General features: G+C 39.5%; 40 protein-coding genes and 2 pseudogenes (1 of these 42 running past the window's edge). 19 read left to right on the plus strand and 23 right to left on the minus strand.

The genetic code is table 11. The features are described 5' to 3' along the window. The 3 genes and pseudogenes from F908_RS12600 to F908_RS12610 all read right to left on the minus strand — a co-directional run. Positions 1 to 22 (minus strand): annotated as a pseudogene (locus tag F908_RS12600) (tetratricopeptide repeat protein) (its annotated part extends 581 nt beyond the left edge of the window); the annotation flags it as partial. A 14-nt stretch (positions 23 to 36) separates the two neighbouring features. Further along, entirely contained in the window at positions 37 to 1,623 is a 1,587-nt protein-coding gene (locus tag F908_RS12605; protein ID WP_005162513.1) for a CAP domain-containing protein, read from the minus strand. Between the two features lie 29 nt (positions 1,624 to 1,652). Continuing rightward, entirely contained in the window at positions 1,653 to 2,261 is a 609-nt protein-coding gene (locus F908_RS12610; protein ID WP_005162516.1) for a sortase family protein, read from the minus strand. Positions 2,262 to 3,100: 839 nt separating this feature from the next. On the opposite strand from F908_RS12610, the gene F908_RS12615 reads away from it, so the two are divergent. From F908_RS12615 to F908_RS12625, 3 genes are all read left to right on the plus strand, one after another. After that, positions 3,101 to 3,454, plus strand: a complete 354-nt coding sequence (locus F908_RS12615; protein WP_005162519.1) for an antitoxin Xre/MbcA/ParS toxin-binding domain-containing protein — start codon at positions 3,101 to 3,103, stop codon at positions 3,452 to 3,454. 482 nt (positions 3,455 to 3,936) lie between these two features. Beyond that, a complete protein-coding gene (locus F908_RS12620) occupies positions 3,937 to 4,284 on the plus strand; it encodes a hypothetical protein (RefSeq protein WP_005162522.1) in 348 nt (115 codons plus the stop codon). Then, a complete protein-coding gene (locus F908_RS12625) occupies positions 4,268 to 5,122 on the plus strand; it encodes a hypothetical protein (protein ID WP_005162525.1) in 855 nt (284 codons plus the stop codon). The genes F908_RS12620 and F908_RS12625 overlap by 17 nt, the downstream gene beginning before the upstream one ends. Positions 5,123 to 5,272: 150 nt before the next feature. Here F908_RS12625 and F908_RS12630 read toward each other — a convergent pair whose 3' ends face one another. After that, positions 5,273 to 6,220 carry a MobA/MobL family protein gene (locus tag F908_RS12630; protein ID WP_005162528.1) on the minus strand — a complete coding sequence of 316 codons (948 nt, stop codon included), beginning with the start codon at positions 6,218 to 6,220 and terminating at the stop codon, positions 5,273 to 5,275. A 501-nt stretch (positions 6,221 to 6,721) separates the two neighbouring features. On the opposite strand from F908_RS12630, the gene F908_RS12635 reads away from it, so the two are divergent. Both F908_RS12635 and F908_RS12640 read left to right on the plus strand, forming a co-directional pair. After that, positions 6,722 to 7,417, plus strand: a complete 696-nt coding sequence (locus F908_RS12635) for a hypothetical protein (protein WP_034602779.1) — start codon at positions 6,722 to 6,724, stop codon at positions 7,415 to 7,417. Positions 7,418 to 7,629: 212 nt separating this feature from the next. Then, on the plus strand, positions 7,630 to 7,908 hold the full coding sequence (locus F908_RS12640; RefSeq protein ID WP_005085393.1) for a pyocin activator PrtN family protein: 279 nt from the start codon (positions 7,630 to 7,632) through the stop codon (positions 7,906 to 7,908). Positions 7,909 to 7,926: 18 nt separating this feature from the next. Here the strand turns inward: F908_RS12640 and F908_RS12645 are convergent, their stop codons facing one another. Next, positions 7,927 to 9,087 carry a site-specific integrase gene (locus tag F908_RS12645; RefSeq protein ID WP_005162535.1) on the minus strand — a complete coding sequence of 387 codons (1,161 nt, stop codon included), beginning with the start codon at positions 9,085 to 9,087 and terminating at the stop codon, positions 7,927 to 7,929. 121 nt (positions 9,088 to 9,208) lie between these two features. Here F908_RS12645 and dusA point away from each other — a divergent pair, with 121 nt between their 5' ends. After that, a complete protein-coding gene (gene dusA, locus F908_RS12650) occupies positions 9,209 to 10,228 on the plus strand; it encodes a tRNA dihydrouridine(20/20a) synthase DusA (protein WP_005162538.1) in 1,020 nt (339 codons plus the stop codon). A gap of 9 nt (positions 10,229 to 10,237) precedes the next feature. Here dusA and F908_RS12655 read toward each other — a convergent pair whose 3' ends face one another. Further along, a complete protein-coding gene (locus tag F908_RS12655; protein WP_005162546.1) occupies positions 10,238 to 10,669 on the minus strand; it encodes a GNAT family N-acetyltransferase in 432 nt (143 codons plus the stop codon). A gap of 336 nt (positions 10,670 to 11,005) precedes the next feature. Between F908_RS12655 and F908_RS12660 the strand changes: the two genes are divergently transcribed. Next, positions 11,006 to 11,488 carry a hypothetical protein gene (locus tag F908_RS12660; RefSeq protein ID WP_004658972.1) on the plus strand — a complete coding sequence of 161 codons (483 nt, stop codon included), beginning with the start codon at positions 11,006 to 11,008 and terminating at the stop codon, positions 11,486 to 11,488. 30 nt (positions 11,489 to 11,518) lie between these two features. Here the strand turns inward: F908_RS12660 and F908_RS12665 are convergent, their stop codons facing one another. The 4 genes from F908_RS12665 to F908_RS12680 form a co-directional block, all read right to left on the minus strand. Continuing rightward, positions 11,519 to 12,289 carry a tRNA threonylcarbamoyladenosine dehydratase gene (locus F908_RS12665; RefSeq protein ID WP_005162548.1) on the minus strand — a complete coding sequence of 257 codons (771 nt, stop codon included), beginning with the start codon at positions 12,287 to 12,289 and terminating at the stop codon, positions 11,519 to 11,521. 61 nt (positions 12,290 to 12,350) lie between these two features. After that, positions 12,351 to 13,538, minus strand: coding sequence for an MFS transporter (locus tag F908_RS12670; RefSeq protein ID WP_005162549.1), 1,188 nt, complete (start codon positions 13,536 to 13,538; stop codon positions 12,351 to 12,353). A gap of 110 nt (positions 13,539 to 13,648) precedes the next feature. Continuing rightward, positions 13,649 to 16,405: an aconitate hydratase AcnA gene (gene acnA / locus F908_RS12675; protein ID WP_005162550.1), complete on the minus strand. Its 2,757-nt coding sequence runs from the start codon at positions 16,403 to 16,405 to the stop codon at positions 13,649 to 13,651. Positions 16,406 to 16,532: 127 nt separating this feature from the next. Beyond that, positions 16,533 to 17,348 (minus strand): TatD family hydrolase, encoded by an 816-nt coding sequence (locus F908_RS12680; protein ID WP_005162552.1) that lies wholly within the window; start codon positions 17,346 to 17,348, stop codon positions 16,533 to 16,535. A 134-nt stretch (positions 17,349 to 17,482) separates the two neighbouring features. On the opposite strand from F908_RS12680, the gene F908_RS12685 reads away from it, so the two are divergent. Next, a complete protein-coding gene (locus tag F908_RS12685; RefSeq protein WP_005157712.1) occupies positions 17,483 to 18,184 on the plus strand; it encodes an IS1-like element ISPa14 family transposase in 702 nt (233 codons plus the stop codon). Here F908_RS12685 and F908_RS12690 read toward each other — a convergent pair. The 3 genes from F908_RS12690 to F908_RS12700 all read right to left on the minus strand — a co-directional run bounded on the left by F908_RS12690 (position 18,177) and on the right by F908_RS12700 (position 21,655). Further along, positions 18,177 to 19,058: an RsiV family protein gene (locus F908_RS12690; RefSeq protein WP_005162554.1), complete on the minus strand. Its 882-nt coding sequence runs from the start codon at positions 19,056 to 19,058 to the stop codon at positions 18,177 to 18,179. The two genes, F908_RS12685 and F908_RS12690, sit on opposite strands and share 8 nt — an antisense overlap. 108 nt (positions 19,059 to 19,166) lie before the next feature. Then, positions 19,167 to 19,994 (minus strand): hypothetical protein, encoded by an 828-nt coding sequence (locus F908_RS12695; RefSeq protein WP_005162564.1) that lies wholly within the window; start codon positions 19,992 to 19,994, stop codon positions 19,167 to 19,169. A gap of 68 nt (positions 19,995 to 20,062) precedes the next feature. Next, positions 20,063 to 21,655 (minus strand): peptide chain release factor 3, encoded by a 1,593-nt coding sequence (locus F908_RS12700; RefSeq protein WP_005162566.1) that lies wholly within the window; start codon positions 21,653 to 21,655, stop codon positions 20,063 to 20,065. Positions 21,656 to 21,850: 195 nt separating this feature from the next. Between F908_RS12700 and F908_RS16350 the strand changes: the two are divergent. Both F908_RS16350 and F908_RS12705 read left to right on the plus strand, forming a co-directional pair. Next, positions 21,851 to 22,192 (plus strand): annotated as a pseudogene (locus F908_RS16350) (transposase); the annotation flags it as partial. A gap of 143 nt (positions 22,193 to 22,335) precedes the next feature. Beyond that, complete coding sequence (locus F908_RS12705) at positions 22,336 to 24,675, plus strand: TonB-dependent receptor (RefSeq protein ID WP_005162569.1); 2,340 nt, start codon at positions 22,336 to 22,338, stop codon at positions 24,673 to 24,675. 94 nt (positions 24,676 to 24,769) lie between these two features. Here F908_RS12705 and arsH read toward each other — a convergent pair whose 3' ends face one another. The 5 genes from arsH to arsC are packed head-to-tail and all read right to left on the minus strand — an operon-like array spanning position 24,770 to position 27,790. After that, positions 24,770 to 25,474, minus strand: coding sequence for an arsenical resistance protein ArsH (arsH, locus tag F908_RS12710; RefSeq protein ID WP_005162572.1), 705 nt, complete (start codon positions 25,472 to 25,474; stop codon positions 24,770 to 24,772). 5 nt (positions 25,475 to 25,479) lie between these two features. After that, complete coding sequence (gene arsB / locus F908_RS12715) at positions 25,480 to 26,520, minus strand: ACR3 family arsenite efflux transporter (RefSeq protein WP_005162578.1); 1,041 nt, start codon at positions 26,518 to 26,520, stop codon at positions 25,480 to 25,482. 7 nt (positions 26,521 to 26,527) lie between these two features. Further along, a complete protein-coding gene (locus F908_RS12720; RefSeq protein ID WP_005162582.1) occupies positions 26,528 to 27,001 on the minus strand; it encodes an arsenate reductase ArsC in 474 nt (157 codons plus the stop codon). 6 nt (positions 27,002 to 27,007) lie between these two features. Next, a complete protein-coding gene (locus tag F908_RS12725) occupies positions 27,008 to 27,328 on the minus strand; it encodes a metalloregulator ArsR/SmtB family transcription factor (protein ID WP_005162593.1) in 321 nt (106 codons plus the stop codon). Positions 27,329 to 27,355: 27 nt separating this feature from the next. Continuing rightward, positions 27,356 to 27,790: an arsenate reductase (glutaredoxin) gene (arsC, locus tag F908_RS12730; RefSeq protein ID WP_034602872.1), complete on the minus strand. Its 435-nt coding sequence runs from the start codon at positions 27,788 to 27,790 to the stop codon at positions 27,356 to 27,358. Between the two features lie 261 nt (positions 27,791 to 28,051). On the opposite strand from arsC, the gene F908_RS12735 reads away from it, so the two are divergent. Then, entirely contained in the window at positions 28,052 to 29,200 is a 1,149-nt protein-coding gene (locus F908_RS12735; RefSeq protein ID WP_005162598.1) for an alpha/beta fold hydrolase, read from the plus strand. 109 nt (positions 29,201 to 29,309) lie between these two features. On the opposite strand, the gene F908_RS12740 is transcribed toward F908_RS12735, so the two are convergent. The 4 genes from F908_RS12740 to F908_RS12755 all read right to left on the minus strand — a co-directional run bounded on the left by F908_RS12740 (position 29,310) and on the right by F908_RS12755 (position 35,391). Further along, positions 29,310 to 31,370 carry a putative bifunctional diguanylate cyclase/phosphodiesterase gene (locus F908_RS12740; protein WP_005162599.1) on the minus strand — a complete coding sequence of 687 codons (2,061 nt, stop codon included), beginning with the start codon at positions 31,368 to 31,370 and terminating at the stop codon, positions 29,310 to 29,312. A gap of 684 nt (positions 31,371 to 32,054) precedes the next feature. Next, positions 32,055 to 33,071, minus strand: coding sequence for a ketol-acid reductoisomerase (gene ilvC / locus F908_RS12745; protein WP_005162600.1), 1,017 nt, complete (start codon positions 33,069 to 33,071; stop codon positions 32,055 to 32,057). Between the two features lie 104 nt (positions 33,072 to 33,175). Continuing rightward, the gene (gene ilvN, locus F908_RS12750) at positions 33,176 to 33,667 is read right to left on the minus strand and encodes an acetolactate synthase small subunit (RefSeq protein WP_005162601.1); all 492 of its coding nucleotides are present in this window, start codon (positions 33,665 to 33,667) and stop codon (positions 33,176 to 33,178) included. Then, positions 33,664 to 35,391: an acetolactate synthase 3 large subunit gene (locus F908_RS12755; RefSeq protein ID WP_005162602.1), complete on the minus strand. Its 1,728-nt coding sequence runs from the start codon at positions 35,389 to 35,391 to the stop codon at positions 33,664 to 33,666. Before F908_RS12755 ends, ilvN begins: the two co-directional genes overlap by 4 nt. 508 nt (positions 35,392 to 35,899) lie before the next feature. Here F908_RS12755 and F908_RS12760 point away from each other — a divergent pair. Both F908_RS12760 and leuS read left to right on the plus strand, forming a co-directional pair. Beyond that, positions 35,900 to 36,244: a DUF4124 domain-containing protein gene (locus tag F908_RS12760; RefSeq protein ID WP_005162603.1), complete on the plus strand. Its 345-nt coding sequence runs from the start codon at positions 35,900 to 35,902 to the stop codon at positions 36,242 to 36,244. A gap of 343 nt (positions 36,245 to 36,587) precedes the next feature. Then, a complete protein-coding gene (leuS, locus tag F908_RS12765; RefSeq protein WP_005162604.1) occupies positions 36,588 to 39,212 on the plus strand; it encodes a leucine--tRNA ligase in 2,625 nt (874 codons plus the stop codon). An 86-nt stretch (positions 39,213 to 39,298) separates the two neighbouring features. Here the strand turns inward: leuS and F908_RS12770 are convergent, their stop codons facing one another. After that, a complete protein-coding gene (locus F908_RS12770; protein ID WP_005162607.1) occupies positions 39,299 to 39,799 on the minus strand; it encodes a hypothetical protein in 501 nt (166 codons plus the stop codon). A gap of 221 nt (positions 39,800 to 40,020) precedes the next feature. Here F908_RS12770 and lptE point away from each other — a divergent pair, with 221 nt between their 5' ends. The 6 genes from lptE (at position 40,021) to F908_RS12800 (ending at position 47,238) form a co-directional block, all read left to right on the plus strand. Beyond that, entirely contained in the window at positions 40,021 to 40,530 is a 510-nt protein-coding gene (gene lptE, locus F908_RS12775) for an LPS-assembly lipoprotein LptE (RefSeq protein WP_005162609.1), read from the plus strand. A 9-nt stretch (positions 40,531 to 40,539) separates the two neighbouring features. Continuing rightward, entirely contained in the window at positions 40,540 to 41,535 is a 996-nt protein-coding gene (gene holA / locus F908_RS12780) for a DNA polymerase III subunit delta (protein WP_005162611.1), read from the plus strand. Positions 41,536 to 41,559: 24 nt separating this feature from the next. Continuing rightward, positions 41,560 to 42,390 carry an SIR2 family NAD-dependent protein deacylase gene (locus F908_RS12785; RefSeq protein WP_005162613.1) on the plus strand — a complete coding sequence of 277 codons (831 nt, stop codon included), beginning with the start codon at positions 41,560 to 41,562 and terminating at the stop codon, positions 42,388 to 42,390. Between the two features lie 108 nt (positions 42,391 to 42,498). Further along, the gene (locus F908_RS12790) at positions 42,499 to 43,833 is read left to right on the plus strand and encodes a MacA family efflux pump subunit (RefSeq protein ID WP_034602787.1); all 1,335 of its coding nucleotides are present in this window, start codon (positions 42,499 to 42,501) and stop codon (positions 43,831 to 43,833) included. A 1-nt stretch (position 43,834) separates the two neighbouring features. Further along, the gene (locus tag F908_RS12795; RefSeq protein WP_005162616.1) at positions 43,835 to 45,826 is read left to right on the plus strand and encodes a MacB family efflux pump subunit; all 1,992 of its coding nucleotides are present in this window, start codon (positions 43,835 to 43,837) and stop codon (positions 45,824 to 45,826) included. Between the two features lie 11 nt (positions 45,827 to 45,837). Further along, on the plus strand, positions 45,838 to 47,238 hold the full coding sequence (locus tag F908_RS12800; protein ID WP_005162618.1) for an efflux transporter outer membrane subunit: 1,401 nt from the start codon (positions 45,838 to 45,840) through the stop codon (positions 47,236 to 47,238). Positions 47,239 to 47,490 lie beyond the last annotated feature (252 nt).

Here is a 47,490-nt window from a genome sequence, read left to right on the forward strand (position 1 = left end):
GGTGAAGTATTAATTTTTTCATCTGATTCTTATCCTTTATTTGTTATCGACTTTAAACCAGTAGGAATATTCTTTAGGCTGACCATTCACTAGGACATTGCTGAGTTTGACATCGTAGATCACGTTCAATTTCAAATCGTCAAAGTTAAACTGGATATGGTTGGGGACACCGATATTCTCATAGCGGATATTACTGATCTTCTGTTTAGCGCCACTACTTCGTTCAATGACAACAACAGTAGCTTTGGCGTAGTCAACATTTCGATTGGCAAAGAAATTCTTTTGATCGGTTAAAACTGAAATCGAGAGAATTGACCCCGGCATATAATATTTGGCTGGATAGTTATGATAGGGATAGGCAATCACACCAAGGGGTGCAGTAGTTGCATTATTAAAAGGGTAAACAACTTTAATTGAAGTCCCTACAACGTAAGGGAATCGGGTATCCTTGAATGATGGGGCATTGACTGAACCATACACCGATTTTTGCAAGAAAGGATTGAGCATCCAGAGGCGATGCCCCACATCTCCTGCAAACAGATTTAATTTATCATGCACCATATTGGTAATGCTTTCGGCAGGTGAATAGTCATATTTATTCTGTCTTACCCCCATTTCCAGACTACTGGTTTTTGCACCCACCGCACCAATATCTGAATAGCAGTTGGTGTTCGCTTCAGGGTAATGGGTCAAGATGTTGTTTGCCGCAAGAATCAGTGCGGTCTGCATCATCTCATCTTCACGGGCATAGTCGTATGTAATACTTGGCAACCCATGCAAGGCACGAACCGTGTTGAGCTCATTTAAGAATTCATTTCTAAACTTTGCACTGAGCTTACCCGCATAACAGTTGTTGATATCGGGTGCTTCATTCATGGATGAAGCCTTAAACACATCAAAGCTGATGGTTTTACTCTCTGCTGCCAGTGTTTTGGTATCACCCTCTTGGGTGAGTTTAAGGGTACATGCACCTGCACCAATCCCCTTTAGTTCACCCTGACTATAAGTACAGGTTGCAGTTGAAAGACTGCTAATCGTGACAGGAAGTTTGGTACTAGATTCCGTATCCAGTGAATACACATTATCCGTCAGGATGTATTTGATTTTGAGTGGGGTAATGGTTTGTTTGAGCTTATTGACACACACATTATTTTCTAGATATTGATCGGCAGCACAAGTCACATTGACGGTCATGCTACTATTTAATGCTAAAACTTTTTCTGTCCCTGCCTGTGTCAGTGCCAGACTACACTGACCAACTTTAAGCGCTTTGAGTTCACTGCCACTTACACTACAGATGTTGGGTGTGTTACTGCTAAAAGTTACTGCCAGACTTTGATCTGTGTGAAGCGATAATGGATAGCTTTGACCTTGAACCAGTGTACTCAATGGGAATGACTGGATATTCTGTACTGCCTTATTTTTACATACCCCCTCTTCCAGATATTGGCTTTCAACACAGGTCACGGGCTTAGGGATAGTGTTGCCATTATCTGGATTACCCGTTCCACCGCCATTCGATGAACCAGAATCTCCTCCCGAACCACTGCCTCCACATCCAACCATTGCTGTGCTGATTGCTAACATCAGCACAGATGGCATAAATGATTTTGAAATCATCATGTTTGACTGCCTTAAATTTTTTATTGTTGTTATTGATAATGATCAGCCGATAATAATTGACGGATTTCACTGGCCATTTCTGGACTACGCCATGGAAATAGGACTTTTAGGCTGTAATTCGGTTTGAATGGATCTCGTGTGCCGATATTGACTTGAAACTCTCGTTTCATCGGTGTGCGATGAACTTGTTGATTGACATGCGTTCCCATCATTGGATTGCTGATCACAGTGGTCGTGGTTCTAAAGTTATCTTCGACTAAGTTGTAGTGTCCAACGGAGGTGATGTAATCAAAGGGATATTTCACGAGGCGTTGATCTGGCTGATCAAACAGGATAATGGTTTTATCTTGGCTGTTAATCCAAACACCACGGTTTTGATAATTAAAAGTTTCTCCTTGACGCTTCAGTTGTTCAGTCATCCCGTCAAAGTAGGTATTTCCATATTCATAAAGGTAGTAAAGAATCACAAACCAGAACAGGTCAAAGCCAAAGAAGATGTAACCGAAAGCACCAAAGGAGAAGATTTTGGCAACGATGAGAAAGATCACGATGGGTAAGATCACACATTTTATAAAGAGCTTAGATTTTTGTGGGCGGTGTTCAATGGGTATGATTTTGGGTTTGCTTAATTCAGTCATGTTTGTTTCCCGCATGTTCAATGCAATGCACAATCACCAGCAGATATAAAAAGGTTTATTTTTTATAGGCGTGACTTAGCCATCCACCGTTGGATTGTTCTTGTAAAAATATTGTTTGAATACAGACGAATAATAATAAATTAGCCGTATTGCCCCCGTTGCAAAGCACAACAAGGTTGAACATGGGGTGAAGCACAAATTAGAAAAGATTGGTACAGCATGAGAAGCTCCTTGTGTTAAGAAGTTCTACCAATTACTGCTAAATAATGGTGGCAGAACGAGAGCGGGTTAGCAGACTGGAACACAAGAATCCAGCACGTCCGAAGACGTCCCCCTCCCGTTCCACCGCAGAGGGGCACGAGGGGATAAACACTAAAAGACAAGTCCTTTAATGCTCTTGTGTTGGACGGTCTGCTAAAACCGACTGGCAATGTAGGCCAGCGAGCCCATATTAATTTTATCCAGCGCTTTAGTCAATTTTACAAAGTACTAAAATCTATACAATTAGATTCGCCAAATGTAATCGCATTAAGTCTTTGATTTTTCCCATAAGGTCAAATTCATCCGATCGATCGGCTCATTTTGCTTTGATGGATGAGGCTAAAATGGACTGTTGTTCTCTATTAAAATAAAACAATAAAATAAAGAATTAAATCAGGCTCAGCTCAGCTTTTACATTTGAAGCATTGAGATGAATCAATGCCTAATGAGCTGTTAATGAGAAGATTGAGATTTACTCAGGCTGATTTAAAGCGATCAAACTGAAGTTCCCTCTTCTTCAGTTATATCCTGTAAATGAGATAGAATAATTAATCAGCAAAGCTCAGCGGGCCGATTGAATGAACTCTGTTAGTACAGCAACAGTTTTAGCAGAAGCCGTATTGAAAACTGCGGATTTACTCGGTCTTAGTAATACTCAACTGGCTACTGTGATGAGTCTCGATCTCATGTCGATGAACCAAATCGAATTCTCAGCTGTATTAGAAGCCGCATCCCCACAAGGTGAATATGGATTATTACTGATTCGCCTTTATCAAAGCTTATCTACGTTAACGGGCGGTGATTCTGAATGGATTGATTATTTTATGAATGCATTCAATACCGCAACCGATGGTGTCCCGATTCAGCAAATTCAAACTAGAAAAGGCTTAGAGAAAGTCTTAACAGTTGTTGAAGCCCTGAACAATCGATGATTTATTTAACTCATTCTTTTAGCGAATCACCTTAGATTTGATGATTTCTTATTTTTTACAGAATCATTGAGAGCTAAAAATTAAATATTAGTCTATACAGCCGTCCGCAAGTACTGTTCAAAACAATATTCCCAGCCGTCAGAAATTTAAAATATCTTCAGGTTAATCAATACATTATTTAATGTTAAAATATGTAAAAAGATCCAATTACATCGTTGACAGCTCAAGCGATATCCAGTTAAGCTAATTCTACACAGCAAAATCTGTGTTCAGGCGTGAGAACCTGATACAATCTAGGTGCAAATTAATGTCGCACTAGCGGCTATTTTTTTGTCTACTGTTTTAGCAGTCGTTATGGCAGCTTGCAGGGCAACCGTAAGGTTGGCTGATCCTAGATTCAGTATTCTCACCCCTGTTGAGCTGCCACCATTACCGTGAGAAGTAATGGGGGTAAGTATTAAAACTTATCTAGGACCACTGCTATGAACGCAATTCTTCATGGTGCAAATACGTGCACACCTAAAAAACAAGCTGGTCAACTGATTGTTGAACTTGGCAAATCTATTTCAAATCCTCAGCGTCAGACACTCGCCAATCTTTATATTGCTGTTGATACTGCAAACTCCTTGCTCAAAGAACTTGAACAAGCACATCAAATCATTCGTGAATGTATGCATGAAATGAATGATGAACAAATTCTCAAAGTCGCAAAGCTTAATCAAAATAATAACTTCTCCTCTTTATGGGCATTTCGCACACATCAACGTCACAAGATGATTGAACGTGCACAACGTGTTCTACGTGGGGCGAATCATGTCCAAGACCAATAAGAATAATAACCTCCTGATTTCTGGAGACTATCCTCTGATTGCTTCGCCAACGCTTGCAAAAGCGTTTGGCGTGGCTGCCGCCAATTTTTTACAGAAGCTGCATTACTTTTTAGAAAATAACGAAGGAAAAACCTTTAATGGAAAAAAGTATTGGTTCCATAGTTATGAACAGTGGCAAACCACGCTCGGTGTATATAGCATCTCAACGATTAAAAGAATCGTAGCAAAGTTAAAGCAAGCTGGAATTCTTGTGATTGAAAAATTGGCACAGAATAAATGGCTACAAACCAATTTCTATACGATTAACTATAAGAAACTCAAACAATTCATCAAAGTCGACAGTCAACAAGATCATCAGGCTAAAGTGAAATCACCCATTTCTGCTCCAGTCGCTGCAACAAGATTACAAAAGCCAGCAACAGCACATACTATTCAACCGAGTGCATTAATTAATTCGATTCAACAGGCATTTCAAAATATCAAGGTTAAATCAAATACATTTGCACCAACATTAAAAGTGGCAAAGGAATCCCGTATACGCCCCGACTTTGTCATGCGTGAATCTTATTCAGTTGCAGGATTAAGCCAACCACTCCACACTGCGGCATCCAAGGAAATATTAAAAAATATGGATATGGTCTACCGCTGCTTTTATCAAGCACTGAGGCAACAACGGGTAGATATTGCTTATGATGATCACCGTATTCAACAACTGTTAAAGTATCAGAAGCGAATTCTTCAACACATTGTATATATCAAACAAAATTTTTCAGGACATGAGCGTTATCAATGGCACACGCTTGAACAATTGCAGATGGAAAACTATTTTAAGAAATAGGTCAAATTGCGCTAATACCAATTCAGTTGATCCGTCCATAGAAAGTATATGGACAGATCAACTGATTTAATTAAAGGCTGAAGAAGGAATAATACATTCCATTGAGCTTGCTTGTGAGCCATCATCATCTTTGGTTTATTAATGAGGATATTAGAAGTCAAAATCAAATTTTTTAGATTGATCAAGTTGTGGCTTATTCTGGTTTTCCTGTTCACGTTTTTTCGCCAGCGCTAGCTCATAGTAATTTTTATAAAGTTCATACAGATTATTTTGACGAATTTCCCGAATGTTCTTTCTATATTCTGCTACCTTGTCTTGATCTTCAGGATCAGTGCTATAGAGTAACGACCTCGGAATTTGTGGGACATCTTTTAAATTGGTTCCATGTTTTTTATTATAATCTTCATTAGATAAGCACGATACTGCACTGCTCACTTCGATTTCCATACCATGAATTTCTATAATTTTTGTGGGTGCATATTTTTCTAAAAATTCATTTATTATTTTTTCAGTTTTTGTTCGGTAGTGAAATAATATATTACGACCAAATCCAAGCACATCAGCCGTGATTTTTAATGCACCCCCTTTTTCAGGATTTTTTTGACGATATTGCTTAAAGAACTGCTCTGGGGAACGTTCAATATTATCCAACATACTTTTTTCTGAAAATAATAGATGTAAATGTGGCTGTTCTGACTGTCCATCAAGCGCAGCCACATGATTATGAATTGCGATTGTAGATGGCATTTTATATTGACCACAGAACTCATACATCAGTCTCTCAGATAATTCGATACGTTTATTTCTATCCAGTTCTTTTGGCAAAGCGATTGTAATATGTGATGAGGTTCGTCTAGTCTCACTTGTATATTGATCTGCTGCATACCAAAACTTTTCAGGATTATTTTCAGACCAAATCGGCATATTATAAGATGCACAATATTCAAGCTCTTCAATGTCACTTTTATGCTTTGAAAAATATAAAGTACGCGTAATATAGTGATATGCACTTTTTGAGAGTCGATACTTTGAATCACCATCACTCAATTTTATTTGACTATCACCTTTAACGTTATGACTTAAATGAAAATAATACATTTTTACTTCCGATATTAATTTAATTGGAATATCGGATCCTACAAAATTTTAAAAATTCATGATTCGTTTCGTGAAGAAAAATGAAAAAAAATATTTTTCAATTAAAACGCATGAGCAATACCACTCCCATAGTTTCAATTTATATAATAAAAACAATAATTTAGTTGTGTGTTTTTTATATGTAGAAACAGTAAATCTAAAACATGAGTAACGCATAAATTATATAATAATCAATTGCTTAAAACTAAAAGTGCTGCGCAGCACGAGGAGAAGTGTCTTTTAAAGCGAGCGAAGCGAAATTTAAAAGACACGGAAACGAGATATAAAAAATCTTTTTTGCATTCGCAAAAAAGATTTTTTATCTGCCCCACCATTAACAGCCATAAATTAACAGTTAAAACTAACAGAAGAGTAGTTTTTTTTGAAAAACACAACATATGACGATTTTTTTTAAGACTCTGTGATATACCAACATTTTCTTAAATAAAGATGGTTTTAAAAATGGCTAGAACTAGATTAACAGTAGATGAAATGATTTTAAGTGTTGAAAAGCACTTAAAACAGATAGCAAGACGCACTCATTCAGATGAGTTAATACTACAATTGATTCGATCAAAAACTGCAAATCAATTTACAGAAGAAGACATTAAAAATTTGAGGAATAAATATCATAAAGTTTTAGAATTAAATAGATTAGAAGAAGTAATGGACACTATCTGCTCAATCAAAAAAAGTGATCGCTCTGATATTGAAAAAGACATTGTTGATTTTAGTGGATATGAAGACCCTTTCTCTCAGACTGATGAAAGATTAAAAATAGCCTTAAGGATGCTAAAAAACTACAATCGAAGAGTTCCTGATTTAATAAAACAAAAAGCACATGATGAAATCAAAAATTCATTTCATAGTTCTTATAGACAAGTAAAACAAAAGATAAAAGATCGAAAGCAAGAGAATCATGAGAAATTTTTTCTTGGAAGTGTGCTTATATCATTTTTTAAATCACAAAATATTGAAATGAATTATCTTGAGAATACACTTAAAATGATAGAGCTTTATCAAACTAAAGATTATTTTAGAAAAGAATTGTTTTCAAAGTCCGAAATTGAACAATTTAAATTTTCAGAAGCAGGTAGAAACTTTAACGACAAGAAAAATGTTATTTTATCCGACCCCAAGAATCCCTTTAACAAATAAACAATAAAATTAAAAGATAAGCAGTATACGTTTAGCTCATTTATTTTAAATGAGCTAAGCAGTCGACGTTGTTATTACTAACAACGAACAAAAGATTATTTACTGATACAATAAAAAAATAAGTATTTTTTTTGATTTTTTAAACATATCTCATCTTTTTTTTAATTAATTTGATAAATTCAACTCAGATCTTATTTCATCAGAGCAGATTAATGAATAGTTTAAATTCAGAATTTACTTTATATTCAATGCTAACAATGCGTTATCAAGCACCTGTTGTTCAACTTGAAATCATTTTGAAAGATTATTTTCCTCATATGAATAAGCAAAGTGCGAACAAACGTGCTTCTCGTCAAGATTTGCCCTTCCCAGTTTTTAAATCTGACAACTCTCAAAAATCACCATACCTAGTTGATTTAAAAGAATTTTCAATATATCTCTATAAACAAAGTCAAATTTCCGCTAAGGACTGGAGAAGTTTGCATGAATAATTATCATGCGAGCTTCTTTTATTTTCGACTAGATATTGCAATTTCCGCATTCTGAATTGCTTCTTTAAAGTCCAATCGATCATTTCGACGTCTGATTTGCACATAACGCTCTAGACTTGACCAACTCTCATGTAGCGTATGTTGTTGTAGCTGAGGGATTGTCAAACCATTTTCTGCTAGTCTGGTCGCCCCTTCGTGCCTTAAATCATGAAAACGTAAATCTTGAATTCCTAACATCTTCAATCCTTGTTGCCATCTCGCCGCAAATGATTTGTGATTAAGCGGGATAAGTAAATCTATATCCCCTCCTAATTTTAACATCCGCTCCCGAATATCAGGTTTCATCAACTCATCAATTACATTTTGTGTATTTTCATCAATGACAAAGAATTTATCATTTCCTTTACTGCCATTTGGATTTTTGAGATCTCTTACCAACCACTCTTTATGCTTTTTATCATAATCACTCAGTTTCAACCGTGAAATTTCAGCTTCACGACGACAACTATAAATAGCAAACCATAAAATCAGATGTACAGGAATCGCTGTACGTCTTTGTTTCCATTTCTTGTAAAAATAATTCGTTAATATCTGCAATTCTTCAGATGTGGCTAATCTACTACGCTTTACGGATTTTGTAATAATGCGTGCATCTCGCAGCCCAGCCATTGCCTTATCTAATTCACTAATATCAACTTTTTCACCCCACGTTTGTTCTGCATACTTCAATACAGATTTAATATATTGTAAATCTTGCAATGCTGTACTAGCCTTGATTGGCAAAGCGTCAATTTCCGGAACACCTTTTTTCCTAAGCAACGTATGTGCGCTATAATCTTGTCTTTTTAAATCCTTGAGTTTTATTTTTCCAATCGGCCAGTTACATAAAAATCGTAATCCCATACGTTTAGAACGTCCAAAACTGGCGACCTCATTAAGATATTTTTCCATTGCTTCAGCCAAGGTCAGATTTGATTTGGTCTGGGACTTTTTATTTTGATGTAATAATTCTGGATTTGCTTCCAATTCAACTTCACGTTTTTTTAACCAAGCTTCTGCAAGCGATTTTTTACTAAATGTTCTGGATTCGGTATAATTTACTTCTTCTCGACGTATCTGTAGCAAAGCTCGATAACGAATCTCTCCAGTGGATGTAACACGCTTAGTTATTGTACTCATTTCTATTGCAACCTTGGAAATTGAAACTATTTCATGGTTGCAATATGGTTGCATTGATAGCTAAAAATTGCAACCATATGCTAAAATACGCCACTATATGCACCTTAAGGAATTGACATAAATGACTGAAATTAATAACAATGTAGAAGAAATAAATGATTTCAGAATTAGCGTGGCTCCGATGATGGATTGGACCACAAAAGACTATCGTTTCTTTGCTCGCTTATTTAATCCCAATGTCGTGCTGTATACCGAGATGGTCACTACAGGCGCGATTATTTACGGTGGTGCTAATCGGCATCTCGATTTCAATCAGCAAGAGCATCCGATTGTGCTACAACTCGGCGGCTCAAATCCACAAGAACTTGCTACCTGCACCAAAATGGCCGAAGACTGGGGTTATAACGAAGTTAATCTCAATGTCGGCTGTCCAAGTGATCGCGTGCAAAACAATAAAATTGGGGCTTGCTTAATGGCTGAACCCAATTTAGTTGCAGAATGTATTCATAGTATGCAAAAAGCAGTATCGATTCCTGTAACTGTAAAGCATCGTATCGGGATTGATGACATGCAATCTTACGAAGAAATGCTGCATTTTGTTGATACGGTGGCATCAACAGGCTGCACACATTTTATTGTACATGCACGTATTGCGATCTTGCAGGGCTTATCGCCGAAAGAGAATCGCGAAGTTCCACCATTACGCTATGAAGATGTCTATCGTTTAAAGCAAGAACGCCCACATCTAAAGATTGAGATTAATGGCGGTATCAAGACCTTTGAAGAAACACAACAACATTTACAGCATGTTGATGGCGTCATGATTGGTCGTGAGGCATATCATAATCCGTACTTATTGGCGGAGATGGGTGAACTTTGGAATTTGGAAGCACCTAATCGTTTTGAGATCATGCAGCACATGATGCCTTATATTCATCAACGCGTTGCTGAAGGTGCTCCACTTTCGATTATCACTCGCCATATTCTAGGTTTATTTCAAAATCTACCAGGCGCACGTAAATGGCGCCAAGCCCTCAGTGGTGGAAATGCCAAAACCATTGCTGATATTGAAAATGCAATCATCAATATCCAAACAGCGATGCAACGTACTGAAGATTACGTTCGAGAACATCAAAGTTAATTTGATGTTCTACGCATAACGTTTACACATCGGAATATAGCGTAACCCGCCATTTTCAATCACTGTTGAAGTGACTGTAAATCCGAAATTTTCATAAACGGGCTGCGCATAACAACTAGAATTCACAGTAATTTTTGAATGTTGCTGAGAAAGTTTATCTTCTAAAAACATCCAAAGCTGACGACCTATTCCTTGCTGTTGTGAATTCTGCTTAACAAAGAAATGAATCAAATGAGAAGGTTGTTTATAAGCAATCACACCAATAATGGATAAATCTTTCTCGAAAACAAAATATTCAATGCTTTGCATTTCAAGTAATTTCTTAATCATGTCTTGACTGAATTTTTCTTCACCCTCTGCATTCAATGCAAAATCTTTTATATATGGCTGAATTAATTCTACTATTTGCTTGATATCTGTTGCTTTTGCTGGACGTATCACTTGTTATTCTTTCCATTTTTCATTTTAATAAACAATAGTTTACTATTCTTCAAACCTCAAAGCTTTGTTTCTTTGAATCAGTACTTGCGTATATTTTCTAATCAAAAAAGAAATATAATCTTACAAATCATTTTATTCAAACTAATTAACAACTAAATTCATGATAATAAAAAAGATTCTTTATGTGATTTTTACGCTAAGTTCTTCACAACACCCTCAAAAAGTTACATTATTACATTGCAAATAAGTTTTTTTAAGATTTATCGCTTAATATCTGCGAGCCACGGAATTTGGCGACCGCTTCAAAGTTGTTTTAGGATTGGTTGAGATTGAACTATGATTTATGATGCACCCTCATTAGATTCGATGATGCATGCACAGACTCAAAATGCAGTCATTATGCTCAGAGAAACTCCCGCAGATATTACACCGCCATACGCGTTATCCAAGAATTCGCAGCAAATTAACTTACAAAAGTTTTCAGATAAACTTTCTCGTGTTTCCTCATTTCATAGTTCAGCAAAGTGCGCCAAATCAATTCGCATCGCATTACAAACAGCGGGTGCAAAAATTGCACAACATCCTATAGCCGCCTCAGATTGGGGTGGAACGCTACAAAAAATTGGCTATAAGCAAATTGACCCTGCTTTTGATAACCCAATGCCAGGTGACATTTATATTATTCATCGCACCAAAAAACATGTGTATGGTCATATTGCTGGTTTTACAGGCTCACAATGGGTTTCTGATTTTAAGCAGACTAGCTATGACGTTTATAAAGACAAAAACGTCACTTATACTTATTACCGTCTTGGTTAATAAAAGACTGAATCAAAGCCTAAACGAACATTATGTTTTAGGCTTTTTAGCATCTAATTTTTTCAGCACTTCAGCCACCGCCACCATCGCAAAGCTTGAAGTCACCACCACTGCAGAACCATAGCCGCCACAGCGCAGACCCGCACTTGGACAAACATCTGCACTGGAAAATGGATTATCAATCGAATACACGCAAGTAATGCCAAATTTCTCTTTTGGTTTTTTACAAATCCCTTTTGAACGCAGTTGCGTGCGTAACTTTGCAAGCATTGGATCTTGTTCGGTCTTGGACAGATCTGCCACGCGAATCTTCAGTGGATCGAGTTTTCCTCCTGCTCCGCCTGACACAATCAACGGGATTTTGTTAAAGCGGCAATGCAGCATCAAGGCAAGTTTGGCTTTGACATCATCGATGCAATCCAAAACAATGCTTGGTACTGGATTTAAAATTTCTTTGACATTCTCAGGCGTCAGATAGTCATCAATCACATTCACTTTCATGCGTGGATTGATCTGGCGACAACGCTCCGCCATCACTTCAATTTTTTCTTGTCCGAGTGTTGAGCTCATCGCAGGCAATTGACGGTTAATATTCGATGCAGCCACCACATCCATATCGACTAAGGTCAGCTCACCAATCCCTGTACGTGCTAGCGCCTCAACCGCCCAACTGCCAACACCACCAATCCCAATCACCATGACATGACTGTGTTCATAATGCGAAAATGCACGATCTCCATAAATTTTGGCGACACCAGCAAAACGGCGGTCATATTCGTCATTTACAGGAACATCGGTCATAACAGTCGTGATCTATCTTTTCAGTCAAAGTAGTATTTTACCGTGTTTAACTGGTTTTAGGTTAGCCCAGTGAAACTTTACTTGATGGTTGATCTCGACGAATTAAAATAACCAACAGGATAAAAACGATTAGGCTCATGCATAAAGCCAAAAGGTTTGCATTGATCCATCCGAGGCTACTCAAAATCGGTGCAGGTAAAAATGCTCCCAAAGTCGCAAACAAAGCAATTCCTGTTTCATTAATTCCTTGGACACGATGTTTTTGCTGTTCGTTAAGACCTGCTAACAAGGTTGATGCGCCTGAATAAGCAAAATTCCAACCCACGCCCAACACGATCAAGGCAGCATTAATATAGATACCGACCTGTCCAAACATTGGAATTAAGGAAGATAGCATCAGCAAAGCAAAACCAACATAAATCGTAGTATGCGTTCCCCATCGTTGAATCAGTTTAGAGACAAAGAAGGACGGGATAAACATCGCCAATACATGTAGCTGAATCGAGATCGAAGCATAATGAAATGAATGATGCTCCTTGAGATGTAAGGAGGACATAATCATCATCACATTCATAATATAGTAAGCAAAAGCACCGCTGATGACAGCAGCGATAATCAAAGTGCTTGGCAGTTTGCGACGTTGAGTTGGTTCAATCAGCACCTGCTGTATCTGTTGGCGTTGGAATTTTTTGTTCCATAGATACAAGATCGGAGAGAGCAACAAGGCTAAGACACTGAAAATGAAATAGATCGCAGTGAAATCGGGTAAGCCTGCTACCTGTTGAAACTGAATTGCCAACATCGGTGCAATAATTGCTGCAATCACCCCACCCGAAATCACCATCGCAGTAGCTTTTGGAATTAAATCTGTCGCCAAACGATCAGAGGCAGCAAAGCGATAAAAATTCGCAGTGGAGATAAATAACCCCAGTGAAAAATGACTGAGGCACAATAAATAGAATTGTTGCTGCTGTAGGGCCAAATAACCGAGAACACCTGCCAAGAACAAGCAGACGCAACCAAACTGGAAAACCAAATGCCGCCCAAGCTTTTTCATTAGAAAAGAAAAAATAAAGGTGGTCAGTAACATCGCTAAAAACTGCAAACCATACGGAACCGTAGCCAAAGCCTGTGTCGGCGCTAATTTCAACCCCACAATTGCCGCTACAGTAACAGACAGAACAGCAGCAATTAAATTAAATGCCTGCGCAGCCAAGAGATAATAAACATAGCGTGGTAACTGATTCAAAGCCTTTATCCAATTTAATCTGGCCTGATTACCTTAACGCTGAATGCTTGAAATTCAAACAAAAAAAGATGAAAGACTAGCTTTCATCTTTGATTTAAGAGTGTGTTTCGTTATGCAGCAATCAGATTGCGTAATACATAGTGCAAAATGCCACCTGCCTTAAAGTATTCCACCTCATTCAGGGTATCAATTCGGCATAGCACCTTAAACTGCTCCTGACTGCCATCCTCTCGTACCACCTCAACATCAAGGATTTGATGTGGCTGGATATTATCTGATAATCCATAAATGGATAGCACTTCACGGCCTGTCAAGTTTAAGGACTGGCGTGTTTGCTCATTAATAAACTGCAAAGGCAATACACCCATTCCCACCAGATTGGAACGGTGAATCCGCTCGAAACTTTCCGCAATCACGGCCTTGACACCCAGTAGGTTAGTTCCCTTTGCGGCCCAATCCCGTGATGAGCCCGTACCATACTCCTTGCCTGCAATAATCAACAAAGGAGTTTTTTGCTGCTGATAACGCATGGCAGCATCATAAATTGCCAGTTTCTCACCTGTCGGGATGTAAATGGTGTTGCCACCCTCCTCTCCATCCAGCATTTCATTTTTAATGCGAATATTGGCAAAGGTGCCACGCATCATCACTTCATGATTACCGCGTCGAGAACCGTAGGAGTTGAAGTCTTTCGGCTCAATCCCCTGCTGCTGTAAATAGCGTCCTGCTGGGCTGTCTTTCTTGATATTTCCTGCGGGAGAAATATGATCGGTGGTGACTGAATCGCCCAATACCGCCAAGATGCGTGCCTGTTCAATATTGCAAATGGCTTTCGGAGGCTGATTAATTTCCTCAAAAAATGGCGGATGGCGAATATAAGTCGAGTTATCTTGCCACGCATAAGTTTGGCTTTGTGGAATCTGAATCGCCTGCCAAGTTGCATCACCATCAAATACTGCTGCATATTCCTTATGGAACATGTCGGTATTCACTTTTTGCAGTACTTGATCAATTTCAAACTGACTTGGCCAAATGTCTTTCAAATAGACATCTTGACCATTTTGATCTTGTCCAATCGGCTGAGTGGTTAAATCAGTCCGAATATTCCCCGCCAAACCATAGGCTACAACAAGTGGTGGTGACGCCAGCCAATTGGTTTTCACTAAAGGATGAACACGCCCTTCAAAGTTACGGTTACCTGAAAGTACCGAAGCCACATTCAGATCATGGCACTGAATTGCTTCTTCAATCGGTTCAGGCAAAGGCCCTGAGTTACCAATACAGGTAGTACAACCATAACCCACCAAGTTATAGCCCAACTCATCCAAGTACGGCGTTAAGCCTGCCGCAGCCAAATAATCGGTCACCACTTTAGAACCCGGTGCCAATGAACTTTTCACCCACGGTTTACGTTGTAAACCTTTTTCAATGGCTTTTTTCGCCAGCAAACCTGCTGCCAACATCACACTTGGATTGGAGGTATTGGTACATGAGGTAATCGCGGAAATCACCACATCACCATCCTTCAATGGATACGATTTTCCATCAATAGTACAAGCAGGTTCTTCATGCGCTAAATTCGCTTTCTTGGCTTCAACAGCCGTACCGCCGCCGCCTTCATTCTCTAAACGTTCTTTGGCGTCTTTCGCAGGTTTTAAATTCAGCTCCATCAAGGCGTTAAACGTTTTAGGAACATCGCCCAACAAAACCCGATCTTGTGGACGTTTTGGCCCAGCCAGACTGGCTTGTACGGTACTCATATCCAGACTCAAGGTATCGGTAAATACAGGTTCATCGCCTGCATTACGCCATAATCCTTGTTGTTTACTATAGGCTTCGACTAAATCGATACGTTCCTGTTTACGGCCAGTTAGAGCTAAATACTCCAATGTCACATCATCAATCGGGAAGAAACCACAAGTTGCTCCATATTCAGGTGCCATATTGGCAATAGTCGCGCGGTCAGCCAATGGTAAATCAGCCAAACCATCGCCATAAAACTCAACAAATTTACCCACTACGCCTTTTTGGCGCAGCATCTGGGTAATCGTGAGCACCAAATCGGTCGCAGTAATCCCTTCATTCAACTTGCCTGTGAGTTTGAAACCAATCACTTCTGGAATCAACATCGATACAGGCTGCCCGAGCATGGCTGCTTCGGCTTCAATACCACCCACACCCCAACCAAGAACGCCAAGCCCATTGATCATGGTGGTATGTGAGTCTGTTCCGACCAAAGTATCTGGAAAAGCAAAAACCTGACCCTCATCTTCTCCCAACCAGACCGCTTGCGCTAAGTATTCTAAATTGACTTGGTGGCAAATCCCGGTGCCGGGTGGCACCACACTAAAGTTATTAAATGCAGATTGTCCCCAACGCAGGAATTGATAACGCTCACCATTGCGCTGCATTTCAATTTCAACGTTCACAGCAAAGGCATTATTATCGGCAAAATGATCGACCATCACTGAATGGTCAATGACCAGATCAACGGGTGACAAAGGATTGATCAGGTTAGGATCACCGCCTGCTTGAGACATTGCAGCACGCATCGCAGCCAGATCGACCACTGCTGGAACACCAGTGAAATCCTGCATTAACACCCGTGCAGGGCGATATTGAATTTCCTGATCAGAACTTTTGGTTTTCTGCCAATCAACCAAGGCCTGAATATGCTCCACTTTTACACTTTTTTGATCTTCAAAACGGAGTAAATTTTCTAGCAAAACCTTAAGTGACTTCGGTAATTGATCAATATTACCCAGTGTTTCAGCTGCTCGCGCCAAGCTAAAGATTTGATAGGATGTCGAACCGACGCTGAGTGTTTGTAATGAATTAAAGCTATTGATTGTGCTATATCTGGCCATTCGGTTACCCTCCCAGTATTGGCGAATTTATTTATTATGATGTTCTTCCTTTAATGTAAGCCTGTTTAGAAAAGAGTGTGTTCCCTTTTGGTTATCTTATTTTTATCGAGATTATTGTCTTATTCTTCTAAAATTTTAAATGCAAAGCAACCAATGAGTTTTGCCATAATTGTGCAGCCAGCTGCAACTCAGGCTGGTCAAGGGTCTGAGCCAAACTGTCTAGAATATAAGGTAGGTTCACTGGGGTATTACGGGTGCGATGCTCGGTCGAAGTTTGGCAACACAACGGCGTCATATCTGGACAATCTGTTTCAATCACCAAATTTTCACTGCCAATCGCCTGCACTACTTGATGCAGCTTTTTGGCATTTGGATTGGTGATTTGTCCTGTCACCCCAATTTTAAAGCCCAGTTTAACCAATGCCTTGGCTTCTTCGACTCCACCACTAAACGCATGGGCAATGCCACCCAATTTGAATTTTTGTGCTTTTAAAATGGCAAGGGTTTCTGCGTGTGCCTTACGGATATGTAATAACACTGGCTTTTGATACTGTGTTGCTAATACAAGTTGCTCAATAAAATAATATTGTTGCTTGGCAAACATTTCGGGCTGTTTATGTTGTTTTAAAAAAGTATCTAAACCAATTTCACCTACAGCCACACAGTCATGCTGTTCTAAGACTTGCTCAAGCCGCTGTAAATGTTCTGGCTGATGTTGTTCGATATAAAATGGATGCAAGCCGGGTGCTAGATAAGAGCTTGGCACATTTTCCCAACATTGTAATTGTTGATGAGTTTGAATCAAGTCATCGAATCGGGATTCAACAAAACCAATTAACACCAAAGCATCGACCCCAACCCGTTTTGATTCCTCAGCCAGATGTTGCCGATCAAGATCAAAATCGGCAACATCAAAATGGGTATGGGTATCGAACAGTTGCATTAAATTTGACTTGGCGTACTTGCAGCAGGCGTAGATGCTGCGGGCGTATCTATTTTTGGTAGATATTCAGGTTTTGGTGGTGTTTCAAAAAGTATGCTGAAACAAAGCAGGTTGAATTTTGATAAAATAGAGAAATGCGAATAACTCTAGAAATCAAATGTCCAACCTGCCTCGGTGACAGTATAAAGAAAAATGGCATCAAAGTAGATGGGAAACAAAACTATCAGTGCAAAGACTGTAAACGTCAGTTTATTGGTGACCATGCTCTGAGCTATCTAGGATGTAATTCAGGCATTACTCGAAAAATATTACAGTTGATGGTCAGAGGTAGTGGTATACGAGATATCGCTGAAGTTGAGCGAATCAGTATCGGTAAAGTTTTACGTACTTTAACCGAATCGACCTACCAAATTCAGCCTAAACAAAGTCATTATGAGTCTCTTGAAGTTGATGAGTTTTGGACTTTTGTGGGAAATAAAAATAATAAACAATGGCTTATTTACGCCTACCATCGAGAAACAGGTGAGATTGTTGCTTATGTTTGGGGTAAAAGAGACTTAGCTACAGTTCAACGATTGAAGACAAAGCTTAAACAATTAGGTATTCACTACACCCGAATTGCAAGTGATCATTGGGACAGTTTCATAACTGCTTTTAAAAACTGCAAGCAAAGTATTGGTAAATTTTTTACTGTAGGTATTGAAGGTAATAATTGCAAAATAAGGCATCGAATTAGGCGTGGTTTTAGAAGGAGTTGTAATTTTTCAAAAAAGATTGAAAACCATTTTAAAGCTTTCGACTTAACCTTTTTTTACATCAATAATGGCTTCATTTAATGTCAGCATACTTTTTGAAACACCACCCAGGTTTTAAAACACCCTGCAATTCAGTAAATGGAATCACTAACCGCGGCAAACCGACGACATAAGGACCAATCTCATATTCACCATACTGTAGAATTAACCCCTGCTCACCTAATAAGAAATTATCGGTGACTTGGAATGGCCAAGCCTGTTCATATTCTTTCGGGTCAGTGGCGAGTTTTGAATCGACAATCCACACTTTAAATGCGTCATGCGCCAATTTGTCTAGAGTTACTTTTTGCTTCGGTAATAATAGGTCATGCAATTGAATCTGTTTTTGGTTTGCTAAATCAAAGTTATAGTAACGTTGAGAGGTTGAACCATGTGCTCCACCCAAATAACTGCTGCTATTTAACACTACAGTTGCTAGCTTGCCTTTCGATTGTAAAATTTTAGGCTTAATCATCAAACTGATCTGATGACTACTACTGAGCGCTTTTAACTCTTCATCAATCTTCACAAACGCATTAGCATAGGCTTGTGCCTGAGCATCTAAACCTATTTTTTGCTCAGTCGTTTTTGCTGTAGATGCTGCTGAAGCATCAGCATCAACGACATCGAGCATTTTACTCAGTTGATCGAGAATCTGTTGATCCAGTAACTGGTCAATGAACGGGAAATTACTTTGTAATCGTTCAACGGTAAAATCTGGACAGGTATTGCCTTTACATTCAGGTAAATTTACCTGCAATTTCACGGTTTCACCACGCAGAATTGGCTCAGCAGTTTGCTGTACCACTGGCGGATCTGTCGGTTTATCCTGTGATTCTTTCGGCTCTGATTTCGGCTGGCAAGCAGCAAGCAAAATGGCACCTGCAAGAATGCTATATTTATAAAATGCTTTCATTTAAAACCTATCAGTATTGTTATTACACAAGATTTTTAAATGCTATCGAAGTTAAAGCAAAACCGCTATAAGCGCATGCAATTTCTATACGAAACTCAAGCAAGTAGATTAAAACATTTGTTGATAAATATCAGGCTGTAGCATCTGTTTACTTTGTTCAGTGCTTAAATAAATATCCAGTTGTGGTGCATCCTTACTGATTTCATTGGCACGGTAATGCAGACCAATGCCCTCGCCATCAAAGAACCAGTCGGCCTGTCCCCAATAGAGTTTTTTCGGCACCTGTTTCTTCACTTCTGTGGATTGTTTGTCAATCCATTGTTGATAATGTGCCTGAATAATGTCATTCAGTGCATTTTGCTGATTCTTCTGAATCACATCCAAAATACTAAGACTTTTTTGTAGTTTACGGTCTGCAACAAAGAAATAAAAACGGTCCTTGACTGCAATATCTTCCTGCTGGGCATTTACCCCCACTTGCAGCAACACATACTGATTCCGCTGCGATGCAATACGGGTATTCAAATGCAGCTCATAGGCCTTGTTTTTTGAATATTTATCCTGCCATTCATCTGACTTTTTTACATAGGCGTTGATGGCCTGTTGCAAGGTCAGGTTTTTATTCTGTTCAATCTGTTGCTGGATTACGTTGGCCTGATTTTTTGTAATCCATGCATTCAGCCATTGATCCTGAGTTTTAATGGTTTGAATGTCGACATCAATACAGTTTTTCTTTTCACAAAATGGCAAGGCATAATCCGCCTTAGCTTCCTGCATATTGAGATAGGGTAAAACCTCAGCTTTCTCGACTGGCGCAGCACTCTGTCCTGTGGCTTGGGCTGAATCCGCCCCATTTTTCTTTGGATGATCACATGCCGTTAAAGCCATCATTCCAATCATTAAACTGACAGCAAAAAGTGGTTTTAAAGTATTCATCTCATCCTCCTTTTTTAGATCGTTCAATTAAAAACAGCCTCTAATTTAGAAGCTGTTTTTGTATATTTTTAGTGTTCTCGCGTGTTACGGAACTGAATATCTGGCCAGCGTTCTTGCATTAACTGCAAGTTTACACGGCTTGGCGCAAGATAAGTCAGATGACCACCACCATCTACCGATAACTGATCATGCGCTTTTTTCTTGAACTCATTGAGAATTTTTTCATCATCACAATGAATCCAACGTACCGTATGAACACTGACAGGCTCATAAATACAGTCCACCTTATATTCTTCTTTTAGACGGTACGCGACCACATCAAACTGTAACACACCGACTGCACCGACAATCAAATCATTACTAATTTGAGGCATAAATACCTGTGTTGCACCTTCTTCAGATAACTCTTTCAAACCTTTTTGCAATTGCTTAGATTTAAGAGGATCACGTAAACGAACTCGGCGGAACATTTCAGGTGCAAAGTGTGGGATACCTGTGAAATGTAATTTTTCACCACTGGTAAATGTATCACCGATCTGGATGGTACCGTGGTTATGCAAACCAATAATGTCTCCAGGCCAAGCTTCTTCCAAATGTTCGCGTTCGCCCGCAAGGAAGGTTAATGCATCGCTAATACGTACATCTTTACCGATACGCACATGATTCATTTTCAAACCTTTTTCATATTTGCCTGAGCAAATACGCATAAAGGCAATACGGTCACGATGTTTCGGATCCATATTGGCTTGAATTTTAAAAACAAAACCAGTGAAACCCTCTTCATTGGCATCTACTGTACGTTCTTGTGTTGGATGTGCTTTCGGTTCTGGTGCCCAATTGATAAAGGCATCCAGTACATGGTCAACCGCAAAGTTACCCAAAGCTGTACCAAACAATACAGGGGTTTGCTTGCCTTGCAGAAACAGCTCACGGTCTAATGGCTCATTTGCCATTTGAACTAACTCAAGTGATTCTTCAAAAGAAGCCCAAGCTAATTCACCCACTTTTTCACGAATATCTGCATGATCATAACCATCACGTACTTCAATGTCCGTAATCGTCGAGCCAAAACCTGCTTTATAAACATATAACTTGTTTTCAAGTAGGTTATAAACCCCAGCAAAGTCACGCCCCATACCTAAAGGCCATGTAATTGGGACACAGCGAATATTTAAAACATTTTCAATTTCGTCAAGCAATTCTAGAGGCTCGCGAATTTCACGGTCCATTTTGTTGACGAAGGAAATGATCGGTGTGTCACGCATACGACACACTTCCATCAATTTAATCGTACGTTCTTCGACACCCTTAGCACCATCGATGACCATTAATGCAGAATCCACTGCGGTCAAAGTACGATAGGTATCTTCCGAGAAGTCTTCATGTCCTGGTGTGTCCAGTAAGTTAATCGTATGGTTTTTATAAGGGAACTGCATCACAGACGTGGTAATCGAGATTCCACGCTCTTTTTCCATTTCCATCCAGTCAGATGTCGCAGCACGATCCGACTTACGACTTTTAACCATTCCAGCAACCTGAATAGCTTTACCCCATAACAGAAGTTTTTCGGTCATCGTGGTTTTACCCGCATCGGGGTGGGAAATGATCGCAAAGGTACGTCGCTGGGCAACCTGTGCCGCTAATTCGTCTTTAAAACTCATGAGAAAAATCTTCAATATGTACACAGTTACGTACACATGACTCGATATGTACCATAACTGAAAAGTGAGAATTCGAAATTGGCGCAATTGTAGCAGATTTAGTGAACTTGTTTATTGATTGTTGATAAGTACCAAGTTATCCACACAAAGCTTTATTTGTTAACAACCGAATTGAAATTGAACTATAAACAGACTTATGACACCAAGCAATGCCGTCAGGCCATTGCAGATCGGCAAGCACATGCGGTGATTCCAACTAGAAAAAATGCGAAACCATGGAAAGATATAAAGACCAGCTCGCTAAAGCGAAACGAATGACTTCGAACAGTTAAACATTTAGGCAGGACACTATGGAAAAAATGATCAAACTATCATCGCCGAAGTTTGCTAGAAACCAAGATGCACTGCATCAAACTATTGGGTGATAGGCTTAGTGCAAGGCATTTTCATAACCAAGTCAATGAGATTCATGCACGTGTGGCAGTATTAAATAAATTTACTAAGTTGGACCGACCTCACACCCAAGTAGTCACTTAAATTTGGATAACTTGGGACAAGTTTAGTCTTTGAATGTTTGTGCAACAAAGCCCCTATCCGACAAATAGTTCAGTTATAAATTGAAATTATGATTAAGAATCATTATTATTCTCAAAATTTTTCTCATATCTGTGTGAACGATTATGTCTTTTATCAAATCACGTAAGAAATTAGTATCTTCCGCAATCGCATCTTCACTCTCCGTGATTGCAGTACCAGCCATCGCTCAAGATCAGCCAGTACAACTCCCAACAATTCATACCCAAGCAGAACAAGAACAAGGTCTTAAAGTAGACCAATCCTCAAATAGCAAATTTGTCGTTCCTCTTTTAGATACGCCAAAATCTGTTTCTGTTATTTCAAAGCAGCTTATTGCAGATACTCAAGTTACAAGTCTTTCTGATGCTTTACGTACGATTCCTGGTATTACTTTAGGTGCTGGTGAAGGTGGTAATCCAAACGGCGACCGCCCTTTCATTCGTGGCTATAACTCAGAAAGCTCAATGTATGTAGATGGCATTCGTAACTCAACATCACAAAACCGTGAGATGTTTGCAGTTGAACAAGTTGAAGTTACAAAGGGTTCTGCCTCTGCTTTAGGTGGTGCAGGTACTTCTGGCGGTAGCATTAACATGATTTCTAAAGTTGCTAAAAAAGGCGATGCTTTAGAAGGCTCGATCTCAGGGGGTACAGATAATTATGCACGTATCACTTTAGACGGAAACAAAGATTTTAATAATGGTGTCGCAGCTCGTGTGGTGGTCATGGGTCATCAAAACGAAAAAGCGGGTCAACATGATGGTGCTGAATATAAACGTGCAGGTATTGCACCAAGTATTACCTTTGGTTTAGATACAGCAACTCGCGGCACCTTGAGTTATTACTACCTTAAAACCGATGATATTCCAGATTCTGGTATTCCATATAACAATCCATTTTCTTCAAATGCTGATCCTAAAAAAGATTTTACTCATTTGAATGGCAATGGCAAACCGATTGATGTTCAACAAGGCAGTTACTATGGTTGGAAAGATCGTGATTTCCAAAAACAAGAAAATCAGTTTGGTACATTCAAATTAGAGCATGATTTAACCGATAACCTAACGCTGAGTAATACAGCTGTTTACACAAAATCTAAGAATGATTATCTGTGGACTAATCCAGATGATTCTAAGGGTAATTTCTATAACAAGACTACGGGTGCTTTAGATGGCTCAGTTTGGAGACGTACGAACTCTCGTGTTGCAGATACGGACGGCTTTACAGATCAACTTGCTTTAACAGGTAAGTTTGATACAGGTGCATTTAAACACCGTTTTAATACAGGCGTTGAGTATAGCGATCAAAAAACTGATCGTACTCAATATATTTTAAACGGCTTAGATTCAACAGGAAGCGCAAATAATACGTGTAACGCTACTGCAATTGCTTCTGGTTGGTGCACGTCAGTGCAGAATCCAAGTAATGTTCCGTGGACAGGTCGTATAAGTACTGATGGTGCTGATCGTTACAATATTCGTAGCAAAAACCAATCTGTTTATTTCCTAGATAATATCGAGTTAAGCCCACAATGGCTTTTGGACTTAGGTGTTCGTTGGGATAAATTTGAAACTAAACAAACCATGACTTATGGTGCACGCAATAATGCCGTGACAGGTCTAAATAATACAAAAATCACAGCTAAAGCTGGTGATCAAGTTACGGTTGAGAACAATAAAGATTTCTTTAACTACCAAGCTGGCTTAACCTTTAAACCAGTGGAAAACGGTTCTATCTATGTCAGCTATGCAACTTCAGCAAACCCTGTGGGTGTCGATGGTGGTGATGGTTCAGAAGGGATTACTGCTGCGATTCAAAATCTAAAACCTGAAGAAGTTAAAACATATGAATTAGGAACTAAGTGGGATGTTCTTAATGATAAATTAAACCTTACAGCAGCAATTTTCCGTACTGAAAAAACCAATACTCGTGCTACAGCTGAAGATGGCACCACTCAAAATATCGGCGAAACACGCGTTGATGGTATTGAGCTTGGCGTAAACGGAAATATTACTGAAAAATGGGCTGTTTCTGCGGGTTACACCTATTTAGACAGCGAACTTGTCGATGGTGGTTACACCAATGTAGGTAGTACGACAACCCCTGTTTACCAAGCAAATCCAAGTAATGGTAATCAAGTACAAAACGTTGCAAAAAATAGCGCTACGCTTTGGACGACATACCAAGTCTTACCGGATTTAACATTGGGTGCTGGTGCTGTCGCAATGGATAAAGTCTATGGTAATGCCACGAATACCAAGTGGGTTCCAGGTTATGTTCGCTATGATGCAATGGCGCGTTATAACGTAAATAAAAATGTTGATTTACAGCTTAATCTAAACAACTTATCTGATAAGCGTTATTTCACTAAAGCTTATACATCACACTATGCCACTGAAGCGGAAGGTCGCAGTGCAGTATTGTCTGTGAACTTCAAGTACTAAAATATAAAAAATCCATGGTTTAACGATGGATTTTAATAAAAAACAGCCTCGTCACGAGGCTGTTTTTTATTATCTTAAGGAAAAGCGATAAACACTATAGATTACGTTGATTGACGCGCTTTGACAGTTCTTCAGCGGACTCTTTCCGTTCAGAATAACGGTCTGTTAAATACTTGCTCTGCCCTCGCGTCAACAGTGTGAATTTATATAATTCTTCCATCACATCTACGATACGATCATAGTAAGACGATGCTTTCATACGACCATCTTCTTCAAACTCTAAAAATGCTTTTGGAATTGAAGACTGATTTGGGATGGTAATCATGCGCATCCAACGTCCTAAAATACGCATTTGATTGACACTATTAAAAGACTGCGAGCCACCACTAACTTGCATCAATGCCAAAGTCTTACCTTGGGTTGCACGAATCGCACCACCTGCCAGTGGAATCCAATCAATTTGCGATTTAAAGATGGAACTCATCGAACCATGACGTTCAGGCGAACACCACACCATGCCCTCTGACCATGCCAACAATTCATGTAGCTCTTTGACTTTTGGGTGTTCCATATCCGCATCTTCAGGTAAGGGCAAACCTTTAGGATGAAAGATTTTTACTTCAGCACCAAACTGCTCCAAGATGCGCCCTGCTTCCATCACGGCTAAACGACTATAAGAACGTTCACGATTCGAACCATACAACAATAAAATACGTGGTGCATGATCCAAGGCTTGCGCCTGCACTTTTCCTAAAGTGGGTTGATCAAGTAAATTCATATCTATATTTGGAAGAGTCATCACAATTACACCAATTTAAAATACTTTTTTCTAAGCCATAAAGACACACTAACCAAAGCAATCAGCACAGGCACTTCAACCAATGGACCAATCACTGTGGTAAATGCCACAGGTGAAGCTAAACCAAAGGTTGCAATAGCGACCGCTAATGCCAATTCAAAGTTATTCCCAGCAGCAGTAAAGGAAATTGCAGTGGTTTTCGGATAGTCATTCCCCATCCACTTGCTCATAAAAAAGCTCATGAAGAACATCACAACAAAGTAAATCGTCAGTGGAATCGCTATACGAATCACATCGAAAGGCAAGCTCACGACATCAGCACCTTTAAGGCTAAACATCGCCACAATGGTGAACAGCAACGCCAACAAACTTAAAGGGCTGATCTTCGGCAAAAAGACATTTTGATACCATGCGAGACCTTTGGCTTTCACTAAAATCAATCGTGTCATGAAACCAAGAAAAAATGGAATACCCAAGTAAACCAACACCGCATGGGTAATCGTCCAAAAATCTACATGAATGACTTGTCCTGCAATACCAAAATAAGGTGGCAAGAAAGTCAGGAATAACCAAGCATAGGTACTGAAGAATAGAATTTGAAAGATACTGTTAAATGCCACTAATGCTGCAACATATTGATTATCACCACAAGCTAAACCATTCCAGACCAAAACCATCGCAATACAACGTGCTAAGCCAATCAAAATTAAGCCCGTCATATATTCTGGATAGCTGTGTAGAAAAATAATGGCTAATCCGAACATCAGAACAGGCGCAATAATCCAGTTCTGAACCAAAGATAAAGTTAAGGTTTTTTTATCTTTAAATACTTCAGGCAATGCCGCGTAATCAACCTTTGCTAAGGGAGGATACATCATCAAAATCAGACCAATCGCAATTGGGATATTGACGGAATCCACACTCATTTTGTCTAAAGCGACAGAAGCCTGAGGTAAGAAAACACCGATCGCAATTCCCAACCCCATGGCAATAAAAATCCATAGGGTTAAGTTACGATCTAGAAATGACAATCTTTGCTGAGCCATGATGTTCTCATTCAATATCTGAGATGTGATTGATTGCAGCAATCAATTCAGGACGGGACATATTTGCGCTATCTAATGCAAATAGAGCATCTAAACGGCGGTTGATATGATCTACAGTCACTTGGAATGCTTGTAATTTTTCTGATTTAGGCAAATCTAAATGTGAAGGATCAGCCAAGCCCCAATGTGCTTTAATTGCACCGCCTAAATACAGTGGGCAAGCTTCCTGAGCTGCAGAATCACAGACCGTAATCACCACATCCGCTTGATATTGTTCGCAGTCATCAATGGTTTTACTCCACAAACCATCAGTTGAAAGGCCTAAGTTTTCAAGCGTTTCAATCGTCAGTGGATGAACCTGTCCAGAAGGCTTACTGCCTGCGCTATATGCTTTCCAATTTTCAGGTGCACGACTGTTAAAAAGTACTTCGGACAAAATGCTGCGACAACTATTTCCAGTACATAGGAAAATAAATTTCATGCGGTATTACTCACAATAACTTTTAATTTGGAGAGACTGAGATTGGTTACTTGCGGAAGTTTGTTCACGTACCAAGAGATTGAGTAATTCATGACACCAAGCAGGCAACTCTGGATGAATGCTGTAATACACCCACTGACTTTGTCTTCGATCTTGTAGTAAGCCAGATGACCTTAATAAGGCTAAATGTCTCGAAATTTTTGGTTGGCTCAAGTTTAATTTTTCAGTCAAATCACAAACACATAGTTCTTTATTTTCCGCCACTAAAGTGACAATACTGAGACGTGTTTCATCAGACAAACACTTAAAGAAATTCACTCGATCCATTTCCAACCTCAAATACTAAATTATTATTTAATTAACACGCTGACCATTTTCATCAATCACCTGTTCACCATCCTCTTTGGAAAAAGCACCTTGTTGTGCAACTGGTAAAATATCCAGCACCAACTCCGATGGTCTGCATAAACGGGTACCCTGACTCGTCACAACAAAAGGACGATTAATTAAAATAGGATGTTCAAGCATAAATTCGATTAATTGATGATCTGTCCAAGTCTCACGATCCAAATCAAGTTCACGATAAGGGTCAACATTCGTACGGATCGCAGCCCTTACAGACAAACCAGCATCACTAATCAATTGAATAAGTTCAGATTTTGAAGGAGGATTCAGTAAATATTCAATCACGATAGGTTCAATACCCGTATTGCGAATTAATCCGAGTGTATTTCGAGATGTCCCACATGCAGGGTTGTGATAAATCGTAATTTGTTGCTGAGTAGACATAATGAGTAAAAACATTTTGAATTAATGATAGTGACTTTATATATGAATATTCATATATGCGCAATACCACATATTAGGGTTGATAAGCTCACTTACGTATACGCCCCAACTGCCTAAATAAGTATTTTTGAGCAATTTACGACCATGCAATATTCTAAATTGATCATTTTCAAAAATAAGTTAAGCAGATGAGTCAGTGAGCAAATGCTTTTTTTCTTCTAATATGCGGCTACACAGTTGTAACCATAGAGTTCTTGGACGATGACTCAATTGCCTAAATTAAAAAATACCTTTGTTAACGCTAAAACAGCCCAATCCATCTTAAAAACGCGTGCGGGTAAGCAAGCTGCACAAGTATTTTCAAATGCGGCAGATCGTTTCTTGAGGGGACATCAACTGGCATTGTCAGGAAAGACACCTTTTGAAGTCGTTTATGAACGTGAAATTATTAGCTTACGGTTTTACAAGTCAGACGTAGAATCGGGTGAAAATAAACACCGTGTGCCACTGGTTATTATTCCCCCATTAGCAGCGAACACCTTAGTGTTCGATTTGTTTCCTGATCGTAGTCTCATTCGTTACTTTCAAAGCCAAGGTTTTGATGTATATATGATTGACTGGGGCACACCAAGCCTTAAACAAGCTAAATATAATTTCGGTACATATATCAAAATCTTTATGCCCGACTTTATCAACAAAATTCGTGAACATAGCGGACAACAACAACTATCACTGTATGGTTGGAGTCTCGGTGGAGCGATCTCGCTTTGCTATACCTCATTATTTAAAGATAAAAATATTAAGAATCTAATGATTTTGGCATCACCAATCAACACTCATCAATCAGGTTATATTGGTAAGCTCTATCAAAAGTTAAACACACCAGCACAATGGGTACGGACCAATACTAATTTCCGAATCCGTCAAATTCCGAGCCGCTATTTCCATATTCATGGTTGGCAAAATACGCTCGGATTTAAGCTCACAGATCCCGTGGGTAATTTTAAAAATTATTGGCAATTACTAAAAAATTTGAACGATCGGCAGTTTGTCATTAATCACGCAACATCAAGTTCATTTGTTGACAATATGCTTGCATATCCTGGTGGTGTAATGCGCGATATTATTTTACGCTTCTGGATTGATAATGAACTTTCGACAGGTCTCGTTAAATTCGGAGATCAAACGGCTGATTTTAAAGATATTGATTGTTCAGTACTTGCGATTGGTGGGGATACTGACATTATTGTGACTGCAGAAGCTGTACGACCATTAATGGATTTGATCAGTAGCCAAGATAAAACCTTTGAAATTGTCTCTGGTGGTCATATGGGTTTGGTTTCAGGTAGCCAAGCACCACAAGCAGTTTGGCCTGTCGTTAGCGCATGGTTGCAACAGCGCTCAAATTAAGTGCTTATAATTGCTAAAATAGTCAAGGCTGTGAATCTCTTTTACTTGAAAAGATATGAGCAGCCTTTTTCGTGAATAGATGATATAGAAATCGTTAGGTCCAAATAAACTAAGCAAAGTTGTGATGATTCAACACTAAATTTTCAACATTTACAGGCATACCCAATAAATAACCTTGTAATTGATTACATCCTAAATTAGTTAAAATATCAGCTTGTTGCTGTGTTTCTACACCTTCAGCTGTGACGATTAAGCCTAACCTAGCGGCAAGGTGAATGATACTTTCTAGAATTGCCTCTTCTTTCGAGTTTGGTTGTAAATCTATGAGAAAACCGCGATCAATTTTAAGTTCATCAACAGGCAGATCTTTTAAATATAAAAAGCTTGAATAGCCAGTTCCAAAATCATCAATCGCAATCCGAATACCCAACTTACGCAAGCGTTCTAAAGTGCGAATACTTGAATCAATATGATGCATTGCTGTTGATTCAGTGATTTCTAAAATAAGATTGTGGGGCTGAATTTGATATTGTTCTAAGAGCTGCTCTAATACGTTAAAAAGTTTTTTATTTTCAAATTGTAATGCAGATAAGTTGACGGCAATTGGATAAAAAGGACTATTACTTCGTTCCCATTTGTGAATCTGCTGACAAGCTTGCTCCAATGCCCAATATCCCATCGGAATAATCAAACCTGTTTTTTCTGCTCCCTCAATAAACATTTGAGGAGTCAACAAACCTAAGCTTGGATGCTTCCAACGAATGAGCGCTTCAATACCACAAACTTTATAATTCGCAGTAAATTTAGGTTGATAAAATAAAACAAATTGCTGCTCATCTACAGCTTTATACAAGTCATTAATTAATTTGGATTGGCTACGAACATCTTGCTGATCTGTTGTAGAGTGGAAAACAGTAAAGGTATTTCTACCCTGCTCTTTAGATGCCAACATTGCTACATCTGCATTAATTAATAAATCCTGAAGATTCGTACCGTGCTCAGGATACATCGCAATTCCCAAACTTGCAGAAATATTAATTTCTTTTGTCGCGATCAGATATGCCTCTTGAATAAAATGCAGAACTTCTTCTGCCAGCAACATCGCTTGATTAACATCAGTATTTTCAGAGATCAATACAAACTCGTCACCACCAATACGAAATAGCTTATGGCTTGAACTTAATTTTTCATGTAACCGATTGGCCATTTGAATTAAAAGTTGATCACCAATATGGTGTCCAAAAGCATCATTTACCGATTTAAAGCGATCTAAATCTACATATAAAAATGCTGCTTTTTCTTCTCGTAAGCGATGATGGCTGAAGATTACTTCCGCATAATCTGTCAAATATAATCGATTCGGCAACTTTGTTAATGAATCATGTAGTGAGTGAGTTGCTAATTCTTTATTTATTCTAACTAATTGTTGATTACGCTCCTCTAGTCTGGCTTCTAAAACTGCGATGGCAAAACCAGCAACAAATACCAAACTGATAATAAAAATAATACTAAACAATAAAACGGGTTGCTCTGTATGTGCTGAGCCAAGTGCTTCCGCAAATCCTGTATCAAAATAAGTGGCTGCCATACCCGTGTAATGCATACCTACAATACTAAAAGCCATCAATATTGCAACGACAGCCTTTAGTGCAGTTTTATATTTAACCGCGGTTGTGTATTTAAAAATGAATAAACAGCTCAAACCAGAACCACATACAGCGATGAGTACTGAACAAATCACGAGTAATGGATCATATCTCAATTGATGGTGTTCAACTGAAAGCGCCAACATCCCCGTGTAATGCATTCCAGATATCCCTAGCCCTAAGAATAATGCACCTAAGATCAGACGTGGCATAGGTAAAGTAGGTCTAGTGGTTAGCCAAACAGCAAATACCGAAGCAGTTGCGCCTATCAAATATGAAAGCACAGTCAAACTAATATCAAAATGATAGCCTTCAGGCAAACGGCTCGCGAGCATTCCAATAAAATGCATCACCCATATTGCCAAGCCTAAAGTCAAGCCACTCGTTACTAAAATGCTTTTCTCCAACTTTTTATAAGCAGCTTTAAAAACGAGTTCTTCCATTGAAACTGCCGCATAACAAGTCGCTACTGCAACCAAAATGGAAACGATGACCCATGTGCTATCGTAATCAACGTGAACCATAAAGGACTTCCATGATTATTCAGTACTTTTTTTTATTTATTGAGCGAATTGCTCAAAATCAGAACGATCATTAACACTCAAAAAAGATACAAATGGTGTATTCATAAACTTTCCTTAACAATAACATCATCTAGTATAAGTTCAAGTCTTTTTCATTTTATAAATCAATAGAATAAAAACACATATTCATTTCAAACCAATGAAAATTCTTGTTTTTTTACTGCAATTTTAAAAGCAACCAACAATTATAAAAGATGCACTACCTTTCATAAATACTCTAAACATGTATATAGTATGCCTTTTTATCATGCTGTTTGCTATAATTCTGTTATTAAAAAAGACTAAGAATATGAAGTTTTTTATATTGAAAGCAAATAAGTGACTACACTCCTTATCAGGTAATTTATTTTTTATACTCTCAGTAACATCTTAAAAATTCTGCTTACTTCCATACGAGCCGTGAGAATTAACTTAACAACCTAAACGGCAAGATTAGGCTATCATCACAAGGTACAGCACTGTAAGTGATGCAATAAAAAAACCCTTGTATAAACAAGGGCTCTTCAAAGATTAAACTAAAAAATTAGTTTTTCTCTTTATCAACGATTTTGTTCGCTTGAATCCAAGGCACGAAAAAAATGGGAAAGCACTGCTTTCCCATTTTTTAAGGCACGTAACGCAACCTTAGTTCTTTTCTTTGTCTACGATTTTGTTTGCTTGGATCCAAGGCATCATCGCACGTAATTTAGAACCTGTTACTTCGATACCATGTGCTGCATTTTGACGACGACGAGCAGTCATAGATGGGTAGTTCAACGCACCTTCTTGGATGAACATTTTCGCATATTCACCAGATTGGATACGTTTCAATGCATTACGCATTGCTTCACGTGACTGTTCGTTGATTACTTCAACACCAGTTACGTATTCACCGTATTCAGCATTGTTAGATACTGAATAGTTCATGTCAGCAATACCGCCTTCGAACATCAAATCAACGATCAATTTAAGCTCATGTAAGCATTCGAAGTAAGCCATTTCTGGTGCATAACCAGCTTCAACTAAAGTTTCGAAGCCCATTTTAACCAATTCAACAGCACCACCACAAAGAACTGCTTGTTCACCGAATAAATCAGTTTCAGTTTCTTCACGGAAAGAAGTTTCGATGATACCTGTACGACCACCACCTACGCCTGAAGCATAAGAAAGTGCAACGTTACGAGCATTACCAGAAGCATCTTGGTGAATCGCGATAAGATCAGGAACACCTGAACCACGTTGGAATTCTGAACGTACAGTGTGACCAGGTGCTTTTGGAGCAACCATGATTACGTCTAAATCTTTACGTGGAACAACTTGGTTATAAAGAACAGAGAAACCATGAGCAAATGCTAAAGTTGCACCTTCTTTGATGTTTGGTTCAATTACATCACGATAAAGTTGAGCTTGGAACTCATCTGGAGTCAAGATCATAACTAAGTCAGCTTGAGCAACAGCTGCTGGCACTTCAGAAACTTTAAGACCTGAATTTTCAGCTTTTTTCCAAGATGCTGAACCAGCACGTAAACCAACAGTTACGTCTACGCCAGAGTCTTTCAAGTTAAGTGCGTGAGCATGACCTTGTGAACCATAACCAATAATTGCAACTTTCTTGCCTTGGATGATTGATAAGTCACAGTCTTTATCGTAAAAAATTTGCATCTGTTTTCTCCGCTAAAATTTTTGTCATTTCCCTTGTTATACAAGGATAGATTCTTTGAAACTTCCCAATTCTTGCATTTCTATATGAAGAATTGGGGAAGCGATTAAATACTTAAAACTTTTTCACCACGTGCGATACCAGACACACCAGAACGTACAACTTCTAGAATGGTGTTTTCAGCAAGTGCATCAATAAAACCATCAATCTTTTCAGTTGTACCTGCGATCTGAATCGTATAAGTGGTTGGTGTTACATCAACGATTTGGGCACGAAAAATATCAGCTGTACGCTTAATTTCCGCACGAGCGGCACCTAAAGCTTTCACTTTAATTAACATAAGCTCGCGCTCAATATGCGCACCTTCTGACAAATCAACCACCTTAACCACTTCAACTAATTTATTCAGTTGTTTTGTGATCTGCTCGATTTTGTGATCATCACCATAAGTTGTCAGCGTCAAACGAGATAAAGTTTCATCTTCAGTTGGCGCAACGTTTAAAGTCTCAATGTTGTAACCACGTTGAGAGAATAAACCGACCAAACGAGAAAGCGCGCCTGCTTCATTTTCTACAAGTACAGAGATAATGTGTCTCATGCCGTGCGCTCCCCTTTACCTAACCACATATCTTTCATCGACTGACCTGCAATCAACATTGGATAAACATGCTCTGTACGATCAACCATGACATTAATGAATACACATTTATCATTAATTGCCATTGCTTCAGCCAGTTTAGACTCCAATTCATCTGCATGATTGATTTGAATACCTACGTGACCATAAGCTTCCATCAATTTTGCAAAATCAGGTAAAGAATCTACATAAGAGCTTGAATGACGCCCTTCATAGTTCATGTCTTGCCACTGCTTCACCATGCCTAAAGCTTGGTTATTTAAGCAAAGAATTTTCACATTTAAGCCATATTGCTTACATGTCGATAATTCTTGGATACACATCTGAATTGATGCTTCACCTGTAATACACACGACTTGTTGATCTGGGAATGCAAGCTTCGCTGCCATTGCATACGGTAAACCAACACCCATCGTACCTAGACCACCAGAGTTAATCCATTGACGCGGGCGTTTGTATTTGTAGTACAAGGCACCAAACATCTGGTGCTGACCTACGTCAGACGTAATGATCGCTTCACCATTGGTCACACGATCAAGCGCTTCCACCACTTGTTGTGGTTTCATTTCACCATTTTGAGCCGCTTCATAGCGTAAGCCATGAACTTTACGCCACTCATTAATCTGAGACCACCATTCAGCAATTGCTTCCGGATTTGGCTTGGACACATTCATCTGTTTCAACTGTACCAACATTTCCTGAAGGACAGGTTCAACCGCACCCACAATTGGAATATGCGCCATGATGGTTTTTGAAATGGTCGCTGGGTCAATATCAATATGAATGACTTTGGCATTTTGACAGAACTTGGCTGGATTGTTGGTCACACGGTCATCAAAACGTGCGCCAATCGCCAAAATCACATCGGCATTATGCATTGCCATATTGGCTTCATAAGTACCATGCATCCCTAACATACCCACAAATTGTGGATCATTACCTGGGAAAGCACCTAAGCCCATCAACGTATTGGTCACTGGATAACCCAATAGATGTGCAAGTTCAGTCAACAATGCCGAAGCATTCCCCTGAACAACACCACCACCTGTATAAATCATTGGGCGTTTAGCAGTGATCAGTTCATCAATGGCTTTACGAATTTGACCTGAATGTCCACGTGAAGGCGGTTGATATGAACGCATCTTCACTTTTTCAGGATATTCGTAGGCAAATTTTTCTGCTGGATTGGTGGCATCCTTAGGAATATCAACAACCACTGGGCCTGGACGACCAGAAGAGGCAATATAAAATGCTTTCTTAATAATGGCAGGAATTTCGCTGGCGTGACGCACTTGGAAACTGTGCTTTACGATTGGACGAGAAATACCAACCATATCTGTTTCTTGGAATGCATCTTCACCAATTAGGTGACTTGCAACTTGCCCTGACAAAATCACCATTGGGATTGAGTCCATATAGGCAGTTGCAATAGGAGTAACAGTATTTGTTGCACCTGGACCAGAAGTCACAAGAACAACACCTGTTTTACCAGTTACACGCGAGTATGCATCTGCCATATGACCAGCAGCTTGCTCATGACGTACAAGGTAATGATTAATTTTGTCTTGTTGAAAAAGCGCATCATAAATATGTAAAACTGCGCCGCCTGGATAACCAAAAACATGCTCTACGCCTTCGTCCGCAAGCGCACGAACGAGCATTTCACCACCAGATAAAAGTTCCAACGTGATTCACCCTAGTGTTAGTACAATTTATGGGAGACATAAATTATATTTTCATTCATTAACTTATGCACTTTTCTAAGTGTGCGTATTCTACTCGTTTTTGCTGCAATAGGAAAAATTTTCTGACTCATCAGCCGTATAAGCTGTTATTACATCTCGAATCAAAACATGTTGGGATAAACATATTTCAAAAAATCATTCTCTCGGCTAGAAAGAATGTCCATTGCAAACCATGACATTTATTCGAAGGGTGATCAAATAAGCGCATATAAAACTAAGCAAGCATTTTTGTTGCTTTCATACACAAAGTCAAGAATAAAGAAAAGGTTTTTTTAGAATAATTTTTAGCTGTTGTTTTTTTAATCTCTCAGCTCAAGGTAATTTATCGATTCAAATGCCCATTTATCAAAAAACTATTTTCTTTTTATACAAAAATAGGCATTGTGATTGGCTAATTCAAACATTTTGATCGAATATAGACGGAATTCTTTTGGGGGGAGATCAAATTATGAAACCATCATATTTTAAAACAAGCCTATACGCTGTCGCAACTACGACTCTGCTTCTTTGTTCTAGCCAAAATTATGCTCAGCAGTACTACAAATGGATGGATGCTAATGGTTCAACCCATTACACCACGACTCCTCCACCAAAAGGAGCAAAACGTTTAGATAGAATTTCCACTTATGGAAGTAGCACTCAAAATACAAACCCGCCGAAAGCACAGCAACCTCAAAACGAAAATCAACCATCTGAAAATCAACCCAATCAAAATATGACTCGACCTCCAATAGATGAAATACCTCAAGCGCCTGCTGTTTCTGCTGCACCCATTACACCGCGTGGTATATAAAATCTAATCATAGACTTTATCGTTGTCTAAAATCTTAAGGTGGCTATGATTTATTTGTCACCTTGCTTGGATAAAATAAAAATATTATTAAAAAACAAAAAAATATATCAATACTGTTTCAATATTTACACATTATTATGACGGCTGTATTGAAAGCCTCTTCATCTAAAAAAGAGAGCCTTTAACAAATTCAAAGATACTCACTTTTTAAAAATACCCCAACTGGTTTCCACTCGCATCATTTAGAAGATAAAATCCTCAGCTAAAAACTGACATCCCCCCCTATTTTGCGCTATGCTGTGCCGTAATCTTAACTTTAATTTTTGTTGTATCGCATATCCCTATGACGACTTCTCACATTGACTCCGAATATCAAGCAAGTGCCATTGAGCCTCAAGTTCAACAAGACTGGGACAATCGCAAAGTTTTTAAAGTTGCAGACACTGTAGAGGGCAAACATCGCTATATCCTGTCGATGTTCCCTTACCCAAGTGGCAAACTGCATATGGGGCATGTGCGTAACTACACCATTGGTGACGTGATCAGCCGTTTTTATCGTTTAAAAGGTGAAACGGTATTACAACCAATGGGTTGGGATGCATTTGGTTTGCCTGCTGAAAATGCAGCGATTGCGCACCAAGTTGCACCAGCAAAATGGACCTTTGAAAACATCGCGTATATGCGTGACCAATTAAAGAAATTGGGCTTATCCGTCGATTGGGATCGTGAGTTTGCGACCTGTACACCAGAGTACTACCACTGGGAACAATGGTTATTTGTTCAACTTTATAAGAAAGGCTTGATCTATCGTAAGCTTTCAACCGTGAACTGGGACCCAGTAGACCAAACAGTGTTAGCCAACGAGCAAGTTGAAAATGGTCGTGGCTGGCGCTCTGGTGCATTGGTTGAAAAACGAGATATTCCAATGTACTACTTCCGCATCACCGACTATGCACAAGAATTATTAGACGATTTAGACACCTTAAAAGATGGTTGGCCACAACAGGTTTTGACCATGCAACGTAACTGGATCGGCCGTTCGACAGGGATGGAAATCACCTTCCCTTCTGCCAATACTAAAGTCTATGCAGATGGGCTAACCGTTTATACAACGCGTGCGGATACCTTAATGGGTGTGACTTATGTTGCGGTTGCAGCAGAACACCCTCTTGCGCTTAAAGCAGCGGAAAACAATCCTGAATTAGCTGCATTTATTGAAGAATGCCGTATGGGTTCAGTCGCAGAAGCGGACTTAGCCACGGCTGAAAAGAAAGGTATGGCAACAGGCTTATCTGTTAAGCACCCAGTCACAGGTGAAGAACTCCCTGTTTGGATTGCCAACTATGTGTTGATGTCATACGGTTCAGGTGCTGTAATGGCAGTTCCTGCACATGACGAACGCGACTTTGAATTTGCCAATAAATTTAACTTGCCAATCAAGCAAGTCATCGATGCTAAAGGCACTGATGATGCTGAATACTCAGTTGCTGAATGGCAAGAATGGTACGGTTCTAAAGATGGCAAATTGGTGAATTCTGGCGAGTTTGATGGTTTAGCATTCCAAGCCGCTTTTGATGCCTTCCTTGCAAAATTAGAACCACAAGCTTTGGCAAATTCTAAGGTTCAATTCCGTTTACGTGACTGGGGTGTTTCTCGTCAGCGTTATTGGGGTTGTCCAATTCCAATGATCAACTGTGACACGTGTGGTCAAGTCACCGTTCCAGAAGATCAATTGCCTGTGGTATTACCGACCGATGTAGTTCCAGATGGTTCGGGTAATCCATTGAACAAGATGCCTGAATTCTATGAAACCAAATGCCCAAGTTGTGGTGGCGATGCACGTCGTGAAACAGACACCTTGGACACCTTTGTAGAATCCTCTTGGTATTATGCGCGTTATGCATCTCCAGACTTTACTGGCGGTATGGTAAAACCTGAAGCGGCTCAAAGCTGGCTTCCTGTGAACCAGTATATCGGTGGTGTAGAGCACGCAATTCTGCACTTACTTTATGCACGTTTCTTCCATAAATTGATGCGTGATGAAGGCGTAGTACAAGGCAATGAACCATTTACTAACTTGCTCACCCAAGGCATGGTGTTGGCAGACACCTTCTACCGTGAAGCAGAGAGTGGCAAGAAAACTTGGTTTAACCCTGCTGACATCGAATTAGAGCGTGATGAGAAAGGTCGCATTCTATCTGCGAAATATTCGGGTGATGGTCAGGAAGTTGTGATCGGCGGACAAGAAAAAATGTCTAAGTCGAAAAACAATGGTATTGATCCACAGGCCATTATTGACCAGTACGGCGCAGATACCGCACGTGTCTTTATGATGTTCGCTGCACCACCTGATCAATCTTTAGAATGGTCAGATACAGGTGTTGAAGGGGCTAACCGCTTCTTGAAACGTGTATGGCGTTTGGCTGCTGGTTTCTTGGAAAAAGACAATCAAGCGACTGCAATTGATACATCAAACCTCTCGAAAGACGCGCAAGATTTACGTCGCAAAACCCATGAAACCATCCAGAAAGTGGGTGATGACATTGAACGCCGTCATGCGTTCAATACTTCTATTGCGGCATTAATGGAGTTATTGAATGCGACCAATAAGTTTGAAGCAAAAGATGACAATGATGTAGCTGTTGCACGTGAAGCAATTACGACTTTGTTGACTTTACTTGCCCCATTTGCACCACATTTAAGTCAAACACTTTTAGCACAGTTTAGTATTGATATTAACACGACACTGTTCCCACAAGTGGATGAATCAGCGTTAACCCGTAATACGCAAACGATTGTTGTACAAGTGAATGGTAAACTTCGTGGTAAGTTAGACGTCGCAGTCGATATCTCTAAAGATGAGTTATTGGCTTTGGCAAAAGCATTACCAGAAGTTCAACAATTCTTGACTGGTCCAGCCAAGAAAGAAATTGTAGTGCCAAATAAACTTGTGAATCTAGTCGTTTAAAGTGATGAATCAAAGGCTGTTTTGCAATAAAGCAGCCTTTTTATGTTTCAGAGGATTAACCTACATAGTGTAGCAAAATATTATTTTTAACGTATTTCACAACTATATATTGGTTTATCCACTGCGATTTGGGCAAGCTTAAGTTGCAGTTTCACCCAATCCATGCTGAATTTAAGATTAGGGTTTTTCGACTTTTCAGGTGGTAATAGTCCTAATTGATACAATCTAAAATCTGTTACAGATTTTCTAAATTCAGGAGAACTCCATTCTTGCCTAAATATTCCATCCGCTGAATCACAATTATTTAATCGTCCAGATGCAATTTCCTGTACAGTCTCAGACTGTGCTTTAGCAGAGATGACATAAACTGCCATTGGCGGGTTTATAGCTTCCACAACAACATTCAATGTATATCCAAGAGGTGCTTCTTTTATACTAATAGACTTTGGATTCTGCATTTTAGATATAATTTCTATACTATATCGCCCATAAGCAATGCTTTCTTTGGTTGCCGCATAAGTAAGAGTTGCAGGAAAGCACCCAATTATACTTATTATGAAAGCGATTTTTTTATCCCATTTCAACATTTATTATACCCCCTATAAAAATTTCACTAAATCTTCAAAAGCCTAAAAAAAGAAATGGTTCATGTCAAGAATTTTTAATATATTTAAAACAAATATTTAACGATATTTTTTAGATAACTTACTAGTAAGTCGACATTGAATAACACTTTCCACAAACTAAAAAAAACAGGTAAAATAGCATTTTGATGCTAATATCAAACGAAAGTACACAAGGAACATTTATGCACTTAGCACAACGTTTAGCTGCTATCGTTTTAACTTTAGGTCTAAGTGCAGGCTTAGTTGGCTGTGGCTTTCATTTAAAGGGAAGCTATCCAACGGCAACACCATTGGTTTATAACAAACTAACTTTGGTTTTACCTGACAATACCGATGAACTCGAAAATCGTCTCAGCATCTATCTCAGTGCTACGGGCGTACAACTCAGTAATGCCAATGATGCCTATGTACTTCGTATCTTAGATTACACTCCTCGTCGCCAGTTATTGAATGGTAAATTGACTGAAGTACTATTGCGTTTAACCGTGACTTTCCAAATTGAAGATCGTCAAGGCAATAAAACCACAGAACCACGTACACTCACTGCATCTCGCACGTACCAATATGATGTGGCAACTGTAAATACAGATAACCAACAAGAAGCGTATCTGAACCGTATCATTATTGATGATATTGCCCAGCAAATTACGCGTCAAATTGCAGCGAATCGTTTACCCAAAGCTCAACCATAATTACTTTTTATGAAGTTAGATTATGTTCAAGCATTAAAACGCATTACAGAAGCCCGTGGTGCATGGATCATCCATGGGCAAGAACCTTTACTTGAGCAAAACTTACTTGATGGATTTCGTAAAAGTTGGCAACAGCATGAAGTTGAACGTCAGCGTTATGACATCAGTAGCGTCAATGATTGGAAAAATGTTTTTAATGCGCTGAATAGCTTATCGCTGTTTTCTCAGCAACTCGCCATTGAAGTACATGGCAATATCAAGCCTGATGCCAATGGCTTAAGACTGCTGAAAAACTATATTCAACAGAATGAACATAACTTATTGCTCATCGTTTTACCTAAACAAGACAGCAGCAGTTTAAAGTCTGCCTTTTTCCAAGTCGTGGAGGCCAATGGTGTTGTGGTTTCTTTGACCGCAACTTACCCACAAGACCGACAAAAAATCTTAAATTTAGAAGCAGAAAAACTAGGCATTCAACTAGATCATGATGCTTGGCAATGGCTGATGGAGCACCATGAACATAATCTATTGGCTGCGAAAAACAGCCTAATGCGTGTGGCAGATACCTTTCCCGATATCAAACAAATCCAGATTGATCAACTCTATGAGTGTTTACAAGATCAATCACGCTATACCACCTATGATTTAAGTGATGCATTATTAACAGGAAATTTAGCTCAATCCGTTAAAATCTATCAGTATCTTCTTGCTGCTGGCGAACCAGATAGTTTGATCTTATGGACACTCAGCAAAGAAATGCGTCTACTCATGCAACTTTTTGAGCAGCCACAGAATGCATTGCAATTAGGGATTTGGAAAACTAAAGTTTCGCTTTATCAGCAAGCATTACGCCGCTTAAACCCTCGTCAGTTTTTAAAATGGCCTGAACTTTTATTAGCAATTGATGCTGCAATTAAAGGAATGTCTAAAGAAAACTCAGAACATCTGATGCTTCAAGCAATCAGTGAACTGTGTGGTACAACTTTATTTCCAAGCTTTTCTTAAAGATAAATAAAAAAGGATGACTTTATGTCATTGGATTTAACCACAATCCAGAAAGAACAAATCAAAGATATACTTTCGCATGCTGATGCTCTTATTATCAGCGCAGGTGCTGGCATGGGTGTTGACTCAGGTCTGCCCGACTTTCGAGGCAATCAAGGCATGTGGCGAGCTTATCCAGAACTCGGTAAACAACGTATCGACTTTACTGAAATAGCCAATCCAGCAGCATTTAAATTTCAGCCAAATTTAGCATGGGGTTTTTATGGACATCGTTTGGCACTATATCGTCAAACCTTGCCGCATCAAGGCTTTCATTTACTCAAACAACTCGCTGAAAAATTAGCACTCCCCTACTTTGTATTTACTTCGAATGTTGATGGGCAATTTCAAAAAGCAGGTTTTGATCCAAACCAAATTTATGAGTGTCATGGCTCGATCCACCATCTTCAATGCTCAGAACCTTGCCAACTCACAACATGGTCAGCAAATGAATTAACGCCTGAGATTGATCATCAAAATTGTCAATGGTTAGGACAACTCCCACTATGCCCACATTGTGGCAAGTTATCCCGTCCAAATATTTTGATGTTTAATGATTATGCTTGGGTCAGCCAAAGACACACGCAACAAGCGAGACGCTTAGAAAATTTTTTAGAAGCCCACAATCAATCTATTGTCATTGAAATAGGTGCAGGCACAACCATTCCAACCGTTCGTTATTTCAGTGAACGCTTCGCACCACAACTCATCCGCATCAATCCTCGTGAAGCAATACTTCCATCCAAGGGTGGAGTTTCAATCGCAGAAAATGCAGTCATTGGTATTCAAAATATTTATCAGATTCTAGTCGAGTAATTTCAATAAAATTTGATAATAATTATCATTATAGATTAAAAATATCCACGTTTTATCCTTATTTCGCTTTTATACTGGTTTGATATTTCCAAATCTCAATCTGTTGCCATGCCCAAAACAAGTTCTAAAAAAATACCATTCAGTAAAATAATAATGATCGCTATCGGTGTCGCGATTATTGCAGCCGTTGCATGGTTTTTCTTTAAACCTAAAGATCAAGTACCACAATATATTAGTGCTGAAGTTTCCAAAGGTGATATTGAAGATTCAGTACTTGCAACGGGTGTACTTGAAGCAACCAAGATGGTCAGTGTGGGTGCTCAGGTTTCAGGTCAAGTGAAAAAAATGTATGTTCAGTTAGGCGATCAAGTCAAACAAGGTCAACTGATTGCACAAATCGACTCGATTCGCCAAGAAAACGAATTAAAAACAGCCAAAGCGAATATTCAAAATCAACAGGCTCAATTGGCAGTTCAACAAGCCAATTTAGCAAAAGTGGAAGCTGAATATAAACGCCAACAGGCTATGTTTAGCCAAGATGCAACTTCACGTGCAGAACTTGAAACAGCACTAGCAAACTTTAAAACAGCACAAGCTCAAATTGCAGCAATCAATGCGCAAATTGAACAATCTCGTTTAACACTCGCAACTGCACAAGAGAATTTAGGTTATACCAGTATTATTGCACCAATGGATGGGACAGTGGTTGCCATTGTGACCGAAGAAGGTCAAACGGTGAATGCCAATCAAACCGCGCCAACGATTGTGAAATTGGCGAAATTAGATACGATGACAATTAAGGCTCAAATTTCTGAAGCCGATGTCATGAAAGTTGAAAAAGGTCAAACCGTTTACTTCACGACATTAGGTAATAGTGACAAAAAACATTACGCACAGCTACGTCAAGTTGAGCCAGCACCAAACTCTATCAATACCGAAACAACCAATACCAGTTCATCATCATCAAGCACAGCCGTGTATTACAACGCTTTGTTTGATGTTCCAAATGAAGACGGTAAGTTACGTATTGATATGACTGCACAAGTCTATATTGTTTTGGCTGAAGCGAAAAATGTACTAACAATCCCTGCCGCTGCCATCCAAACTAAACGTTCAAACAAAAAAGAAAATGGCAATAATTCGGTTGCAACAGATAAATCAAAAAATGCAGATACTCAGAAAGCGCAGCATCCTAAACGCCTAGATTTGACTGAAGCTGAAAAAGCCTTAATTGCTCAAGGTAAAGCATCCACAGGCATGGTTCGTGTGTTACAAGCGGATGGAACTGCTCAACCTCAACCTGTGTTAATCGGCCTTAACAATCGTGTTACTGCACAAGTGCTGAGAGGTTTAAAACAAGGGGATCAAGTGGTGATTGCCGATGCAACTGATAGCTCAAATGAAGCGGCGAAACGTAGCAACCAACGTCCAATGAGAATGTAATATGACGCAAGATCACACACATTCATCACAGCCATTACTTGAGGTCAGTGATCTCACCCGTGAGTTCCCTGCGGGTGAAGGTACGGTGCAGATTCTCAAGGGCATTAACCTAAAGATTTATGCAGGTGAGCTGGTTGCCATCGTTGGTCAATCTGGCTCTGGTAAATCCACCCTAATGAATATTCTGGGCTGTCTGGATAAACCAACCGCAGGCAGCTATCAGGTCAATGGTCGGGAAACCCGCGAACTGGAACCAGATGAACTGGCACAATTACGCCGTGAATATTTTGGTTTTATTTTCCAGCGTTATCACTTACTGGGTGATCTGAGTGCTTCTGGTAATGTTGAAGTCCCAGCCATTTACGCAGGCGTAGACAGCCAACTTCGCCAACAGCGTTCGGCTGAGCTACTCTCAGAACTCGGACTTGAAGAACGCTTACATCATCGACCAAGCCAGTTATCTGGTGGTCAGCAACAACGTGTTTCAATTGCCCGTGCATTGATGAATGGCGGTGATGTGATTCTTGCCGATGAGCCAACAGGTGCATTGGATAAGAATAGTGGTGTTGAAGTGATGCGTATTTTGCGTGAGCTGAATGCCAAAGGTCATACCATTATTCTGGTCACCCACGATCTGAATGTTGCCAAGAATGCGACCCGTATTATCGAGATCAGTGATGGTAATATTATTTCAGACCGTGCCAACGTGCCTGAGAATGCAGATTCAGATTTAGAACATCAAACCCTGCAACGCACACCACAAAAGAAAACCTCAAGCTGGCGTTCTTTTTTTGACCGTCTCGGTGAAGCATTCCGCATGGCACTGCTTGCCATGAATGCCCACCGTATGCGGACTTTCTTGACTATGCTTGGGATTATTATCGGGATCGCATCCGTGGTCTCGGTGGTTGCACTTGGGAATGGCTCACAGAAGCAAATTCTAGAAAATATCAGTAGCCTCGGCACCAATACCATTACCGTGTATCAGGGGCGTGGTTTTGGTGATAACTCGCGTGCTTCACAAGTCAAAACACTGGTGCCTGCCGATGCCGATGCACTGGCGGAACAACCCTATGTGGATGGAGTCAGCCCATCTGCCAATACCAGTGTGACGCTACGTTACAAAGATACCGAAGCATCGGCAACTGTAAATGGTGTCAGTGCAGATTTCTTCTATGTCCGTGGCATGAACTTTAAATCAGGACAGCCTTTTGACAAAAACAGTGTTACTCAGCGTGCCCAAGATGTGGTGATTGATACCAATACGGAGAAAACCTTCTTTGCAGATGGGACCAATCCTGTCGGTCAAGTACTGCTCTTAGGCAGCGTACCAAGTCGAATCATCGGCGTGATTGATGCCCAACAAGGCTTTATGGGAAATTCAGATAGCTTAAACGTTTATCTGCCCTATTCCACGGTCATGAGCCGTATGTTAGGTCAGTCTAATGTGCGTAGCATTATTGTTCGTATTAAAGATGAATACCCAAGTAGTGCGGCTGAAAATGCAATTCTAACCTTGCTGGAACAACGTCACGGCGCACAGGACGTATTTACCCAAAACTCCGACAGTATTCGTGAAACCATTCAGCAAACCACAGCAACCATGACACTGTTAATTTCTGCAATCGCCGTGATTTCTCTAGTCGTTGGTGGAATTGGCGTGATGAACATTATGTTGGTCTCTGTGACTGAACGTACTCAAGAAATCGGGGTACGTATGGCGGTTGGTGCTCGACAAAGTGACATTTTGCAGCAATTCCTGATTGAAGCAATTTTAGTCTGTTTATTGGGCGGTATACTCGGTGTACTACTCTCTTTAGGGATTGGTCAAATCATCGGACACTTTGCCAAAGGCATCATTGAAATGAGTTATTCGACCACGTCAATCGTAGCGGCCTTTGTCTGCTCAAGCATGATTGGTATTGTATTTGGCTTCTTGCCAGCACGAAATGCAGCACAGCTCGATCCAGTTGCTGCTTTAGCGAGAGAATAAGGAATTTGAGTATGTCTTTTCAATTCACAAAATTAGGACTCGCACTGGTACTCACTGTCTCCTTAGCTGGCTGTTCTGCTGTGGTGAAAACCCCCTATAACACCCCAACAGTCCAAGTGCCGCAACAGTTCCAGTACGATGCACAAAAAAGTAAAAGCATCAATTTAACTGATCAATGGTGGACGTTATTTAATGATGCCCAACTGAATCAGTTGGTCGATCAGGTTCTCGCTAAAAATAGCGATTTAACTGTTGCCGGAATCACCCTTAAACAGGCTCGTTTACAGGCAAGTTTGGCTGAAAATAAACAAGGGATTCGAACCAGTTCGAGTGTTTCAGCAGCTCATAACTATGACCTCCGTTCAGGCGATGGTTCTGACCGTGGGTTATCGACCAGTGTCGGTGTTAGCTATGAACTCGATTTATTTGGCAAGCTCGCCAATCAAACTGAAGCAAGTCGTTGGGAAGCTCTAGCCACTGAACAAGATTTGCAAGCCACAGCACAAAGTCTGGTTGGAACCACAGCAAAACTGTATTGGCAACTTGGCTACCTGAATGAACGCTATCAAACCATTCAGCAAAATTTAGCCTCAACTCAAAAAACCTATTCTTTGGTACAGTCGCAATATAAAGCGGGTGCAGTTTCAGGTTTAGATTTAACTCAAGCGGAACAATCGGTACAAAGCCAAAAAGCCAGTTTAAGCCAAATTGAGCAGCTTCGTGTTGAAGCGCGTACTGCCCTTGCTGTATTGCTACATGAACCTGTTCAACAACTGAATATTCAAGAGCCTACACAACTACCTCGCAATGCTCTGCCGAATATCGCGGTCGGACTCCCTGCGGATATTTTATCGCGTCGCCCTGACTTACAAGCTTCTGAATTACGCCTACGCAAAACCTTAGCCAATAAAGATGCAACCAAAGCCAGCTATTATCCATCGATTAATTTGACGGGAAATCTAGGTTCTTCTAGCACCTCTTTAACACAACTGTTAAAGAACCCTGCTTTAACTTTAGGTGCAAGCCTGAGCCTACCTTTTCTTAAATATAATGATATGAAGAAAGATATTGCGATTAGTGATCTTGAGTATGAAAAAGCGATTATTCAATATCGGCAAACCTTATACGAAGCTTTTGCTGATGTCGAAAATGCATTATCAAATCGCACTCAACTGAATCAGCAAGTACAACTGCAACAACGCAATGTCGAACTTGCGAACAAGACCGAGCGACTAACCGAAGTTCGTTATCGTAACGGTGCAATCGCATTAAAAAACTTACTAGATGCGCAAGCGACTACACGTAATGCACGACTCAGCTTAGTTGAAACCAAGCAAAGTCAATACAATGCCTATGTAACTTTAATGCAAGCGCTTGGCGGAAGTCCTGTAAAAGAACTGCCTGAACAATAGCACACGAGTTGATATTATTTACTCACTTAAAGTTTTAATCATCAACTTCTTTGTATTGATTTAACTATTACGGTTTTATATGCTGATCAAAATATAATTATATTGGCTTTGTACACGACAAAAGAAGATAACTCATTGAAATAATGGCATAATACTTGTTTTCTGACGACGAATATGATGACACATTTCAATGAGTTACATCTCATCTTAAACAAATATCTAAAGTGGAACAAGTCACATGTAAAATGTTTT

Source organism: Acinetobacter sp. NIPH 284 (assembly GCF_000369425.1).
Taxonomy (GTDB): Bacteria; Pseudomonadota; Gammaproteobacteria; order Pseudomonadales; family Moraxellaceae; genus Acinetobacter.

What these genes read in the sequence shown, in the direction of transcription:
- F908_RS12695 (WP_005162564.1), bottom strand. Translation starts at nt 19,994, where the DNA reads ATGAATACTTTAAAACCACTTTTTGCTGTCAGTTTAATGATTGGAATG.
- F908_RS12725 (WP_005162593.1), bottom strand. Translation starts at nt 27,328, where the DNA reads ATGGATCGAGTGAATTTCTTTAAGTGTTTGTCTGATGAAACACGTCTC.
- holA (WP_005162611.1), top strand. Translation starts at nt 40,540, where the DNA reads ATGAAGTTAGATTATGTTCAAGCATTAAAACGCATTACAGAAGCCCGT.
- F908_RS12615 (WP_005162519.1), top strand. Translation starts at nt 3,101, where the DNA reads ATGAACTCTGTTAGTACAGCAACAGTTTTAGCAGAAGCCGTATTGAAA.
- arsB (WP_005162578.1), bottom strand. Translation starts at nt 26,520, where the DNA reads ATGGCTCAGCAAAGATTGTCATTTCTAGATCGTAACTTAACCCTATGG.
- leuS (WP_005162604.1), top strand. Translation starts at nt 36,588, where the DNA reads ATGACGACTTCTCACATTGACTCCGAATATCAAGCAAGTGCCATTGAG.
- F908_RS12625 (WP_005162525.1), top strand. Translation starts at nt 4,268, where the DNA reads ATGTCCAAGACCAATAAGAATAATAACCTCCTGATTTCTGGAGACTAT.
- arsC (WP_034602872.1), bottom strand. Translation starts at nt 27,790, where the DNA reads ATGTCTACTCAGCAACAAATTACGATTTATCACAACCCTGCATGTGGG.
- F908_RS12620 (WP_005162522.1), top strand. Translation starts at nt 3,937, where the DNA reads ATGAACGCAATTCTTCATGGTGCAAATACGTGCACACCTAAAAAACAA.
- dusA (WP_005162538.1), top strand. Translation starts at nt 9,209, where the DNA reads ATGACTGAAATTAATAACAATGTAGAAGAAATAAATGATTTCAGAATT.
- F908_RS12740 (WP_005162599.1), bottom strand. Translation starts at nt 31,370, where the DNA reads ATGGTTCACGTTGATTACGATAGCACATGGGTCATCGTTTCCATTTTG.
- F908_RS12735 (WP_005162598.1), top strand. Translation starts at nt 28,052, where the DNA reads ATGACTCAATTGCCTAAATTAAAAAATACCTTTGTTAACGCTAAAACA.
- F908_RS12720 (WP_005162582.1), bottom strand. Translation starts at nt 27,001, where the DNA reads ATGAAATTTATTTTCCTATGTACTGGAAATAGTTGTCGCAGCATTTTG.
- F908_RS12795 (WP_005162616.1), top strand. Translation starts at nt 43,835, where the DNA reads ATGACGCAAGATCACACACATTCATCACAGCCATTACTTGAGGTCAGT.
- acnA (WP_005162550.1), bottom strand. Translation starts at nt 16,405, where the DNA reads ATGGCCAGATATAGCACAATCAATAGCTTTAATTCATTACAAACACTC.
- F908_RS12800 (WP_005162618.1), top strand. Translation starts at nt 45,838, where the DNA reads ATGTCTTTTCAATTCACAAAATTAGGACTCGCACTGGTACTCACTGTC.
- F908_RS12705 (WP_005162569.1), top strand. Translation starts at nt 22,336, where the DNA reads ATGTCTTTTATCAAATCACGTAAGAAATTAGTATCTTCCGCAATCGCA.
- F908_RS12610 (WP_005162516.1), bottom strand. Translation starts at nt 2,261, where the DNA reads ATGACTGAATTAAGCAAACCCAAAATCATACCCATTGAACACCGCCCA.
- arsH (WP_005162572.1), bottom strand. Translation starts at nt 25,474, where the DNA reads ATGACTCTTCCAAATATAGATATGAATTTACTTGATCAACCCACTTTA.
- F908_RS12635 (WP_034602779.1), top strand. Translation starts at nt 6,722, where the DNA reads ATGGCTAGAACTAGATTAACAGTAGATGAAATGATTTTAAGTGTTGAA.
- F908_RS12665 (WP_005162548.1), bottom strand. Translation starts at nt 12,289, where the DNA reads ATGACCGATGTTCCTGTAAATGACGAATATGACCGCCGTTTTGCTGGT.
- lptE (WP_005162609.1), top strand. Translation starts at nt 40,021, where the DNA reads ATGCACTTAGCACAACGTTTAGCTGCTATCGTTTTAACTTTAGGTCTA.
- F908_RS12680 (WP_005162552.1), bottom strand. Translation starts at nt 17,348, where the DNA reads ATGCAACTGTTCGATACCCATACCCATTTTGATGTTGCCGATTTTGAT.
- F908_RS12760 (WP_005162603.1), top strand. Translation starts at nt 35,900, where the DNA reads ATGAAACCATCATATTTTAAAACAAGCCTATACGCTGTCGCAACTACG.
- F908_RS12685 (WP_005157712.1), top strand. Translation starts at nt 17,483, where the DNA reads ATGCGAATAACTCTAGAAATCAAATGTCCAACCTGCCTCGGTGACAGT.
- F908_RS12645 (WP_005162535.1), bottom strand. Translation starts at nt 9,087, where the DNA reads ATGAGTACAATAACTAAGCGTGTTACATCCACTGGAGAGATTCGTTAT.
- F908_RS12770 (WP_005162607.1), bottom strand. Translation starts at nt 39,799, where the DNA reads ATGTTGAAATGGGATAAAAAAATCGCTTTCATAATAAGTATAATTGGG.
- F908_RS12785 (WP_005162613.1), top strand. Translation starts at nt 41,560, where the DNA reads ATGTCATTGGATTTAACCACAATCCAGAAAGAACAAATCAAAGATATA.
- F908_RS12690 (WP_005162554.1), bottom strand. Translation starts at nt 19,058, where the DNA reads ATGAAAGCATTTTATAAATATAGCATTCTTGCAGGTGCCATTTTGCTT.
- F908_RS12790 (WP_034602787.1), top strand. Translation starts at nt 42,499, where the DNA reads ATGCCCAAAACAAGTTCTAAAAAAATACCATTCAGTAAAATAATAATG.
- ilvN (WP_005162601.1), bottom strand. Translation starts at nt 33,667, where the DNA reads ATGAGACACATTATCTCTGTACTTGTAGAAAATGAAGCAGGCGCGCTT.
- F908_RS12700 (WP_005162566.1), bottom strand. Translation starts at nt 21,655, where the DNA reads ATGAGTTTTAAAGACGAATTAGCGGCACAGGTTGCCCAGCGACGTACC.
- F908_RS12640 (WP_005085393.1), top strand. Translation starts at nt 7,630, where the DNA reads ATGAATAGTTTAAATTCAGAATTTACTTTATATTCAATGCTAACAATG.
- F908_RS12630 (WP_005162528.1), bottom strand. Translation starts at nt 6,220, where the DNA reads ATGTATTATTTTCATTTAAGTCATAACGTTAAAGGTGATAGTCAAATA.
- F908_RS12660 (WP_004658972.1), top strand. Translation starts at nt 11,006, where the DNA reads ATGATTTATGATGCACCCTCATTAGATTCGATGATGCATGCACAGACT.
- F908_RS12605 (WP_005162513.1), bottom strand. Translation starts at nt 1,623, where the DNA reads ATGATGATTTCAAAATCATTTATGCCATCTGTGCTGATGTTAGCAATC.
- ilvC (WP_005162600.1), bottom strand. Translation starts at nt 33,071, where the DNA reads ATGCAAATTTTTTACGATAAAGACTGTGACTTATCAATCATCCAAGGC.